Source organism: Paenibacillus sp. cl123, from assembly GCF_900101595.1.
Classification (GTDB): domain Bacteria; phylum Bacillota; class Bacilli; order Paenibacillales; family NBRC-103111; genus Paenibacillus_G.
Genome location: NZ_FMYY01000003.1, coordinates 57,672 through 115,342 on the forward strand (window position 1 = coordinate 57,672; position 57,671 = coordinate 115,342).

Genomic DNA, 57,671 nt, shown 5'->3' on the forward strand with positions numbered 1-57,671 from the left:
GAATACTTGCGCCCGGCGATTAACCAGGAGGTGACCGCCTCATCCATGCCGCCGAACAGCAGCAACCGGGTCAGCTTGACATCCGGATTTGCTCTGAACGTACCTTCCGCCACTCCTTGCCGGCGCACTTCCTCAATGAGCCGAATATAAGGCTTGACGACTTCGCCGATCGCTTTGCGCAGCTCCAGCGAGCTTTGCCGCAGCTCGATTTGCGTCACAGGCGCCAAGGCGACTTTACCCCCCAGCTCGGAGTAATGCAGCGCGCATATACGCCGGATGGCCTCATCCGCCGATTCCGTTTCCCGGACGCCGGCATGAAAGCGGGCGATCAGATCGCCCAGACTTGTTCTTGAAATTTGAACACTCCCCCACTTAGCCAAGTTTGAAGTGGCGGATTCTTGGGTACCTGCTTCCAACGAAGCAGAGTGATCAGGTACTTCCTTCGGAGATACCTCTACCAAGCGATCCCTGCGGTTTCCGCAGTTCGAAGAGAGGTGCTGGATCGCAACTCTCTTTATATTGTTTGCGGCGTTTACGTCACGGTCATGAATCGTATAGCACGACGGACACTCCCATTGGCGCACAGTTAGGTTCTTGACTTCTTTGCACACAAATCCGCATACATGACACCTTTGGCTCGTTGGCTCGAACGTATCCGCAAACTTTACTGTGCGTCCGTACCACGCTGCTTTATACGTCAACTGCCGTCTGAATTCGCTCCAGGATGCGTCTGCAATCGATTTTGCCAGTTCAAATTCGTGAATGAATACTCATTCATTTTCATAAGCTTAGGAAAAACCGGGGCTTATTGTCAGCGTATTTCGATCGGCTTCATTTTATGAGTGTTTGTTGCAACCGCTCTCAGGCGAGCGTGGCTGAAAGTACGCGTTTCTGACGATCGGACGGAGGGGATGGATGACGGGGATGATCTGGCAATTCGTGAATGCGGTTTTGTTCGTGGCCATTACCGGATATGGAGTCTTTCTGTTCGGGAAAGCTGTATATCATCGCTACTTGTATATGAAGCTGGGCCAGCCGGTTGATCTCGGGAATCGGCTTCGGGAGAGGCTGCGGCCGTTTTTGGCCGAGGTGGTCGGCCAGACGAGGCTGCTGAAGGATAAGCGCAGCGGGATCATGCATATCGTGATTTTTTACGGGTTCATCGTACTGCAGCTGGGTGCGCTGGATCTGATTGTCAAGGGCTTGACGGGAGGCCATCCGCTGCCGCTTCCCGCTTATGAGGCGTTCGGACTGCTTCAGGAGCTGACCGTGATGCTGGTGCTGGCGGCGATGGCGTATGCGGCTTTCCGGCGTTATGGAGAGAAGCTGGCGCGCTTGAAAAGAGGCTGGAAGCCAAGCATCGTCGTTTTCTTTATTTTCGGGCTGCTGCTGTCCGTGCTGCTGTCGCTCGGCTTCGAGCGGTTATGGCTCGGAATTCCCGGAAGCGGTTACGCTCCGGTCTCCTCTTGGCTGGCGGATGGTTTCGGAAGCTTTATGTCCGGCGCTGCGGCCGGGGCCGCCTTTTACGCTGCCTGGTGGGCGCATCTGCTCATTTTGCTGGCGTTTCTCGTGTATGTGCCGCAGTCGAAGCATTTCCATATCATCACAGCGCCGGTCAACTTGTGGCTGCGTCGCAAGGAGCCGGCGGGACGGCTGCGAAAGCTCGATCTGGAGGATGAAACGGCCGAGTCGTTTGGCGTCGGCCGGATCGAGGAGTTTACGCAGAAGCAGATGCTCGACTTTTACGCCTGCGTGGAATGCGGACGATGCACGAACGTCTGCCCCGCTTCGGGTACAGGCAAAACGCTGTCTCCGATGCATCTGATCTCCAAACTCCGCGACCATCTGGTGGAAAAGGGTGCGGCGGTGACGTCCAAATCGCCGTGGATGCCGGCCTTTGTATTTCCGGCAGCTTCCTCGGCGCATCGGATGAATGCGCAGGCGGCTGCAGAGGGCGTGCGATGGCCGGCGGCCGGGGCCGCTGATCCTTCATCCGCTGATCCAGCCTCCGCAGCAGCTTCCTCCGCAGCCTCATTGCAGGCACTGTCTGCTTCCGCCCCGTCAGCCCTCGCGGTGTCGTCTGCTTCCGCTGCACCGTCTGCTCCGCCGTCAGCCTTCGCGGTGCCTGCTGCGGCCTCGACCGACATCCGCCCTACGCTGACTTGGCAGCAGGCCGCTTGGGGGACGGACCCGTCAGGCGCTGCGGCCGAGTCCGTCGAATTGATCGGCGGCGTGATGACCGAGGAGGAGATTTGGTCCTGCACGACATGCCGCAGCTGTGAGGAGCAATGTCCGGTCGGCAACGAGCATGTCGACAAAATCATCGACCTGCGCCGTCATCTGGTGCTGATGCAGGGCAGCATGCCGCAGGAAGCGCAGCGGGCGCTTCAGAACATCGAACGGCAGGGCAACCCGTGGGGAATCAGCCGCAGCGAGCGCAGCCGCTGGACGACAGAGATGGACGGCATTCCGGTGCCGACGGTGCAGGAGAACCCGGACTTCGACTATTTGTTTTTCGTCGGCTCGATGGGCTCTTACGACCTGCGCAGCCGCAAGGTGTCCCGGGCTTTCGTCCGGCTGCTGCACGAAGCGGGCGTCAGCTTCGCCATCCTCGGCAACGAGGAGAAGGGCTCCGGCGATACGCCTCGCCGGCTTGGCAACGAGCTGCTGTTCCAGCAGCTGTGCGCCGAAAATATCGCGGCCTTCGAGCGTTACGGCGTCAAGCGGATTGTGACCGCCTGTCCGCATACCTTTAATACGCTGAGGCATGAATATCCCGACTTTGGCCTGGAGGGGGTGGAGGTGCTGCATCACAGCGAACTGCTGGAGCAGTTGGTCAGGAGCGGGCGCTTGAAGCCCCGGTACCGATTGAATGAACGAATCGCCTATCACGATTCCTGTTATTTGGGACGGTACAACGGCATTTATGAGCAGCCGCGCGATGTACTGAGGGCCATTCCGGGAGTAGAGCTGGCCGAGCTGGAGCGGAGCCGGGAAAATGCCATGTGCTGCGGGGCGGGAGGAGGAATGATGTGGATGGAGGAAACGAGCGGCAAGCGCATTAACGTCGCCCGCACCGAGCAGGCGCTCGCCATCAGCCCGACCGTCATCAGCAGCGCCTGCCCGTACTGCCTGACGATGCTGGAGGACGGGACCAAGCAGAAGGAGCTGGAGGCGGTAGTCCAGACGAAGGACATCGCCGAGCTGCTGGAACAGTCTGTATTCGGAATGGAGAGGAAAGGATGATGAAGGAAATGCAGACGCCAATCCGCAAGGCAGCCGTCATCGGCGCCGGTGTGATGGGCTCCGCTATTGCGGCCCATCTTGCCAACGCCGGAATTCCCTCCCTGTTGCTGGACCTCGTTCCAAGCGGGCTGACCGCTGCGGAAGCGGCCCGGGGACTGACCCTGCAGCACCCTGCCGTCCGCAGCAGGCTGGCTGCCGAGGCCATCGAGAGACTAAAGAAGACAAAGCCTGCGCCGTTATACGACAATACCTTCGCCGAACGGATCACGCCGGGCAATCTGGAGGACCACCTGTCCCTGATCGCTGAGGCGGATTGGGTGATCGAGGTGATCGTCGAGAAGCTGGAGGCCAAGAAACAGCTGTTCGCCCGGCTGGAAGCCTATTTGAGACCGGGTACCGTGGTCAGCTCCAATACGTCGGGCATCTCGATCGACGCGATGTCGGCGGATTGCAGCGAGGCGTTCAAGCGCCATTTTCTCGGTACTCACTTCTTCAACCCGCCCCGGTATATGAAGCTGCTCGAGCTGATTCCCGGCAAGGAAACCGATCCCGAAATCATCGCGGGAATGAAGCGGTTCTGCGAACGGCGGCTCGGCAAGGGCGTCGTGCTGGCGAAGGATACGCCGAACTTCATCGCCAACCGGATTGGCACGTACGGGCTGCTCGTCACACTCCGGGAGATGAGCGAGCAAGGCTTCACAGTGGAGGAGGTCGATGCGGTTACCGGCCCGGCGATGGGGCGGCCGAAGAGCGCCACGTTCCGCACGCTCGATCTGGTCGGATTGGATACGTTTGTTCATGTGGCGAACAATGTGGCTGAGCAAGCGGCGGATCGGAAGGAGAGCGGGCGATTTGCCGTACCCGAGGTGCTGGAGCGGATGGTGCAAAGCGGGTGGCTGGGCGAGAAGTCGGGCCAAGGCTTTTATTTGAAAAAAAAGGGGCCGGGCGGCAGCGAGATTTTATCGCTGAATCTGGATTCCATGCAATACGGAGCGGCAAGCAAGCCGGCCGGGGCAGCGCTGGAGGCGGCAAAGCTGGCCAAGGGAGCCGCCCGGAAAACGAAAGCGCTGCTCGCCGGCGGGGACCGGTACTCCAAGTTCGCCTGGAGCGTGCTGAAGCCGATGCTGGTGTATGCCGCCGAGAAGCTCGGCGAGATCGCAGATACGATCCGCGAGATAGACGATGCGATGAAGTGGGGCTTTAACTGGGAGTTCGGTCCGTTTGAGCTGTGGGATGCGATCGGACTCGCAAAGTCTGTGCAGCGGATGGAAGCGGAAGGGACGGAGGTCCCCGTCTGGGTCAAGGAGTGGATCGCCGCCGGGCATACCTCCTTTTACCGCGAGGAGGAGGGCCATACGTTCTATGTCAGCAGCGGAGCTTATGCCAAGCTGGAGGAGATGCCTGAGCATATCTCGCTGGCTGCGCTGAGAAAGCGCAATCGGGTCGTCCTGTCCAATCCGGGGGCAAGCTTGCTCGACCTCGGCGACGGCGTGGCCTGCCTGGAATTTCATTCGCCGAACAATGCCATCGGCGCGGATATTTTGACGATGATCCAGCGGAGTCAAGAGGAGGTGCGCCGTAATTATGAGGGGCTTGTCATCGCCAATCAGGGGCGCAATTTCTGCGTCGGCGCGAATCTCATGATTCTGTTAATGGAGGCGCAGGACGAAGAGTGGGAAGAGATCGACAGCATCATCCGGCTGTTTCAGAATACGATGCTGCAGCTGAAGCGCTTCGAAAAGCCGGTCGTTGCCGCTCCGCACCGGATGACGCTGGGCGGCGGCGTCGAGGCCTGCATGCCGGCCGATCGCATCGTCGCGTCGGCTGAGACCTATTATGGCCTCGTCGAGGCGGGCGTCGGGCTGATCCCGGCCGGAGGCGGCTGCAAGGAGCTGGCGCTGCGCAGCAGCCGCAGCGCTGCACATGCCGATGCGGATGTGCAGCCTTCCCTTAACCGGGCGTTCGAGACGGTGGGGATGGCCAAAGTATCGTCAAGCGCTTACGATGCGTTTTCCCTCGGACTTTTCGGGCCGGGAGACCGGGTGGTGGTGAATCCGGAGCATCTGATCGGCGAAGCGAAGAAGGCAGTGCTTGGTCTTGTGCAGGGCGGCTATGAACCGGTCCGCGAGGAGCGCATCCGCGTCGCCGGGGCGGAAGGCAAGGCGGTGCTGCAGCTCGGAGCCTACGGGCTGAGACGGGGCGGATACATCAGCGAGCATGACCTGAAAATTGCCGCCAAGCTCGCGCATGTGCTGGCCGGTGGAGATCTGCCGGCAGGCTCGCTGGTGACGGAGCAGTATATGCTGGATCTGGAGCGGGAGGCGTTTCTCAGCTTGTGCGGCGAGCCGAAGACGCAAGCCCGGATGCAACACATGCTGTCCAAGGGCAAGGCGCTGCGCAACTAGGCTGGAAGGGAAAGCCGGGAGCCTGGAACCGGAAGCTGCGGGGGCTGGAGAACCCGGGGCAAGACACAGGCCGGAGCACCAGGATAGTCAGATAAACACCTGGGAGAACCCGGCATACTGGACATCTGGAGAGCCGGAAGCAGCCGGGTCCGGGTCGTGCCCGGCGCCCGGCGCTCATAAATGAACTGAAAGCGAGGTGGACTTCTATGCCAGAAGCGGTCATCGTATCGATCGTCCGCACCCCTGTCGGCAAGGCGAAAAAAGGCGGCTTCGCTCAGACGCGGGCTGAAGACCTAGGTAAAGCGGTGCTGGAGGCCGTCATGGAACGGGCGCCGGGCCTCGGCAAGGAAGAGGTCGAGGACATCCTGATCGGCTGCGCGATGCCCGAGGGCGAGCAGGGCTTGAACTTTGCCCGCATCATGTCGCTGTACGCCGGATTCCCTGTGACGGTGCCGGCGCTCACAGTCAACCGGTTCTGCGCGTCCGGTCTGCAGTCGGTGGCGTTCGCCGCCGAGCGCATACGGGCGGGATCGGCGGATGTGCTGATCGCGGGCGGGGTGGAGAGCATGAGCCATGTGCCGATGACAGGCTTCAAGATATCGCCGCATCCGAAAATCGTGGAGCAGATGCCGGAAGTCTATATCGGCATGGGCCATACGGCCGAGGAGGTGGCCGCCCGTTTCGGCGTCAGCCGGGAGGAGCAGGACAGTTTCGCCCTCCGCTCGCATCAGAAAGCGGCGGCTGCGCTCCGCGAGGGAAAGTTCCAGGGCGAGATCGTGCCGGTGCGAACGTCATGGAAGCAAGCGGGCGAGGACGGGACGGTGGTGCAAACCCGGACGGCGGTCATCGAGCAGGATGAGGGCGTACGCGCGGACACAACGCTTGAGGCGCTTGGCAGCCTGCGTCCGGCGTTTAAGCTGGGCGGCACGGTGACGGCGGGCAATTCGTCGCAGATGAGCGACGGTGCGGCGGCGGCTCTGCTGATGAGCCGGGAGAGGGCCGAGGTGCTTGGCCTGAAGCCGCTGGCGACGTTCCGGTCGTTTGCGCTGGCCGGCGTCGAGCCGGAGATTATGGGCGTCGGCCCGGTGAAGGCGATTCCCCGAGCGCTGAAGCAAGCGGGGCTGACGCTCGCCGACGTCGATCTGTTCGAGATTAACGAAGCGTTCGCCTCGCAATGTCTGCATATCATTCGTGAGCTCGGAATAGACGAAGACAAGGTCAATGTAAACGGCGGCGCGATCGCGCTCGGCCATCCGCTTGGCTGCACGGGGACGAAGCTCGCAGCGACGCTTATTCATGAGCTGCGCCGCCGGGGCGGCGGAATCGGGGTCGTGTCGATGTGCATCGGCGGGGGGATGGGCGCGGCCGGTGTGTTCGAGGTGTACGGCGACGCTTAGGCTGCGGCTTACAGGCAAGTGAAAGGAGAAGATAGAGATGGGCAAAACGATCGGCGGAAGCTTTATTCTGGAAAATATCGACTTTCACTCCATCGTCACGCCGGAGGATTGCAGCGAGGAGCACCGGATGATTGCGCGAACGACGGAGGAGTTTATCGAAGGCGAGGTCGCTCCGTATGACGAGGAGATCGAAGCCTTGAACTACGAGCTGTCCGTGAAGCTGCTGCGCAAAGCAGGCGAGCTGGGGCTGCTGGGCGCGGATGTGCCGGAGGCGTACGGGGGGCTCGGACTCGATAAGCTCGGGTCCACGCTTATTAACGAGAAGCTGTCCAAGGCGTCTTCGTTTGCCTTGACGGTCGGGGCGCATGTCGGCATCGGCACGCTGCCGATCGTTTATTTCGGCAGCGATGAGCAGAAGCGCAAGTATTTGCCCGCATTGGCCAGCGGCGAGCTGATCGCCGCCTACTGCCTGACGGAGCCTTCCTCCGGCTCCGACGCGCTGGGCGCAAAGACGACGGCGCAGCTGTCGGAGGACGGCTCGTATTACACGCTGAATGGCACAAAGCAATTTATTACGAACGCCGGGTTTGCGGATATTTTCATCGTATACGCCAAGGTAAACGGCACGGATTTCAGCACCTTTATCGTTGAGCGGACGATGGAAGGCGTCAGCATAGGACCGGAGGAGAAAAAAATGGGCATCAAGGGCTCCTCCACATGTCCCCTTATATTGGAGGATGTGCAGGTGCCTGCCGGCAATCTGCTCTGGGAAGCGGGCAAGGGCCACTTGATCGCGTTCAATATCTTGAATATCGGCCGCTTCAAGCTGGCGGCAGGCTGTGTCGGAGGGTGCAAGGATGCCATCGGCCTGGCGGCTCGTTATGCCAATGAACGCAAGCAGTTTGGCCGGCGGATTTCCTCCTTTCCCTTGATCGCCGCCAAGCTCGCCGATATGAACACCCGCGCTTATGTGCTCGAAAGCATGGTTTACCGCACGGCCGGCCTGTTTGACGAGGGGCTAGCCGAGGTCGATCCGGGCAGCGGCAGCAGCGGATACGCCTCGGCCAAGGCGATCGCCGAATACGCGCTGGAATGCTCCGTCAACAAGGTGTTCGGCTCGGAGGCGCTCGATTTTGTCGCCGATGAAGGCGTGCAGATTCATGGCGGGTATGGATTTATCCGCGAATACCCGATCGAGCGCATGTACCGGGATTCCAGAATCAACCGGATCTTCGAGGGGACCAATGAAATCAACCGGCTGCTGATCCCGGGCACGCTGATCAAGCGGGCGATGAAGGGCGAGCTGCCGCTGATGCAGAAGGCGATGGCGCTGCAGGCGGAGCTGCTGTCCCTCGTCCCGGCCCAGTCGTTCGACGGGACCCTGGAGCAGGAGACGCATCTGGTGGCGATGGCCAAAAACATATTTCTGATGACGGGCGCGCAGGCCGTTCAGAAATACCAGCTGCAGCTCGAGCAGGAGCAGGAGATTTTGAGCCGGCTGGCGGATATGCTGATCTCGGTGTATGCGATGGAGAGCGCGCTGCTGCGGGCGAAGAAGCTGGCAGCGGCAGCCGGCGATGAAAAGGCCGCCAACGCGATCGAGATGACGACGGTGTTTGTACACGATACATTCGGACAGATCGAGCGCTGGGCCAAGGAATCGCTGGCTGCGATGGAGTCGGGCGACATGCTGCGCACCCAGCTGTCGGTGCTGAAGAAGCTGGTCCGCAGGCAGGAAGTGAACGGGATCGCGTTAAGACGCGGCATCGCGGGCCGGGTGATTGCAGCGGAAGGTTATGTCGTCTAAGGCCGGGATTTCCGCTGCGGCCAAACTTCTCGGGCGGGCGAGTGCGGGCGCTGCTGCACCCGCGCTCGCATCCGCCTGAGCTTGCAAGGAAAGACGCGTCGTTCGGACTTGGGAAGGCATCAACGGATTCAAGACATCAGGCAAGGGGTGGTCGACATGTCAAGCAAGCCTTGGTTAAGACATTATCCCGCTGAAGTGCCAAAGACCTACGACTATCCGAAGCATAATGTAGCGGAATTTCTCGTGCAGGCCGCAGCGCTGTACCCGGAGCGTATTGCGCTGCATTTCCTGGGACGCAAGGTGCCGTACCGCGAACTGCTGGAGAGCGCTTACCGGTTCGCGAACGGGTTGAAGCGTCTGGGCGTACGGCACGGCGAACGGGTGGCGGTCATGCTGCCCAACTGTCCGCAGGCGGTCATCGCTTATTATGGAACCTTGCTCGCGGGAGGCATCGTGGTGATGACCAACCCTCTCTACATGCCCAGAGAGCTGGAGCATCAGCTGCAGGATTCCGGCTCCCGGACGCTTGTTACGCTGGATTTGCTGTTTGAGCGCGTGATGAAGGTTGTCCCGCTGACCGACGTCCGGCATGTAGTGGTCACGTCCATAAAAGATTATTTGCCCTTTCCGAAAAATTGGCTGTATCCGCTCAAGGCGAAGAAAGACGGCTTGAAACGGGATGTCGTCTACAGCGATAGCGTGCTGTCCTTCCTGAAGATGCTTCGTGAATCGCCGCCAAACCCGTGCAGCATGCCCGTCGACGCCGAACGCGACCTGGCGCTGATCCAATATACCGGAGGGACGACCGGCACAGCCAAGGGCGTGATGCTGACGCATTACAACTTGACGGCAAATGCCATCCAGAGCAGACTATGGGCCTACCGGTCCGCTCCTGCGCGGGAGAAATATTTGGCAGCGCTGCCATTCTTCCACGTATTCGGCATGACCGTGCTCATGAACCAGTCCATGTATCTCGGCGGTACGCTGATTTTGCTGCCGCGCTTCGAGATCAATCAGGCGCTGGAGACGATCCATCGGCACAGGCCGACTATTTTTCCCGGGGCGCCGACGATGTACATCTCTTTGATCCATCATCCTGATGTTAAGCGCTATGACTTGTCGTCCATAGCATTTTGCATTAGCGGAGCGGCCTCGCTGCCTTATGAGGTCCAGACCGAATTCGAGCGGATGACGGGCGGCAAGCTGATCGAAGGCTACGGTTTGACGGAGGCGTCGCCGGTTACGCATGCCAACAACATTTGGGAGAAACGCAAGCTTGGCTCCATCGGCATTCCGTTCCCGGATACGGAGAGCAAGGTTGTTCATCCGGACACCGGGGAGGAGCTCCCGGCCGGGGAGATCGGCGAGCTGATCGTTCGGGGGCCGCAGGTGATGAAGGGCTACTGGAATAATCCGGCGGAGACTGCAGCTGTCTTGAAGAATGGATGGTTATATACCGGAGATTTGGCGAGAATGGATGAAGACGGCTACTTCTATATCCTGGACCGGCGCAAGGATCTGATTATCGCGGGCGGCTACAACATTTACCCTCGCGAGGTGGAGGAGGTGCTGTTCGAGCACCCGGATATTGCGGAGGCTGTCGTAGCGGGAGCTGTCGATCCGTATCGCGGGGAAACGGTTAAGGCCTACATCGTATTGCGTCCCGGAGCGGATGTCGACGCCGATGAGCTGAAGAGCTGGTGCAAGGAGCGGCTGGCAGCTTACAAGGTGCCGCGCATCTATGAATTCCGCGATAGCTTGCCCAAGACGATCGTCGGCAAGGTGCTTCGCCGCAAGCTGGCCGAGGAGGAGTCGGAGCGGCTGAAGGAGGAGAGCTGACCGGCAGTGCGGCATGCTAACAGCCGGACAGACCGGAAGACGACAGGCAGAAGGCTTGGAAGAAGCTCGAGAACCAGGCCGAACGAACCTGAATTGTGGCTGCTGGAAGCGGGTGTCATAGCCTAGCGGGAGGCGAACGGCCTGCAGGCAGCCGGCGGATCGAGGCGTCATAAGCACGGGAGGACCATCTATGGATAAGGAAATATCGGAATTTCTGGAACGGATCAGGGAGACGGCCTCAGGCACGTTCTGGGACTATGTCGGAGCGGAGCTGCGGACGCTTGCCCCGGAGCGGGTCGAGGTCACGCTGCATGTTCAGGCGCATCATCTGAATACGTTCGGCATCCTGCACGGCGGGGTCAGCGCGACGCTGCTCGATTCGGCGATGGGCCTTGTGGCGATGGCCGCCAGACCGCGGGATACCGTCGTAACGACGAATCTGCATCTGCATTATGTCGCGCCCGTGAAGCAGGGCCGGCTTAACGTAACGGCCGAGATCGTGCATAGCTCGCGCAAGCTGATTACGACGCAGGGGCATGTATACGACGAGAGCGGAGCTTTATGCACGTTCGGCACAGGCACGTTCCGGGTGCTGGAGAAGAAAACTCCGTAAGTAAGCTTGTGGCCTTTGCCTGGATGCCTCAACAACCTGATCGCTGTAGGTCAGGTTGTTTGGGCTGGCAGAAATGGCGGGGCAAGCTGACATCGGTTCCATTTGACAGCTAGGGGTGTGAGCCAAGCGATTGACGAGGCATCGCACGCGCCAGATTAAACGGCAAACTCAATCCACAACGACTGCCCATCCGCAAGCAGCGCGGTTTCTGCCAAATGAATCGCACCGTCCTGGATGCGGAAGCTCAGCTCGCGGCCGGCTGTGCGGACGCTGTTTATTTTGCCGAGCAGATCCTGAGGGAGCGACAGCTTGCTGAGCTGCAGACTGCCCCCTAACAGCTGCAGGCGGGCTCCCGTTTGCGTAACTTCGAACGTTCCCCAGCCGCTGCCGAGCGACCAGAAGGTACGGAAGCGGCCATGCTCGTACCGGGCGGGCCGGAAGCCGATGACGTTTTCCACGAGATCGAACTGGAAGCCGCTGAAAGCGTTCAGCAGCGAATAGCTGGCCATCGAGCGGGCGTAGTTGCTGCCGCATTCGATTTCGTTCCACGGGTTGCGTTTCTCGCCGTCGTACCGGTCGCGGATCGCCTGCACGATCTCTATCCCTTCGTCGATCATGCCTTCCTGGATCATATGGGAGGCGACCTGATATTCCATGCCGGTCATCATCTCGGTCGCGTACGGCACGGGGAGAAACGGCTTCTCGCGACCGCCCGGCCAGGAGCAGATGACAAGTCCGGCTTCGTCGTTCAAGGCGAACAGCCGCCAAGTATTGGGCTCGTCCCTGAGCGATTTCTTGAAGTTATAGCGGTACAGCGAGCGCAGCGCGCTTGCCGTCTGGGCCGGGTCGAAAATTTCGCCCAAGCCGCACAGGTTGGCATGCCATTGGGCGAGAACCTGGTCGATCGCGCAGCCTTGGCCAAGCTGGTATTTGATCTCGTTTTTCTCCTCGTTCCAATAGCGCTCAACCGCCTCGTCCCCGAAGGCGTCCAGAATGGATTTATCGCCGAGGTCGATCTGCTGCCCGTAATATTCGCCGTTGAACAGCTGCTCGTCCGTCCACTGCTTGCCCGACTGGAATATTTTATCGTACAAATCCGCCGTTTCCGCTTCGCCCAAATGCCTGGCCATCTCGGCTCCGGCTTTGAGCGCGGCCAAATAAAATCCGTTCAGCCAGGAGCTCGGCCCAAACAGCTCCATGTCCAGCGTATGATGCAGTCTGCCGGTCAGATTGCCGGTCTGCTTCGGGTCCCATCTGTCCTCGTTCGATTCGGCCCAGGCGAACTCGATGGATTTCTTGATTGCTCCCCAGCTGCGGCGCAGCCATTCGGTATCGCCGGATATTTTCCAGTCCCGGTAAGCTTTGATCACGCCGCCGAACTGGCCGTCCACGCAAGCGCGGAACGTTGAGGCTTCCCTGCCCAGTGGCAGCATAAGGCGGAAAGACATCTTCCCGTCCTCCCGCTGGTTGTAGCGGAAGTCCAGGTCGCGCATGCTGCGCTCCAGCTTGGGGAACAGGAACGGCAGCGCATAGGCGTAATTCCACACATGCGTGCAGGAGCCCTCGCAGCTTCCTTCATCCTCGATGCAGCCCTCGAAGCCATAGAAGGAGCCGTCGGTCAGTCTCAGCGTGGTAGCCGATTTCAGCACCGACAGGTTAGCGGATACGGCTTCTTTGACCACTTCCGGCACCGTTGAGCCAAATAGGGCATGTGTAAACGTTAACGTATCGTCCAGCAAACGGCCCCAATGCTGAAGAGCATAGGCTGCGCTGGCCAAAGAGTCTTTGAACAGCGTTGCATAATAATTTTTCCAGATGGTCGTGCCGCCCGGCTCCTTGTTCCAGAAATTATGCACATTGGGGAAATTCCAGCTGATGACGAAGCGGACTTTTTCCTTTTGGCCCGGTTGAACGGTGAAATGTGCGGCCAGGGAAGCCATATCCGACCGGCTTGCGTCTGCAGGCGGGTCTTCGGTATAGCAGCGGTTGGCGAGCCGGCCGGGCGAAGTGAAGTCGCGCCAGAACATCTCCAGATCGTCGAGCCATAGCCCTCGGTACCAGTACTGCTGGCAGCTTGTATCGGCGGCGTCCGTTGCGATGGAGATGTCGCCATAGCCGTCCTCGTCCTCTCCGCGACGGCGGGAGGAGAGCTTTATCACCTTCAGGGGATGTTCATCCTCAAGCGATGTTTCCTCGTATGCGTTGACCGTCTGGCCGACAGCCTGCGGATTGCTGGAGCTCAGGCACACCGTGTAGGTGATGGCCTGCCCGGTCGTATTCTCCACCTCCACCTCAAAGAAAGCCGCAGGCAAGCTGGAATCGCGGTCGTTCAGCGGGATGAGCGGGTTATAGGCGAGCAGCTCGACAGCTCCGGGAAACGCCGGCTCGCGGAAGCTCATCGTGGCGACCGGGAATTGTCCGGTGAATGTGGTATGGCGAAAATGCGGCAGCCCAGCCATCGTATACGTGTCCGGCCCGAAGCCGTAGCCGCTGTGCAGGCCCGCGCCTCGGCGGGGCTGGCCCATGTAGGGCGGCTGCAGATCGCCGTTCAGCACCCGGGCGTCCAGCACCCGGCCGTTCTGTTCGGCCTTGATGGAGAAATGGCTGAAGCTGTTGACGCTTCTCTTATTTGGACGGTTGAATATTTCCCAGTCGATCAGCCTTCCGTTGCCCGCCAAGCCGATCGAGCCCGTGCCGATGCCGCCCAGCGGAAAGGAAATTTCGCGGGTATTCTGGTCTTTGTACAGTTGGCTCATTGCAGATAATTCCCTTCATCAAGATTAGACTTGCCGAGCAGCGCTGCTAGCCTTAATAATAAAAGATATATCCGCCGGGATCATTGCAGATTGAATCTGAATTTGGTGTAAAAAACAACTGAATTTATCGGAGGTACCCCGTTGAAGCTTGATGATTATGATGTTGTGCCGTATATTCGCAACGCGGATTATGCGATACGCCCGCCGTTTTTTCTCGGGGAACGCAGTCTGCTCGATTATTTGATTTTTTATGTGCAGGAGGGCACCTTCGAGATCCGGCTGGCCGGCCGCACCCATATTCTGAAGCAAGGCGATCTGTGCCTGCTGCAGCCGGGCGATCAGCATACGATACGCGGGCTTGACGATACGATCAATCCGTACGTGCATCTTGATTTCTTCTACCAGCCTGCGCGCGGGCAGAGCTTCATTACGCTTCCCGGGCAGGTGGATATGGAGCCATATGCTCATCTGATGCAGCCGAGGCTGAACGATTTTGCCGAGTTCGAGCTTCCGCTTAAATTGAACGTGAGTCAGCCGCAGCGCATGCGCGACCTGCTGATGAAGATGATCGAGGCATGGCGGCTGCAAACCTATATCGGCAAGATGAGCGCCCAAAAGCTTGCGCATGAGTGGTTTTTGGCCATGGCGTCCGATTTTATGAAGTCGCCCCAGCAGCCGCCCACCCATGCCAAGCCGCTGCTGAATTGGATCACATCCTACTTCGCTTTCCATATCTCGGAACCGATCAAGGTGGAGGACATGGCCAAACGAGCGGGATTGTCGCCGTCACGTTTTAACGTTGTGTTCAAGGAGGCGTTCGGAGTGACGCCTTATCAATATTTGCTCAGCCTGAGAGTCGAGCACGCCAAGGAGCTGCTGGGCAACGGTTATCCGATCAAGGTTGCCAGCGAATATTGCGGCTTCACGAGCGTTCATTATTTCTCAAAGGCGTTTAAAGGCGCTGTCGGCCTCACACCGGGACAATACAAGGCGGCAAGGCAGCACGGCGGCGAGCGCTAAGCGATAATGCGAACGACCCGCGACTGGACAGAGCGTCAGGTTCTTTCGATCTGACTTTAATAAAATAAATTGGATTTTATTTACTTTATGGAGCGCAGTTCTTGGATTATGTCATCATTAGGTTTATAATGGTACAGGCTGAATTTCAAGAAATATCCCATAGAGAAGCAAGGAGTTATGACAGATGCGATTATTTGACCGGAAGTTAGAAAAATATGCGGAGCTGGTAGTGCGTATCGGCGTAAATATTCAACCGGGACAGGTGCTGTTCGTCGAATCCCCGCTGGAGGCGGCGGAATTCACCCGGAAGGTCGTCAAGAAAGCTTATGAGGCCGGAGCCAAATATGTACAGGTACAGTGGGACGACGAAGAGGTGACGAAGGCGAGGTTCCATTACGCCCCGGATGAATCGTTCAACTATTATCCGGCTTGGACGGCTTCCATGATGGAACAGCTGGCTGAGGGCGGAGGAGCGCTGCTCAATATCAAGGTGCCGGACCCGGAGCTGTACCAGGGGATTGATCCGCAGAAGGTGACGAGGGCGACGAAAGCCGCGGCGCTGGCCCGCAAGAAATTCCAGGGCTATGTGCGAAACAAAAAGTTCAGCTGGTGTCTGGTCAAAGCGCCTACCCGCGCCTGGGCCGGCAAAGTGTTCGCCGATCTGCCGGAGAGCGAACGCGTGAACGCCATGTGGGAGACGATTTTCAAGATGACGCGAGCCGACCAGGCAGACCCTGTCGCCGCCTGGCGGGAGCATATCGCAACCTTGACCCGGGTGAAGGGCGTGTTGAACGAGAAAAAATTCCGCCGCTTCCACTACCGGGCGCCGGGGACCGATCTGCTCGTGGAGCTGCCGGAAGGCCATGTCTGGCATGGCGGAGGCACAACCGACGACCGGGGCGTTTACTTCGTAGCCAATATGCCCACGGAGGAAGTCTATTCGATGCCGAAACGGACAGGCGTAAACGGTACGGTAACGAGCACGAAGCCGCTTAACCTGAACGGAAGGCTGGTCGATGGTTTTGCTTTGACCTTCAAGGACGGGAAAGTCGTCGATTTTACCGCCGACGCCGGCTATGAGTATCTCCGCGATCTGCTGGATACGGATGAAGGCGCTCGCTACCTGGGCGAGATCGCGCTCGTGCCCCATGATTCCCCGATCTCGAATCTGAACCGGGTATTCTACAACACGGGCATCGACGAGAACGCCTCCTGCCACTTCGCCTTGGGCAGCGCCTATCCGTTTACGATCGAGAACGGCACGACTATGAGCCAGGAGGAGCTGCTGGAGCGCGGCGCCAACGTCAGCCTGACCCATGTCGACTTCATGGTCGGCTCGGCTGAGCTCGACATCGACGGCGAGCGGCCGGACGGCACGTGGGAGCCGGTGTTCCGGCAAGGCAATTGGGCGTTGGGAGTGAAGTAACGGTTGATTTAGGGGCTGTCCTGCAAGACAGCCCAAGGAGCAACGGAAAACCGCACAAAAGGTTCCCACCCCATGGTCAGAGCAGGGATATGTGCGGAAAACCGCACAAAAGGTTCCCGCCCCATGGTCAGAGCAGGGGATATGTGCGGAAAACCGCACAAAAGTGTCCCGCTCCGTGGTCAGAGTGGGGGATATGTGCGGAAAACCGCACAAACACTCGTGCCTCCTAGTCGGAATAGAGGATTGACGTGGAAGTTCCGTTACGACTTAGGCCGGCCGACAGGGGCCAGTGCGCGGTGTTGATCCATCGGCTTCTGAAGTGGTTACATTTTATTAATTCATAAAGGAAAGCAAACAACCGCTGCGCCAGTTTCCTCGGGTACAGCGGTTGTGCTTATTTGCGGCTGGATTCGATAAGCCAAGCCAGCTCCCTACATAGACGCGACGTTCACCGAGCGCCGCTGAATATAAGACAGCCTGCCGTACAAGCCTGCCGCTCCAAATGCGAGTCCTGTGATCAGTCCGATCCAGAAGCCGAATGGACCAAGGTCTGTATACCGGGCCAGCGCCCAGCCGAGCGGCAGGCCGACAACCCAATAGGACACCAGCGCGATGAAGAAGGTGATATTCACATCCTTGTAGCCGCGGAGCACGCCCTGGATCGGAGCGGCGATCGCATCGGCCAGCTGGAAGAAGATGGCGTAAGCGAGAAATTGCCGGGTCAGTTCGAGCACCGCCGTCTCGCGAGTATACAAGCCGGCAATCTGCTGGTCGAACAGCAGCAAGGCTACCGTACACAGCGCCGCCATGGCGATGGCCAGGCCAATGCCGAGAAGGCCGTACACCCGTGCATCCTTGAAGCGCCCGGCTCCCACCTCGTACCCGACCAGAATAGTCAGCCCCATCGAGATGCTGAGCGGGACCATGTAGAGAAACGAGGCGAAGTTGATGGCAGCCTGGTGCGCGGCAATCGTCATGGTGTTGAACTGGCTCATCAGCATGGTGACGGCGGCGAAGATGCTCGTCTCGAAGAAGATCGCCAGCCCGATCGGAATGCCGATGCCGAGCAATTCCTTCCAAGCCGGGAGCGATACCGGGTACACCCGGCTGAAGATGCCGAAGCCGGAGAACGGCTTGCTGGCCCACGCGAAAGAGGCGGCTATCGCCAGCATCAGCCAGTAAGTCGTCGCGGTGGCTACCGCCGTGCCGACGCCTCCGAGCTCGGGAGCGCCTATTTTGCCGTAGATAAACACATAGTTCAGCACCGCGTTCACGGGAAGAGAGAGCAGGGAGATCAGCATGCTGATCCGCGTCTGTCCCAGGCCGTCGAAGAAACAGCGCAGTACGGTGTACAGAAAGTAGGCGGGGACCCCGAAGCCCATCACGACAAGATACCGCTGGGCGATCGAGCGAACCTCGGCCTCCAGATTCATCAGATTCAAAATGGGCTCCAATGCCCATACGCCTGCGGCTATCACAAGCACTGAAAGAAGCGCGGCCAGTAAAAATCCTTGCATGACTTTAAAGGCAACCCGGTCCTCGCCCTTGGCGCCGATCAGCTGTGCGACAATCGGGGTGACGGCGAATAAAATGCCGCCCAGTCCGGTCTGAACAGGTATCCAGATGCTTGTTCCGATGGCGACCCCTGCCAGGTCGATCGAGCTGTAATGACCCGACATGAAAATATCGAAGAAGCTCATAGCGAACGTGGTGAGCTGAGTGACCAGCACAGGCAATAAGATGGCAAGCAGCTGCCTGATTTTCTGCGAATAAGTAAAAGTCTGTTTCATGATGCAATCCTTCCCGGTTCGTGAATAAAGCAAGCAAACTCTGAACATTATAGCAGAAACTGGGCGGCTTCGTATAGGAAAAGGCAGGCAGAAAACGAGCGGGGATCGCCACGGAAAGAAGCCGCCGTACTCAGGTTGAATACGGCGGCTTCATGATGGATGCAGAATCAGGTCGTTTTCTTTGTTTTCCGCGGTTTTTTGGCCAGCGATACGGCCGCCAGATGCTTGTAGCTTCTAATCGTAGGCCCGCTGCAGAGCGGACAGGCGGGATACGGAGCCGGCGAAAATTCTTCACGGACCCATGCTTTGCATGAGGAGTCCTTGCATTTCCAGATCACGGTCGGTTTTAATTCCGCTTTGGGAGCTTCTTGCTTCTCCAGGTTCAATTCTCGCACCTCCCTTATGTAAGCTTCTCTATAGTAACCGAATCCTGCTTGCTTCATGCAGGTTCGGCTGCGGGTGTCCGAAGGGAAAGGACTGGGATTTACATGTCGCCGCGGGACCCGTCTCTCTCGCTTCTGACCGGCCGTGGAACAGGAAACGGCCGCCCGCACGTGCACAAGCCGCCACCTTTCCCGCGCTTGCAGAGCAAGCAGGCGAAAGGCCGCGGCAGTTTGGCGCTTATTTAGGAAGAAGGCCGGGCTCAGCGCACACGGCAATCCGGTTGCGTCCGGCTTTTTTGGCCTGGTACAAGGCTTTGTCGGCCTGCTCTAAAGCGGTTAGCTCGGCCATGTCGGGGGATGGCGTGAAGCTGTATACGCCGATGCTCACCGTGACGCAAGCTGCGGCCGTAGAACTGGCATGCGGAATCGCCAGCGCCTCCACGGAGGCGCGGACAGCTTCGGCAACCGCAGCGGCTTCTTCTTTATCCATGCCGGACAGGATCAGCGCGAACTCTTCACCTCCGTACCGCGCGGCAAAATCATTGGGCCGCTGCAGCGCATGCTGAATCGTATGGGCTACCTCCTTGAGGCAGCGGTCGCCGCCTTGATGACCGTATGTATCGTTATAGCCTTTGAAGCAATCGATATCGCAGAGCATAATCGCGATCGGTGTCCGATTCAAACACGCTTTTTTCCACTCCCGATTGAACATCTCATCAAAATAGCGACGGTTGCTGATCCCGGTCAAGCCGTCGACCATCGATAGCTGAGTCAGCTTGCGATTGGCATCCAGCAGCCGCTGCTCAACCTCTTTATGCTGCGAAATATCCCGGATAATGCTGCTGAACGACTGCAGCCCCCCTGTGCTCCAACTGTTCAGCGACAGCTCGATCGGGAACTCGGCTCCGTTCTTGCGAAGGCCTTTCAATTCGATGGTAGAGGGGATTGGCTCCAGGCTGCCGGTCCGCGATAAGGCGGTAAATTCTTGGACTTGCCGCTCCCTGTACGACTCGGGAAAAATCATGTTCACAGGCCGGCCCAGCATTTCCTCGGAGCTGTACCCGAATATATAAGTCGCCCCCTGGTTCCAGGAGGTAATATTCAGCTGCTGATCGGTCAAAATAATCGCATCATGGGCCGACTGCGTTACGGAAGCGAACTTGCTCTCCGAATCCTTGAGCGCCATGGCAAAGCTGATCATGGGCGCTATCTGATGGATCATATTCAGGTGCTTCCGACGGAAAAACTTCGACTGGCTGGCCCCCAGATTGATGAGCGCAATCACCGAGCCGTTGTATAGAATAGGAACATGCAGGGAAGAACGGGTGCCGCTTTTGTACAGCTGGCGCTCGATAAGTCCCATCGGCCGCTCGCGTTTCCAGTTGGAATACAACAGGGATTGACCGCCTTTTGTTTTTTCGATCGCCTCGACGTCCTTATCCCCGACCAGAGTCATCGGACTCGTATAGGTCTTTAGCTTGTAGAGACAAACCAGACGGTACCGGTGACGGTCGATAGCCAGGATCGAGCCGGTCTCGGCGCCAATCATACGGATCAGAGCGAGCAGCGTAAGCTCGTAGATCCGCGTTATGGAAGAGTTCATGAATTGATGCGACAGATTCAACACCGTTCGCTGCAGCAAATATGCCGTCTTTAGAAGGTGAAATAATTGAATAAGGCCGCCTATCGTCGCCGATCCGAGAAGCAGGAACGCATGCATATAGGGCATCACGGCAAAAGCCTGTTCGCCGCCCAGCAGAGTGAGTAAAGTGAGACTTAATAAGAGCGAGCCTGCGGCTGCCATCAAGCACCACTTCAGCCAGTGACTCCGCAGCAGCATGCAAATAATCCCGGCTAACGCCCCGAGCACAAGCGCGCTGGCTGATGCCGCCAGAGCGGGAGAGGTGGTGCCGTAATACATGATACGGAAGGCCGCGATAAGCGACGCGGCAAGCAGCGAGGCCGGAAGCCCGCCGAAATAAGCGGCGCTCATGATAGCCAACTGCCGCAGATCCAAAATAATTTTGTCGTAATGAACGCTGCAGAGCATCAGAACGATGCCGAATCCGCCTTGCAGGAGACCGATCCCGAGCTTGGTTCCTATGGACCGGCTGAGCTTGCGGAGGTCGAGCAGGATGACGGAGAGCGAAACCAGGGTGAAGATCAGGATGAAGTTGATCATAAGATCATGTATGACACCATGCAGCAAAACAGTCTTCCTCCCCTAATTCTCCCTAAATTCCGCTAACATTCGACATTACTAAATCATACCGTGTTCATGCTCGTATGTACATAGAATTTCCATAACTGCCGCCGAATTGTTACATTTTTTTGAAATCTCAGTGCGTATAACCTCCGGTGATTGTTCGATTTCTCGGAGTACGCCTGACTTTTCAAGATGTCGTAAGGCATTTATCCTCGTCGGACAGCCTTCCTGGGAAGGGATGACTTTACGCCGCGCCGGGGCTCCTGCATACTGGATACAGGGATTAGCAAAAGCTGGAGGGAGGGGCGGTATGATCGGCGAAGGACATAAAGTAGCGTTAGTTACAGGCGCCTCCAGCGGCTTCGGCTTGCTGACTTCGGCAGCGTTGGCGCGCAAGGGATATATCGTGATCGCCACGATGAGAAATCCGGCTGCTTCGGGTGCTTTGCTCGAGCAGGCGGAGCGTGACGGAGTGCTGAACCGGATCGAGACGATGACGCTGGATGTGACGGATTTTTCTGCAATCGAAGCGGTGGTGAGGACCGTCCGCGAGCGGTACGGGCAGATCGACGTGCTCGTCAACAATGCCGGGTTTGCGGTAGGAGGCTTTATCGAGGATGTCCCCATGGAGGCGTTCCGCAGCCAACTGGAGACAAATTTGTTCGGCTTGATGGCCATTACCAAGGAGGTGCTGCCGATAATGCGGGAACGCCGAAGCGGTTATATCGTGAATATCGGCAGCATGAGCGGGAGATTCGCTTTCCCGGGCTACGGGGCTTATGCCGTCTCCAAGTTCGCCGTGGAAGGCTTCAGCGAATCGCTTCGTCTGGAATTGAAGCCGCTGGGCGTGCATGTCGTGCTGCTTGAGCCGGGGGCGTACCGGACTGCCATCTGGCAGAAGGGCTTTGCTTCCATTCATACGACCGAAGCATCCAGCTATCGCAGCCGGTTGGAGCGCATCCTGCGAATTACGAAGCGATCGGCGGAGGCTGCGCCGAATCCGCAGGAGGTGGCGGATACGATCGTAAGCATCGTCGAAAGTCCGAAGCCCCGTTTCCGTTATCCGCTGGGCAAAGGCTCCTCGTTGGCGCTGCTCGCCAAAGCTATCGTACCATGGGCTTGGTACGAGCGACTGGTGGAACGGCTTTTGAAGTGAGGCAGGCGCTCCTCGAGGCGCGGCTTTCGAAGGGAACAAGCAAGCTTGCGTTGCAGATTCTAACATAAATCGTCAAGATCGTCCGGCTCGGGCGGTCTTTTTTGCCTATTTTATTAAAATTCGGATATTTAATATGTACAAAAACTTAAATAGTATGTATTATATAATAATTATAACGTACTTTATAACAATTGGAGGGATGATCATGAGTTCTTATATCGGAAAAAGTATGGAGGATAACTTGACCGCTGGTTCGCATGAGGTTTCGGCATGGACCGGAGCGTCGGCAGGTCTGGACTTGGGTACGGTGCTTTGCAAGCATTGTGACAAAATGATCGATACGCTGGATTCCGATAAGTCGGCGGTTTATTACTCCGATTGCGGAGAGGCGGAATGTCTGGAAAGACGAGCGGAAAAAGCGGCAGGTGGACGATGAGGGGGGAGAGCGGTTTGATCGGACAGAAGTTTATATATGTTTTTGAAGAAGGCCGAGCGGACATGCGGGCTTTGCTGGGCGGCAAGGGCGCGAATCTGGCCGAAATGACACGCGTCGGCCTGCCTGTGCCTCCGGGCTTTACGATATCGACCGAGGCTTGCCGGGCATACTTCAGGCAATCGGATTCCTTTCTGGTCGAACTGCTGCCCGAGCTGGAGGATGCCGTCAGGAGGCTGGAGCTGGCCAAAGGGCAGCGGTTCGGCGATCCGCTGAACCCTTTGCTCGTATCGGTTCGCTCGGGCTCCGTAGCCTCGATGCCGGGGATGATGGATACGATCTTGAATCTCGGCCTTAATGACGAGACGGTGGAAGGGCTCGCCGCAGCAACCGGTGATCCGCGATTCGCCTATGACTGCTACCGCCGGCTGATGCAGATGTTCGGCCATGTCGTGCTCGGCATCGAGTCGCTGCGCTTCGAGCAGGCGCTGAACCGGATCAAGCGGGAGGCGGGCGTCCGGCATGATCATGAGCTCCCGGCGGCCGCGTTAATCCGATTGATTGAGGAATACCGGAGCTGCTATATGCGGCATGCGGGCCGCGAATTCCCGCAGGATGTGCAGGAGCAGCTGCGGCTGTCCGTAGAGGCGGTGTTCCGCTCCTGGAACAACCCGCGGGCCCAGTTTTATCGGAGACTGAACCGGATTCCCGACGATCAGGGGACGGCTGTGAACGTGCAGAGCATGGTGTTCGGCAACAAAGGGACGGATTGCGGCACCGGGGTGGTATTCACCCGCAACCCGTCGACCGGCGAGAAGGCGTTGTTCGGCGAATATTTATTGAACGCCCAGGGAGAAGATGTCGTGTCTGGCGTGCGGACCCCGCAGCCGGTTGCCGTACTGGAGCGGGAGCTGCCCGAGGTGTTTGCGCGGCTTGCCCAGATAGCCGCTGAGCTTGAGCGTCACTACCGGGATATGCAGGACATTGAATTCACCGTGGAGCATGGCGAGCTGTACGTGCTGCAGACCCGCAGCGGGAAGCGCAATGCGCAGGCCGCGTTGAAGGTCGCGGTAGATCTGGTCGGGGAAGGGCTGATTACGCGGGAGGAAGCGATCGGCCGCATCGAGATGGCGCATCTCGATCAGCTGCTGCACCGCGCGCTTGACGAGTCGGAGGCGACGGATGTGCTGGCAGCAGGGCTGCCGGCCTCTCCGGGCGCAGCCGTAGGACGACTCGTCTTCGAGGCGGAGACGGCGATCGAGTGGAGCCGCAGCGGCACGAAGGTTGTGCTGGCCAGACAGGAGACAACGCCCGAGGATATCGGAGGCATGTCGGCGGCGGAAGGCATCCTCACCAGCCGGGGAGGGATGACAAGCCATGCGGCGGTCGTCGCCCGGGGGATGGGCAAGCCGTGCGTATGCGGCTGCGAGGAGATCCGCGTCGATACGGAAGCGAGACAGCTGATCGCCGGTTCCCGTACGCTGGCGGAAGGCGACTGGGTGACGCTTGACGGGACCAGCGGCAAGGTAATGGCGGGCGTCGTCCCGCTGAAGGATGCGCAGATGTCGCCGGAGCTGGCGCAGATGCTTCGGTGGGCGGATGAGATCCGCACGCTGCAGGTGTATGCCAATGCCGATACCCCTCATGACGCCAAGGTAGCGCGGACATGGGGCGCCGAAGGCATCGGGCTGTGCCGGACGGAGCATATGTTTTTCGCATCGGACCGGCTTCCGGTTGTGCGCGAGATGATTTTGGCTGAGGATGACGCCGAGCGGGCGGTGGCGCTGGAGAAGCTGCTGCCGATGCAGCGGGAGGATTTTGCCGGGCTGTTCCGGGAGATGGATGGGCTTCCGGTCACGATCCGGCTGCTCGATCCGCCGCTCCATGAATTTTTGCCCCACGCGGCCGAGCTGCAGCAGCAGCTGGCGGAGCTTGCCGAGGGAGAGGAGCGTCAGCGCGTGAAGAGGCTGCTGCGCAAGGTGCAGGCGCTGCAGGAGGTCAATCCGATGCTGGGCCAGCGGGGCTGCCGATTAGGCATCGTATTTCCCGACATTTACAAGATGCAGATCGAGGCTATTTTCCAGGCGGTTTCTCTGGTCGCTGCCGATGGCGTGCAGGCTGTTCCCGATATCATGATCCCGCTGGTCGGGGATGCAAGCGAGCTGAGAGCATTGCGGGAGCTTGTCGATCAGGTAGCGGAGCAGACGCTGGAAGGCAAGCGGACGCAGCATCCTTATAAGGTGGGAACGATGATCGAGGTGCCCCGCGCGGCGCTGACGGCGGGCCGGATCGCCGCGCATGCGGACTTCTTCTCCTTCGGCACCAACGACCTGACGCAGATGACCTTCGGCTACAGTCGGGACGATGCGGAAGGAAAGTTTCTCTCCCATTATGTAGACCGGAAGCTGCTTCCGCATAATCCGTTTCAGGTGCTCGACGAGGAGGGAGTCGGGCAGCTGGTCGGGATGGCTGTAGCTGCCGGCAGGGCGGTCAAGCCCTTCCTGAAGAACGGCCTGTGCGGCGAGCATGGCGGTGACAAGGACTCGATCTTCTTCTGCCGGCGCATAGGGCTCGATTATGTGAGCTGCTCGCCATACCGCATTCCCGTAGCACGGATAGCCGCGGCCCAGGCGGAGCTGGCCTGGGGCGGTTCGGACGCTGGCCTGCCGTCAGCCGATGCCGTGTAGGCATCGTTGCCGCGTCTGTCAGTCAAGAAGCCTACGATCCACACGTAATGTGGGTCGTAGGCTTCTTGGTTTGTAACGCGTGTGCTCCTTCATTGCCCGGCAGCCTTGCCTCAACAGGACTTAAGACGGCTGCAGGCCGCTCGTTATTCACCGAACTGCTAGATCTCCGCCGATTCCCAGGAAGCCTGATCCCGCTCGCTGCCGGACAAAGACTCCAGCTCCGCCCCAGAAGGCTCGGTTTCGATGAAGTCCTCCCAATTCTGATCGGCCTTCATCTGATTGCATTCATTGCACGCGCACACGCAGTTCACGGGCGTCGTATGCCCGCCTTTGGCGCGCGGGACGATATGGTCGATCGTATCGCCGTATTCGCCGCAGAAATGACAGGTATACCGGTCCCGGGTCAAAATAAACAAGCGGAACATTTTATTCGTATAGATTCGTCTGACCGTATGCTTATTGACGACGATGGCGGCATGCTCGCGGACGAGGTTGACGGCCGTCTCCAGGTCGGTCTCCTGCTGCCAGCGCCGCCCTTTGTCCGTACGGCCGCGCATCCATAAAATGCCGTCGCGGTTGGGCCGCAGGACGGAGGCGTCAGGACCCTTGGGCCTGGGAGGAGGCAGTGGCAGCGGCCGCTTGATCCGGATTTTGGGCGGCGGCGGGACTTCCTCGTCCGGCTCCGCGGTGACCGGCCTGGCGGCGACTGCCGGCTTCTTCCGGCGTCTGCGTCTTCTGCGCTTCTTGCGGGCGGGCTCCGCGTCGCCCGGCGAAGGGGCTGTTTCTCCGGCGTCATCCGGCAAGCCGATCGCCGTCTCATCCGGCGATCGCTCCTCTCGTTCTGCCATCCGTTCATATGCCGGAAGATAGTTTTCATTTTCAGCCTCTCTCGTATCGGAGACCGGCGCTGCCGCGCTTACTGCGCCTGTGTCGCCATCCCCTTCAGCCAAGAGGCTGCCTTGTTCCTGCTTCCTCAGCTTCCGGCAGGCCCGGCAAGTTCCCCGGCGTGCAGACTTGCCTCCGCGTCTGCCGCTGCGGCGCAAAAAATCTGTCAGAGGCTTCTCCTCTTGGCAGTGAGCGCATTGCTTATGGGCTAGGGCAATCCCCTCGGTCGTATGTTCATTGATGTCGCTTTGCGGCTCCTGCTCCAAGTGATCCACCTCTTCATTTCCTCTTTATCCTAGGTATGCTCCTATTGTACAACAAAAATGCTTACATCCCAACTTCCGGCAGCATAATAGGCATAAACAGCAGCAAATTGCATAAGGATTGACAAATTGGCTGGGCTACTTTACCATAAATTTGCGCTTAGCTTCCGGCTTCGTCGGAAGGCTGGGGAACCGCTTTGGAGCTTATCCGCTCATAGCGACCCTGCACCTAATCGGAGGGAGACCTGAAGATGATCAAGGCGATTATTTTTGATTTTGACGGCACCATCATAGATACGGAGACGGCTTGGTATGAGGCGTTCCGCGAGGCGTACCGGCAGCATGATGTGGAGCTGACGCTGGAGCTTTATTCCGGCTGCATCGGCACGAGCCTACATACATTCAATCCTTACGAGTATTTGATAACGCACAGGAATCTGCCCATCGACCGGGAAGCGTTTCGAGAGGCGGTGCATGTTCAGCATGCGAAGCTGATGGAACGCGAAACTATGCGGCCCGGGGTGTTAAGCTATCTGGAGAAAGCCCATGAAGCCGGCTTGCGGATCGGACTGGCATCCAGCTCCAGCCTGAAGTGGGTGGAGAAGCATCTGAGACAGTTGGGCATCTATGAGTTTTTCGAAGTAATCCGGACGTCGGACCATGTGCAGCGCGTGAAGCCGGACCCCGAGCTATACCTGCAGGCGCTGGAGGGCCTGGGCGTCCAGGCTTCCGAGGCGATAGCGATCGAGGATTCTCCCAATGGAGCCAGGGCCGCTGAGGCTGCGGGCATCCGGTGCATCATCACGCCGAATACGATCACCAAGGCATTGGACTTCAGCTCCTGCGCTTATTGGCATAAGGCGGATTCCCTTCAGGATGTGGAGTTTGATCGATTGCTCGTAAGATCATAATCCGGATGGCGATTCGTATCGCTTGGTTCGCTATCCTATTATATAGAAGGAATAAGTAATCCAAGTTAAACGCTCTTCAGCCTGCCGTTCGGCGGGTCGAAGAGCGTTTGGCGTACAGCGGTTCCGTGCAGCGGGGAAGCGCATTCCGGGGCGGCATCTATCGGCGCAGATAGACGACCGGCTCCAAGCCTGAGGCGACTGGACCAAAGTCCAGCACGCAGTCTTTACCGGAGAAGGGGGACAGTGTCTCGGGCCCTGTGGTAAAGTGTAGAAGTAAATTCTGTACATAGGAGAGATCAGGTATGAATTTTCAAGCATTGGTCGGAGCCGCCTTGGTGCTGCTGGGCGCGAGCATGTTCCTGCTCCGGGGAGAGACGTTCGGCGTCGGCACCCTGTTCGAGTATTACTGGCCCAGCATGTTTTTGATTCCGCTCGGGCTTTTTTTCCACTGGATGTATTTCTCGATAACGCGGCGCAGGGGAGTAGGTCTGCTGGTGCCGGGAGGGATTCTGTTCACAGCGGGCATTGTGTGTCAGATCGCCACCTTGTTTGACGCGTGGGCGTATGTATGGCCCGGGTTCATCCTGGCGGTTGCGATCGGTTTGTTCGAGCTGTACTGGTTCGGCGGCCGTCACAGAGGGCTGCTCATCCCGATCAACATTCTCGGGGTGCTGTCGCTGATTTTCTTCGCCGTCTTTACGCTCGGGGCGATTCTGAACCGGCTGTCATCCGGCGGTCCGATCGTAGCGATCGTGCTGATCGCGGCTGGAGCATTCCTGATGATGGGCCGCAAACGGTCTCTGTAGTCCCCTGTTCAAGCTGAGCCTCCGGGCTCCCTAAGCTCCATTCGGAAGACGGGGAGCCTGGCGCGCGCCAGAGAACGCTTTATTTCGGCGAACGGCTGTGCTACCCTCAGAGATAGAACGGTTTGAGGAGTGGCGCAGAAAGTGAAAAGACTGCTGGTAACAGGCTATAAAGCGTCGGAGCTGGGGATCTTTTCCCTGCAGCATCCGGGTATCGATATGATCAAGAAAGCGATCAAGAAGAAGCTTATTCCCTTGATGGACGAAGGGCTTGAATGGGTTATTGTCAGCGGCCAATGGGGTGTGGAGCTGTGGGCGGCCGAAGCGGCGATCGAGCTGAGAGAGGCGCACGAAGGGCTGCAGCTTGCCGTCATCTGTCCGTTCCTCGGTCAGGAGGAGAACTGGAGCGACCCCAAGAAGGAAAAGTATGAAGCAGTGCTTCGCCAGGCGAATTATGTGAACAGCGTGACCAAAAGCAAGTATGAGGGACCGTGGCAATTCCGCGAGAAAAACAAGTTTCTGCTCCGCAACTCCGACGGGATGCTGCTCGTGTACGACGAGGACAAGGAAGGCTCGCCGAAATTTATGAAGGAACAGGCGGTTCGCCTGTCACAAGCGAGAGAGTACCGCATCCTGACCATTAACGAGCAGGATCTGCAGAGCATAGTAGAAGAAGAGCAAATGAACCAGTGGTAAGGGCGAACGCCCGCCGCCCTGTCTGCATACGATGTAGGACATCACATCGGCATGCGAGAGGGTGTTTAGAGTGGATATTTCAATAACTCCGCTTCACTGGGTTTACCTGGCATTTATCGTCTTCATACTGGCGCTTCTGATCAAGCGCCGCGATACGACGATGATCTGCGTAGTCGGCATCTTCGCGCTCGGATGGATGGCGACGGAGACATTGGCCGGATCGGTTTCGGGCATATTCAACAGCTTTATTTACGCGACCAAGGAGCTGATCGGGACAATTTTCATCATCTCGATCATTGTAGCGATGAGCCGGGTGCTGATCCAGACCGGGATCAATGAGGTCATGGTCGCTCCGCTGACCCGGTTTCTGCGTACGCCGGCGCTGGCGTTCTGGGGCATCGGCATCATCATGATGGTGACGTCCTTTTTCTTCTGGCCGTCTCCCGGCGTGGCGCTGATCGGCGCCGTACTGGTGCCGGTTGCGGCCAGGGTAGGGCTGCCTGCGCTTGGGGCCGCGGTGGCGATGAACTTGTTCGGTCACGGCATAGCTTTGTCCGGGGATTATATTATCCAGGGCGCGCCGAAGCTGACAGCGGACGCGGCCGGACTGCCGGTCGGCGACGTGATGCAGGCGAGCGTGCCGCTCGTCATCGTGATGGGCGTCGTGACGACGGTCGCCGCCTACTGGCTGATGCGCCGGGACATGGCCAAGGGCACGTGGCGGGACGGTCTGGTGGCGCAGGGCGCCGGAACATCGGCTGCCGGAGCAGCGGCGGGCGGCAGTCCGGGGGCGGCGCTGCCGCAGCGCACGAAGCGCGTGCTGGCCGTGCTGATCCCGCTGCTGTTCGCCGCGGATGTCGCCGCGATGTTTCTGCTTCGGCTGCAGGGGGGCGATGCGACGGCGCTCGTCGGAGGAACGGCTGTGCTTATTCTGGCTGTCGTCACGCTGCTTGCGCACCGGAATCAAGGACTGGAACAAATCACATCCTATTTGATCGACGGCTTTCAGTTCGGCTTCAAGGTGTTCGGCCCGGTTATTCCGATCGCCGCGTTTTTTTATCTGGGGGATGCGGCATTTACCGAGCTGTTCGGCCAAAAGCTGCCTGACGGATCGCATGGTATCGTCAACGATCTTGGCGTAGCGCTGGCGCATCTCGTGCCGCTCAATGAAGGCGTAGCCGCCGTCACGCTGACCGTAACAGGAGCGATAACGGGACTGGACGGCTCGGGCTTCTCGGGCATTTCCTTGGCGGGTTCGGTCGCCAAGCTGTTCGCAACCGCCATCGGCTCCGGCGCGGCGACGCTTACCGCGCTCGGTCAAGTCGCGGGCATATGGGTCGGAGGCGGCACGCTGATTCCGTGGGCTCTGATCCCGGCGGCGGCGATTTGCGGCGTCAGTCCGTTCGAGCTGGCCCGGCGCAATCTGAAGCCGGTTCTGCTCGGGCTGGCAGCGACTACGGTGGCGGCCATGTTCCTGATCTAGGAGAAGACGGAAGCGCTTTCGTGGCTCGGCATGTAACAGCAGAGCGAATACCTTGCCGCCATGGCAGGGTGTTCGCCGCTTGTCCGCCGCTTGCACGGCGTCCCGTGCGGACGGCTACATAATGTTTAAGGAAAGGTAAGCACAGCTTCAGAAAAAAGTAAGAAACTTGATAGAGAAGTACAGCCTGAAGTATGTTATACTAATGCAAGTGTTTACAACAAATTAATAATCAAATTGTGGGGAATAAATATGGGAGAATTGCAGCTTGCGTTGCGCACATATGGCCGGCGGACGGCCACTCGGCTGCCTTTGCTGCTTTGGGCTGTGTGGATTGTTGTTTTGGTAGAGGTGCTCAGCCGCGGCCAATGGGGAGAATCGCTGGGCTGGACCTTTACCGCGATTCCTGTCCTCGGGCTAAACGCGCTGGTCGTGCTGGGGCTGCTGCTGCTGCTGACAGCCATAACAGCCAGCGTACGCATCTCGTTTTGGCTGGTATCCAGCGTTTGTCTGGGCTTCGGTCTGGTCAGCGGGGTTAAGCTCAGCATTCTGGGCGTACCCTTTCTGCCGTGGGATTTGCTGCTAACGAGCGAGACGCAGGATATGACGCAGTATATTAGCGGCATTTTTAATTTTACGATCATATCCGGCTTTATCGCTTTTGTAGTCATCAGTATTGTGCTGCTTTACAAGCTCCCGCGCCTGGTTCTCCGTCTGGGCTGGAAGCACCGGATTACGATGGGGCTCGTATCCGCCTTGCTGCTCGTAGCAATTTACAACGATGGGGCCGTCAACTTGAAGCGGCTCGTGAACGTTCAGAATATCGCCTGGGATCAGACCGAGAATGTGAGAACAAACGGCTTTCTGCTGACAACGATGATGAATATCAAATATTTGTTCTTGAGCGAGCCCGGCGGGTATGACGAGAAGTCGATCCGTGCGCTGGCTTCCTCGGCTCCGCCGGCTGTCACCCAGGCTGCCGATGTCAAGCCGAATATTATCGTTGTGCTGAGCGAATCGTTCTGGGATCCGACCCAGATCAAGGGTCTGAGCTTCAGCCGCGACCCGATTCCGTTCTACCATGAGCTTGCCTCCAAATACTCGAGCGGCACGATGTTGTCCCCGCAGTATGGAGGCGGGACGGCCAATGTCGAGTTCGAGGTGCTGACCGGCAACTCGATGCGTTTCCTGCCGCAAGGCTCTACGCCGTACAATCAATATATCGATAAAGGCATCGACTCGCTGGCCAGTATTTTGGCCCGCCAAGGGTACACGTCAACGGCGATCAATCCGTTTCACAGCTGGTTTTACAACAGCAAGAGCGTCTATCAGAACTTCGGTTTTTCCAAATATATTTCTCAGGAATTTTTTGTTCCCGATTATGAAGGACCGTATTTGGCAGACCGCGGCGTAGCCAAGGAAATTATCCAGGCCAGCGAAGCGTCCTCGGGCACTGACTTTATTTTTGCCAATACGATGGAGAATCATTATCATTATTACCCGGGGAAGTTTAAGGAAAACACAATCGAGGTGACAGGGGTAACCGGAGAGGCGAAGGGGATGTTCGAGACGCTGGCCCAAGGGCTGACCGGCGCGGACAATATGCTCAAAAGCCTCGTGACGCACTACGAGCAAAGCAAGGAGCCTACGATCATCGTGTTTTTCGGCGATCATCTGCCGAGCCTTGGGGATGATTATCAGGCTTATAAGGATAGCGGGTACTTGCTCCCGGATGATCCGGACTTTCTGAATAAAATTCATCGCGTGCCCGTGCTCGTGTGGAACAACTATTTGCCGGAGCATCAGGATAAGCTGGACATGAGTCCGTCCTTCCTGGGGCCTTATGCGCTGAAGCTGGCTGGGCTTGAAGGATCTTATTATACGGATTATTTGAATCAGCTGGCACAGACGACCCCCGTTATTCCTCCGAAAAATATGTACGCACAGCTGGGAATTTCCGAGGAAAGCCTCAGCGGCTACGAAAAGCTGCAATACGATATTTTATTCGGCAAGCAGTATGCTTATAAAGATCGTCAGCTGGCAATCAAAGATCCGAATTACGTGATCGGACCCGGCCGGCTGGAAGTTGATCATGTCAAGCTGGCCGAAGTGGGGAGCGACCGTGTGATCACGGTGGAAGGCCGGAATCTGCCGGCACAAGGAATCGTTCAAATCAACGGCACGCCCGTCCAAACGGAGCGGAACGCTTATGGCCAGTTGACGGCGACGGTCAAGCAGGAGACGCTCGGCCAACTGCCCTGCAAGGTGGAGGTCATCGTCAAGGATTCCAAGGATAAGATCGTAGTCCGGTCCAATACGTACGCCTACGACCAGCCGGCGAGCATCGCTGCGGATGCTTCCGTGCAATAGCGCGGTGCATCCGCCAGGCGGCCTCTGCGGCGGAAATGCAAAAGAAGCCTCACCGGTTAACGGGAGGCTTCTTTTGTATGCTGCGCTGACTTTTGACTCTGGCTTGGCTTCCGTTTGCTGCCAAGAGGAGGGGAGCAGTTATGCCAGGAAGGCGATCTTTTGGGTATTATCCCTTTGGCTCAGGTCAAGGGACGGGCCGATGGGAAGTAGCGCTTTTGCTAAGCTGTGGGAAGCGAGAAGGCGCTGTGCGGGACTTTCACACCGCGCGCGCAACCCCTTCTTGCCTTGGGGCGACTCCCCCTTGCCTGTGCCAAACTTTCCTTCAGCTACAGCAGCTTGAAGCTGCCGACGACTTGCCGAAGCTCTTCCTTGTCGGCGGGCGGCAGGACGACGACCGTCAGCGATCCGCTTGGAATTTCGGTATGCCCGGCGTCCCGGATGGACAAGTAGCCTTCGCCGCTTAACCGGAGAAGGTCGGCTTCGGTGCCTTGCAGCACAATTTTCTTTTGCCCGGCGTTCAGCCAGGCTTGGAAGACGGCATGCGAGGATTTGTCGTTCAGCAGGCAGTGCAAGGTCATGGTTGTAGCTGCGTGAGCGACTTGAGCGGCGATTTTGCCGGGCGACATGCCCAGCTCGGTGTTGACGATGTAGTATTGAACGATATCCCGGGTTGGTGCGGTCATGCGTACAGCCTCCTTCCTTTGTTTCATTTATATGCAGGCCCTTCGGGAAAAAGTCGGCTTGTCCAATTGGATGTTATTCGCCTGGGCGTATTGTTAGCTCGTCGTCCAGGATGAAGCGGCTGGTGGTATAGTGCATACGCGAATCCCCCGTTCGGCATCGTCCGAACGGGGGATTCAGCGGATTAGGCATGATGCCGGTAGGCGGAATGCATCGTCGGCCCGACAAATTGATTGATCGGGAAGCCGTGCTGGATCGCCAGGGTAATAAAGGCTTTGGCTGTCCGTACAGCATCCGTGATCGCAGCGCCCTTGGCGAGCTCGGCAGCGATCGCAGCGGAGTAGGTGCAGCCCGCTCCATGCGTATAGCCGGTCTCAAGCTTGTCCGCCTCGAACAGCTCATAGCTGCTTCCATCGTACAGCAGGTCGACCGCCTTCGGATAATCGAGCTTACCACCTCCTTTGATCAGAACGTACCGGACGCCGGTCTGATGGATAAGCCGCGCCGCTTCCTTCATATCCTCCAGCGTTGCGATGGGCGCCCGGCCGGCCAGCTGGGCCGCCTCGAACAGGTTCGGCGTAACGATGTCGGTAACCGGCAGCAGCAGCTCGCGCATGGCGATGCCCGTCTCGGGATGAAGCGCTTCATCATTGCCTTTGCAGATCATCACGGGGTCTACGACGACGTTCGGCAGCTTGCGGCTGCGGATCGTATCCGCCACCAGCTCGATCAGTTCCACGGAGCCGAGCATGCCCGTTTTCAGAGCGTCAATGCCGATGCCGTCCAGCACGGTATGCAGCTGCTCCTGAACGGTTGCCAGAGAAATCGGATGGACTCCGTGCGACCAGGCATTGTCCGGGTCCATCGTCACGATCGTTGTCAGGACGGTCATGCCGTATACATCCCGCTCCTGGAAAGTTTTCAGGTCAGCCTGTATGCCTGCGCCTCCGCTTGTATCGGAGCCTGCAATGGTAAGTGCTTTGCGTATGCTCATTTTTCGTCCTCCAACTAAAAAGAATCAGTCACATTTCGGGCAGCTTTTCTCATTATAGCATACTCGGGCGGTTTCGGAATTAGTGAGGTTTCGTGGTACACTGGTTACAACACTATAGGTTAAGGAGCTTATGCCATGCTGTTTATCGATAACCGGAATATCCACGATCCGTCCTTGAATCTGGCCTTGGAGGAGTATGCGCTGCGTCAGCTGCCTGCCGAGCATGATTACCTGCTGTTCTATGTGAACGAGCCTTCGATCATCATTGGCAAAAATCAAAATACGGCCGAGGAAATCAATCGGGACTATGTCGAGCGTAACGGCATTCATGTGGTTCGCAGACTGTCCGGCGGCGGCGCTGTCTATCATGATCATGGCAATCTGAATTACAGCTTTATCACGAGAGATGACGGAGCATCGTTTCATAATTACCGCAAATTCACCGAGCCGGTCATTGCCGCGCTGCAGAAGCTTGGCGTCCAAGCGGAACTGACCGGACGCAACGATATTCAAGTCGGCGAACGAAAAATATCCGGCAACGCCCAATTCGCCACCCGCGGACGGATGTTCACCCACGGCACCTTGCTGTTCGACTCCCGCATGGAAAACGTGGCTGCGGCGCTGAATGTGAATCCTGAGAAAATGAAGTCAAAGGGCGTAAAATCGGTCCGCAGCCGGGTGGCCAATATCAAGGAATTTCTGGCAGAGCCGCTTACGATGGAGCAGTTCAAGGCGCATCTACTTGCCTCCCTCTTTTCAGGGGAAGCAGTCGACGAATATAAGCTGACGAGTGCGGACTGGGAAGCCGTACATAAGCTGGCCGATACGAGATACCGCACCTGGGAGTGGAATTACGGCAGCTCTCCCGCATTTAACGTCCGGCATACGAAACGGCTGCCGGCCGGTACATTCGATATTCGTCTGCAGGTTGAGGGCGGCATTATCCGGGAGGCAGCGGTATACGGAGACTTTTTCGGGCAGCGGGATGCCTCCGAATTTGTGGACAAGCTGATCGGTCTCCGCTTCGAAACCTCGGCAGTTAGAGAAGTTCTTCGCCAGTCGGAGCTTCAGGCTTATTTCGGGCCGGTGACGGAGGAGGAGTTGCTGGAGCTGTTGCTAGGCTAATAGAGCAGCAGCTTCGTGACGATGTATCGGAAGCCTCTGCAGCGACGTGTCAGCGAGCGCGATGAAACCAGTCAACCCAGCCTTGCAGGGACAAGAACCTGAAGAAGGAGCGGAACCTGAGGCTCCTTCATGCAGCAAAAGCAAAAGCAAAAGCTGGAGTGGCAGCAGCTTGCGGTACGTATGAAACAGCATGCGCCGCTGAAGCGTACCAATGCCATTTCCAGTGGCGCTTAAGCTGTACATCCCTATGCCTATGCCCGCTGGACGGGAAGGGGGCCACCGGGCGGAAGATGGCCCTTCCTCTTTGTTCACTATGCCGAGTTATATAAAATCATTGACAACGGTTTCAATCAATGAGAAAATGAACGCGCGTACATAATGGCGAAAATGCTTCATACGACAGCAAACTCAGCTTAAATTCCGGGAGGTATGGCTTCATGAATGAAAAGCGTGTTTCGATCGGTATGGTCGGCTACAAATTTATGGGGAAGGCGCATAGCCATGCGTATCGTGACCTGCCGATGTTTTTTCCGGGGGCGCCCGCACCGGTTATGACAGCGATCTGCGGACGCAGCGTGCAGGGAGTCGCCAGGGCAGCCAAGCAGTACGGATGGGATGGCTATGTGACGGACTGGAGGGAACTGCTGGAGCGGGACGACATCGATCTGATCGATATCAATGCGCCCAGCGACGCTCATAAGGAGATCGCGCTGGCGGCCGCCAAGGCGGGCAAGCATCTGTTCTGCGAAAAGCCCTTGGCACTGACGCTTGCCGACAGCCGCGAGATGCTGAAGGCGGCCGAAGCGGCGGGTGTCAAGCATATGATCGGCTTCAACTACCGGTTCGCCCCGGCGGTGCAGCTCGCCAAGAAGCTGGTGACGGAAGGGCGGCTTGGCCGTATTTATCATTTCCGCGCCTGGTTCCTTCAGGACTGGATCGTGGACCCGGAATTCCCGCTCGTCTGGCGTTTGCAGAAAGAGGTGGCAGGCTCAGGCTCTCATGGAGATTTGGGCGCGCATCTGATCGACCTGGCTCATTTTCTGGTCGGGGAGCTGTCCGAGGTGATCGGCATGAGCGAAACCTTTGTGAAAGAGCGTCCGCTGCCGGAAAGCATGGAGGGGCTGAGCGCCAAAGGAAGCAAGGATGCTCCGCGCGGCCAGGTCACCGTGGACGATGCCACGCTTTTTCTGGCGAGATTTGCCTCGGGCGCGCTGGGCAGCTTCGAAGCGACCCGGTTCGCGCCAGGCCACCGCTGCACGAATTCATTTGAGATTAACGGCAGCAAGGGCAGTGTGAAGTTTGACTTTGAACGGATGAACGAGCTTCAGGTGTATTTCACGGAGGATGGAGAGGATGTGCAGGGCTTCCGCCGTGTATTGGCGACCGATCCGGCCCATGCGTACAGCGATGCCTGGTGGCCTCCCGGCCATACGATCGGCTATGAGCATACGTTTATCCATGAGGTGCTGGAGCTGATGCAGGCGTTCGAGGAAAATCGTCAGCCGGTGCCGAACTTTACGGACGGGGTCAAATGTCAGCAGGTGCTGGAGGCGGTCGAGCTGTCCGTTCGGGAGCGCCGCTGGGTGCGGGTCGACGAGCTATAGCTTGGCGGATGGGGGCAGCGGAGCAGTAGAAAAGGCAGCGCAGCAAGCAGGGGGAAGTAGCAGGGGGAAAAGCAAGGCGATCCGGGAAATTTCCGGAGCTCGCGGCTGGATACGGTAAACTGGAGCGGAGGGATTCGGGATGAAAAAAGCGTTGATCGTATGGGGAGGCTGGAGCGGGCATGAGCCGGAGCTCGTGGCCGGGCTGCTGAGCGGCTTGCTGCAGGAGTCGGGTTTTGAGATTGAAATTTCGCCTACACTGGAAGCGTTTGCTGACAAGGAGAAACTGCTGGCACTCGATCTGATCGTACCGATCTGGACGATGGGGGACATACGAGGAGAGCTGGTCCGCAATGTGTCCGAGGCTGTTCAAGCCGGGGTTGGCCTGGCGGGCTGCCATGGGGGGATGTGCGATGCCTTCCGCTCGAACGTGGACTGGCAGTTTATGACGGGAGGCAACTGGGTGGCTCATCCCGGCAACGACGGAGTCGAGTATGTCGTGCAGGTTCCGGACGAGGAAAATTCCATCCTTCGGGGGATCGGGGATTTCCGCGTGCGCACCGAGCAGTATTATTTGCATGTCGATCCGGCGGTTGAGGTGCTGGCAACCACACGCTTTCCCTTGGCGCCCGGTCCTCACAGCCTGAACAAGCCGGTCGATATGCCCGTCGCTTGGACGAAGCGCTGGGGAGTGGGCCGCGTCTACTATTGCTCGCTGGGCCATCATGCCGATGTGCTGGAAATTCCTCAAGCCAAGGAAATGATGCGCCGGGGCTTGCTATGGGCGGCGGAGGGCAAGAAGCTCGCGCAGGAGCAGCAAGAGTCTGCAGGGACGGGAGATTATACGGGAATGGGCGACAGTATCGTGTAGGCCTTGCCATAGTTGAGGAGGAGCAGTAGAATATGAGCAACCGAAAGATGAAAGCCGGGATTATCGGCTGCGGCAATATTAGCGGAATCTACTTGAAGAACGGCAGCCAATTCGGCAGCTATGAGATTGCAGCATGCGCGGATATCGATCTGCTGCGGGCTCAGGCCAAGGCGCAGGAGTACGGCATTCGCGCTCTGACTGTGGAGGAGCTGCTGGCCGATCAGGAGATCGAGATCGTCATCAATCTGACAATCCCTGCGGTGCATGCCAAGGTGTGCCTTCAAGCGCTGGAAGCAGGCAAGCATGTGTATGTGGAGAAGCCGCTTGCCGTTACACGGGAAGACGGGCGCCGCATTTTGGAGCTTGCGGACAGCCGGGGGCTGCGGGTGGGCTGCGCTCCGGATACGTTCCTCGGCGGGGGCATTCAGACCTGCCGCCGGCTCATGGATGAAGGAGCCATCGGCGTGCCGGTTGCGGCTTCGGGCTTCATGATGTCTCGCGGCCATGAGCATTGGCATCCGGACCCGCAGTTCTATTATGAGCCGGGCGGAGGTCCTATGTTCGATATGGGGCCGTATTACTTGACGGCGCTCGTCGCGCTGCTCGGCCCGATCCGCCGGGTTACCGGCGCGGCGCGCGTGTCCTTCGCGCAGCGAACCGTCAGCAGCAAGCCGAAGGCCGGAACGGTTATTGAAGTGAAAACGCCGACTCATGTCGCGGGGGTGCTGGACTTTGCGGGTGGGGCGATCGGAACGCTTATCACCAGCTTTGATATTATGGGAGGCACGGATCTGCCGCATATTGAGATTTACGGGAGCGCAGGCTCCCTGCGCGTGCCGGATCCCAACAGGTTCGGAGGTCCGGTCTATCTTCGTAAGCTAGGAGCCGGCGAATGGACCGAGGTTCCGCTTACCCACGGGTATGCCGACAACAACCGGGGCGTCGGCGTGGCCGACATGGCCGCTGCCATACGGGAGGGCAGGCCGCATAGAGCGAGCGGCGCGCTTGCTTATCACGTGCTGGATACTATGCACGGCTTCCATGAGGCGTCGGCCGAAGGCAGGCATGTAGAGCTGCAAAGCGCATGCACGACGCCGGAGCCTCTGGCAGCCGATGCGAGGCTGTAGGTTTGCCGGGCAACGGCTGCGTCATTGAGAAGACAGGCGGCAGGATGACTGACATCCTATGCCGCCTGTCTTTGTTGTACGGAATTGTAAGGCCGCAGGGCAGGAAGGGCGATCCCGCCCGATCCCGCAACCCGCTCGATGCAGGCTTCGGAAAGATAGCTCTTATTCCCAAGTCGCTTTCATCGAAGAGAAGAAGCGCTGTATGGCCAGGGAAGCGGCTCCGAGAGCGCCGGAGGTATGGCCAAGCTGCGAGTAAGCCACCGAAGTTCGGCTGCGATGGTAAGCAAGGCTTCGCTTGTCCAGCGACTCGTGAACTGCTTCCTTGATCCAGGCCGAAGCCAGGGACAGCGGTCCTCCGATCACGATAAGCTCCGGGTTAAAGACGTTTACAAGATTAGCGATGCCGGTGCCAAGCCAGCGGCCAGTCTCGGCAAATACTTGCTGAGCCTGGGAGTCCTCTTGGCGGGCCAGACGGATGAGCATGTCCAGGCCGACTGACACTTCGGCATCGCCGGAACCATCGTCTGGCTCAGCGGCGGGCCTGATTGCTGCAACCGCCGTCTGGGCATGGAGCAGCAGCGCTTTCTCCGAGGCGAACGTTTCCCAGCAGCCGCGGTTGCCGCAGCCGCAGAGCGGTCCATCCTGGGCCAGCGCCATATGGCCAACCTCTCCCGAGAATCCGGATACGCCTCGATACAGCGCATCATGCAAAATAATCCCCGCGCCTATCCCCATTCCTACGCTGATATACAGCAGATTGGACACATGCTGGCCGGCCCCGAACTCCTTCTCGCCGAGCGCGCCTGCATTCGCTTCGTTGTCGATAACGACCTCCAGGCCAAATTCATCGGCCAGTACAGTCTGCAGCGGCACATCCGCCCAGCCAAGATTCGGAGCGGACAACACGCTGCCCTGATCGTCAACCAATCCGGGAACGCCGACGCCGATACCGATGATGCCGTAAGGCGAAGGAGGGACATCGGCGATAAGCGCGCGTATCGTTTTCTTCAGCTTGCTCGTCACAGCGCCAGCCTCGAGCTCGGCAAGCTCGATTTTTTTCTGCTTCACGACGCGGCCGCTCAGATCCGTAAGCACGGCCAGCATATAATTGACGCCAAGATCAACGCCTATGGCAAATCCGGCACGCTCGTTGAACAGCAGCATCATCGGCTTGCGGCCTCCGCTTGATTCGCCAAGTCCCGTCTCGGAGGCGAAGCCGCTTTCGATCAACTCGTTGACCAGAGCCGACACGGTAGCCTTGTTTAGCCCGGTCCGGGCCGAAATATCTGCTCGGGAGATAGGGAAATGCTTCCTGATCATATCCAGTACAAGGTATTTGTTAATCTTCTTCATAAGCCGATAATCGCCGGTGATTTTCATGCGTGCTCCTTGTTATGCGTTGTTCAGATGTATTCATCATAACATGTTTAATGGAACAGGACATATTCACTTGCTTTGTAGTTGAACAAAATCAAGGACCATCATATGGCGCGCAGCGAAGCGGAATGTTAATTTGACATCCTCCCGCGTCTATAGTGTGTCATTGGACATCTGAACCAAACATAACCATCTATGAGGCGATACTATGGGAGGGATGTCAATGGACGCATTTGTTGCGCGTTCGCTCGATGAAATTCGATTCTGGTCAAGAATTATGAAAGAACATTCTTTTTTTCTAAGGCTTGGATTTCGCTGCGAAGACAAACAGCTAATACAGGAAGCAAATGAATTTTATTCCGTTTTTGAGCACATTGAAGCGAAGGCGCATGCTTTTTCTGCTTCCACGAATCCTCAAGAAATCCGCGCATTTAACCTGGAAGTGTATAATGCAGCCTCTCACATATGGGTATTTAAACGTAAAGTCCTAGGCTTAATTTTAACTTGCCAGCTTCCGGGAGCTAATAATTTCCCGCTTTTGGTGGATCACATCAGCAGGGAAGCCAATTACTTTAGAAACCGTCTTTCAGAACTTAATAATGGCCAATTAGAACCGTTGGCGGATGCCATTATCGATGAAAATGTTTTCTTTCTCAAAATTATGGCCGACCATGCCAAATTCATAGGTCATTTACTTGATCCTTCCGAGCGTAAATTAGTCGACCAGGCAAAGGAGTTTAGCCATGATTTTGATCAGTTGCTTTGGCAAGCCCAAGATTTGAGCTCCATGCGTCCACAGTCGCAAACCCAGCCTTTATTGAGTCAATTTCTAGATCAAAATCGGGTTTCGGTAGCAAGTCTTCGTGACTTCAAGAAAACAGCACGCGATCTTATAGAAGCTTGTCGGATTAAAAGCATCATACATCCTTTGCTGGCGGATCATGTTTATCGGGAAGCAGAACGTTTTTTAGCTATTATCGATATGTTCGAAAGCCATCTGGACGGAAAACGTTCCGCGGATTTAGAGCTTAGCGCTTGGCATTGACAGATCCGGAGGGGGCAGCTTGTTGCCCCCATTTTGCTGCAACTGGCGACTTTCAATGCCGAGATTTCTTTTCAAAGCCTCCCGCCCTCTGTTATCTCCTTGGAGAGAAGGGGCTTTTTAGCTCCCATGCCCACAGCTTGTCCACAAAAACCAGTGCTGCAACCCCATGTTTTAGCGTGTAGAACCGAACCAAACCCGTATTCCTACTCACCTTAAGGTTCTGAAAGTTTGTTTACTAGACAAACTAAGTTACCCGTGGTACGATAGCTGCAAGCGGTAACAGAACTTGTTGCGATACCATAATAATCAGCCATTTGAGGAGGCATTCACAATGACTTATTTCCCATCCGTTCCAACCATTGCTTACGAAGGAAGAGAGTCAACCAATCCGTTCGCCTTCAAGCATTACAACAAGTCCGAGATCATTCTCGGCAAAACACAGGAGGAGCATCTGCGCTTCGCCGTTGCGTATTGGCATACGCTGACAGCCGGAGGAAGCGATCCGTTCGGGGACGATACGGCGATCCGTCCATGGCATACATACAGCGGACTCGATCTGGCCAAGGTGCGCGTTGAAGCGGCATTCGAGTTTCTGGAGAAGCTGGGCGCGCCTTACTTCTGCTTCCATGACCGGGATATTGCCCCCGAGGGCGAGACATTGAAGGAGACAAATGAGAATCTTGATGTCATCGTCGAGCTGATCGGCGACCGTATGAAATCGAGCGGCGTGAAGCTGCTCTGGAATACGGCAAATATGTTCTCCAACCCGCGTTTTGTGCATGGCGCCGCCACAACTTCCAACGCCGAGGTGTACGCTTATGCCGCCGCTCAAGTTAAAAAAGGGCTGGAGACGGCTGTGCGGCTGGGGGCGGAGAACTATGTGTTCTGGGGCGGCCGCGAAGGCTACGAATCGCTGCTGAACACGAATCTGGAGCTGGAGCTCGACAACCTGGCCCGCTTCTACCACATGGCGCTGGCTTATGCCCAGGAGATCGGCTTCACCGGCCAGTTCCTGATCGAGCCGAAGCCGAAGGAGCCGTCCAAGCACCAATATGATTTCGACGCGGCCACGACGATCGCTTTTTTGCAGAAGTTCGGTCTGGATAAACAGTTCAAGCTGAATCTCGAAGCGAATCATGCGACGCTGGCCGGCCATACGTTCGAGCATGAGCTGCGGGTGGCCCGGATCAACGGGATGCTGGGCTCGATCGACGCCAACCAGGGCGATCTGCTGCTGGGTTGGGATACGGATGAATTCCCGACAGATCTGTATGCGGTGACGCTGGCTATGTACGAGATTTTGCAAAATGGCGGGCTCGGCTCCGGCGGCGTCAACTTCGATGCGAAAGTAAGACGCTCTTCCTTCGAGCCGGAGGATTTGTTCCACGCGCATATCGCGGGGATCGATACATTTGCCAGAGGGCTGAAAGCAGCGGCCAAGCTGGTGGAGGACGGCTTCTTCGAACAGCTGGTTAAAGAGCGTTACAGCTCCTTCGACAGCGGAATCGGGCTCGAGATCGTATCGGGGCAGACCGATTTCCGCAAGCTGGAGCAGTATGCGCTGGCTCACGACCGAGCGATCCGCAATAAATCCGGTCAACTGGAGCGCATCAAAGCCCAACTGAACGAATATATCTTCTCGGTCTGAACCGAGCCGGAAGAGGAGAGCATCCGTTATGAGTTATGTGATCGGCATTGATTTGGGGACTGGCTCGGTGAAGGCGCTGCTAGTCAATAAGCAGGGGGAGCTGCGCGGGGAGGCTTCACGCTCTTATCCCCTGATGCAGCCGCAGGCCGGCTACAGCGAGCAGGACCCGGAGGAGTGGGTGGAACAGACGGCCCTTGCGGTGAGCGCGCTGCTGCGGGAATCCGGCGTGGATGCGCGTGAGGTGGAAGCGCTCAGCTTCTCCGGTCAAATGCACGGCCTCGTGCTGCTGGACGCCGAAGGACAAGTGCTGAGACCCGCGATTTTGTGGAACGATACGCGCACGACACCGCAATGCCGCAGGATCGAGTCGGCTCTCGGCCCGCGCCTGCTGGACATCACCAAAAATGCGGCCCTCGAAGGCTTCACGCTCCCCAAGCTGCTGTGGGTGCAGGAGCATGAGCCGGAGCTGCTCGCCCGAGCGGCGGCTTTCCTGCTGCCGAAAGATTATGTTCGCTACCGGATCACCGGACAGCTGCAGATGGAGCTGAGCGACGCAGCGGGCACGCTGCTGCTGGATGTGACCGGCGCGAGGTGGAGCGACGAGGTTTGCGATGCTTTGGGCCTCGACCGGAAGCTGTGTCCGCCGCTTGTCGGCTCGCTGGAGCAGACGGGCACGGTGCAGCCCGAGTTCGGCAGCCGGGCGGGATTGGACTCTGCGACGCGCGTATTTGCCGGAGGGGCGGACAATGCCTGCGGCGCAGTGGGAGCGGGGATCGTCGAGCCGGGGGCCGCGCTTTGCAGCATCGGTACATCGGGCGTGCTGCTCTCCTACGAGGAGCAGGAGCGGGATTTTGGCGGCAAGCTGCATTTCTTCAACCATGCCCAGCCCAGCAGCTACTACGCTATGGGCGTCACGCTGGCTGCCGGGTACAGTTTGGACTGGCTGAAGAAAACGGTCGCGCCGCAGCATAGCTTCGACTCCTTCGTGTCGGCTGCCGCTCAGGTTCCGATCGGCGCCGGGGGTCTGCTGTTCACGCCTTACCTGGTCGGCGAACGTACGCCGCATGCGGACTCCGCAATCCGGGGGAGCTTTATCGGGCTGGACGGTTCGCATGGCCGCGAGCATTTGACCCGGGCGGTGCTGGAAGGGATCACCTTCTCTCTGAACGAGTCGGTGGAGCGTCTGCGGGACGCGGGCGTGTCGGTCGACACCATCGTTTCTATCGGCGGCGGAGCGAAAAGCGGGCTGTGGCTGCAAATGCAGGCTGATATTTTCGGCGCGGCGGTCGTCAGCCTGGAGAATGAGCAGGGGCCCGCACTGGGAGCGGCTATGCTGGCAGCGGTTGGCTCCGGCTGGTTCGGCAGTCTGCGGGAATGCGCAGCTGTTTTTGTCCGCCGCGGGCGCGTGTACCGGCCTGATGAGCAGCGTGCTGCCGTTTACCGGGAGCTGTTTCAGCTTTACCGGGATGTTTACGCAAGCACAAGGGAGCTGAATCATCGGCTGCACGCGTTTAGATAGCGCGATTAATCTCAGGCTTCATTTAAAGGCTTCGTACCTGCAGAGGTGCGAGGTCTTTTTGCCGTCCTGTTATTCGGGTTAAAGGCGGACAGAACTGTTCATGAGCAAAAGGCCCCGTGCAAAAAAAAGCAGCTGGCCGCGTGGTTTCCGTAGCCGATTATTCGCGGCGGCTCGCTTGCTGGGATACAATAGGACTGTACGATGAGCATGTGACCGACACATTTTGAAACCGAGAGGGGATTGACAAGTTATGACGGCAACCGTAGCATTCGTGTTTGCTCATCCGGATGATGAGACTTATTTGGCCTCTGCATTGATCCGCAGATTGGCGGATGAAGGCAGCCCGCCCGTGCTGCTGCTGGCTACCCGCGGAGACGCCGGGCAGAAAAATGGCGCCTATGCCCATGAATCGCCGCAGCAGCTCGGAGTCCGCCGCGAGCGGGAGATGCAGCGGGCCGCTGAGCTTCTGGGGCTGTCTGTGGTCGAGTATCTCGGATATCCCGACGGCAAGCTGAATCAGATGGAAGAAGAGGAATTCGTCGCGCGGATAGCGGAGTTCCTGAACCGGCATCAGGCCCAGGCGGTCGTGACCTTCCCCGAGGACGGAGGGAACGGTCATCCGGATCATGTGACGATCTCAAAACGGACCGCCCAAGCCGTATGCTCGGGTCGCACTCCTGCTGTTCGCAAGCTGTATTACGTCCAGTCTGCGGCATTGACGGAGCAGGGGCGTGAACCGGCCTTGCAGCTCGATACGGAGTCCTACTGGCCCGTGAAAGCCGCCGCGCTGGCCGCGCATGAGTCCCAGCGGCTGGCCGTCGAGCGGTTTTTCGGCGAGCTGGGAAACGTGCTGCCGGAAGCGCGGCGCTATGAGTCATTTGCGCTTGCGTGGGAGAACGGGGGCGGATGGCCGAAGAAACGCGAGGACTGGATCTTGGACGGCTTAAGCGATGAGTAAATCTTCTGCTCATCGCTCGTCCAGCGCCAAAAGAGTTTCGAGGCATGGAGGCCGCTTGTCCTTCAAGCGTCAAGGCGCGGTCGTGCTCGTGGTCGTGGATAAAGCATAAGATACCGAAACCTGCACAAGCGGTTGGGGATAGCGGGAAATAATCAGTAAATACGCCCGGCAAAAGCTGACTTACAAATATATCCATTGACAGAAGGAGGCCCTATATGATAATTATTATACATGAAAGTTTACGAACTTTTAGTAAGTTAATACTAAATCATGAGAGTGGTCCTTAAAGGTCACCAGAGGAGAAGAGAACCTATTATGTCAACCGTACTGTTTGTCAAAGCCAACAACCGTCCTTCCGAGCAGGCTGTCACCGTCAAGCTGCACGAAGCTTTTCTGGAAAGCTACAAAGCTTCGCATCCTGAAGACACAGTCATTGAGCTGGACTTGTTTGCGGAGCAGCTTCCGTATCTGGATTCCACGATGATTACGGGATTGTTCAAGTCTGCGAGAGGCTTCGAGCTTACAGCCGAGGAGCAAGAGGCGGCGGCCGTTGCCAACCGGTACCTCGAGCAATTTCTGGCGGCCGATAAAGTCGTGTTCAGCTTCCCGCTCTGGAACTTCACTCTTCCGGCTGTCCTTCATACGTATATCGACTACTTGTCGCAAGCCGGAAAGACGTTCAAATATACGGCGGAAGGTCCGGTCGGACTTCTGGGCGACAAGAAGGTAGCACTGCTGAATGCGAGAGGCGGCGTATACTCCGAAGGTCCGGCTGCCGCAGCCGAAATGTCGGTTAATCTGCTGACCAATGTCCTCAGTTTCTGGGGAGTTAAAAATGTGACCAAGGTTATTGTCGAGGGGCATAACCAATTCCCGGACCGCTCCCAGGAAATTGTGGCCAGCGGTGTGGAACAAGCAGTAGCGGCCGCTCGCACGTTCTAATTTTAGATAAAGAAAGCATTCCCCCAGCCTTAAAGCCTGCGCAGATTTGGCATATAGCTTCGTGATGCTGCAAGGGAGAGGCGAACAGGGAAGTGTGGCGAACCTGGCGCTATCTCCAGAAAACGAGGCAGCCTTGCGGATCTCCCTCTGCTGCATGCTCAAAAGATCGAGTCAGGGCTTAAAGCTGCCTTGAGCTCGATCTTTTTTGATAAATGTCCCGGATACAGAACAGAGGAGTGTATGAATACGAATCTCGGACGGAAGATCGAAGACAAGGCAGGAAGTAATGAAGTAGGGATAAGCGCGAAGTAGATGAAAGAGGGAATGGGTATGGAGCGAAAAGCTTACGGACCGTCTTTGAAGTCGTGTCCTCACCACTAAATCCATTCAAATTGGACACAACTTCAAGAGCGGCTGGAGCCCACACCCATCCCTCCCTGCGCACAAAAATGTGAAGCTGCACGCCAAGATCTTCAAGAGCCGGGCCGTGCTACAGGCAAGGAGACTTCTTTAAAGCCCCCCAAAAGCCTCAAATGCAAAAAAGCCTCCATGACCATTGGAGGCTTTTTACGCATGAAATTTGAAAGCAGCCGCGTTCAAGGATATGGGCGACTGATCAGCGCCAACTGCTGGCCGCCGAAGCTACTTGCGCACAAAAACGCGCTCAATCGCATGATCCGGTCCCTTGCGGAGAATCAGCTTGGCTCGGCCTTTGGTCGGACGAATGTTGTCGATCAGATTAACCTCGTTGATTTCCTTCCAGATGCTTGTGGCCGTCTTGACGGCTTCCTCCTCGCTAAGCGCCGCATACCGGTGGAAGTAAGACTCGGGATTGCGGAACGCCGTATCGCGGAGCATCAGGAAGCGTTCGACATACCAGCGTTCGATATCGCGCTCATCCGCATCCACATAGATCGAGAAGTCGAAGAAATCGCTGACGAATACTTTCGCATCCTTCGTGACCTGGAGGACATTGATGCCTTCCACAATCAAAATATCGGGGCTTTGTACGAGCTGAGCTTCGCCTTCGACGATATCATAGGAAAGATGAGAGTAGATCGGAACGACGATATCCGGCTTGCCGGCCTTAATGTCGCGGATGCTTTTCAGCAGCTTTTTTGTATCGTAGCTTTCCGGAAAGCCCTTGCGCTTCATCAATCCGCGTTCTTCAAGCACCCGGTTCGGGTACAGGAATCCATCGGTCGTAATCAAGTCCACCTGGGGACGCCACGGCTCGCGGGAGAGCAGCGCCTGCAGCAGACGGGCGGTCGTGCTCTTGCCGACCGCTACGCTGCCGGCGATGCCGATCACGAACGGAACCTTCGAACGGCGATGCTGAAGGAAAGCAGCCGATGCCTCATGCAGCTGCCGGGCCGCGGCCGCCTGCAAATGGATAAACCGGGAGAGCGGCAGATAGATATCTTCCACTTCCTGGAACGAAATCCGGTCGTGAAATCCTCTGCGGCGGTCGAATTCTTCCCGGCTGATGGGCGGCGTCTGGCTGTATCTCAGCTCCGACCATTCCGCGCGGTTCATTTCAAAGTAAAGTGAGTAGGGATTCATAAGTGCCTAGTACCTCGCGCCTCAATGTCGTATTTTCAAATATTAGCACAACTTTCGCAAAAAACAAGACATGGCAAGCGCTTTCTCCTGCAATAAGGATGCTTTTTCTGCAGGCGTAGGCTAAGATGTATAGAAGAAGAGAGCATGATGGAGTCCTCCATACCATCCAAGGCTAAGTAGCAAGAGGTGAAGGGCGTTTGAATGACCGGCCGCAGGAATTGTTGACCAAGCATGAACAAATTATGCGATATATTGAAAAGCTCAGCATCGGAACCCGCATCTCCGTACGGAAAATCGCGCAGGTGATGGATGTCAGCGAAGGCACGGCTTACCGGGCGATCAAGGAGGCGGAGGCCGAGGGGCTTGTCAGCACCAAGGAGCGAACCGGGACCGTCCGGGTGGATGCGCGGGAGAAGCATCAATTCGACCGGCTTGTCTTCGACGAGGTCGTTCATATCGTGGACGGGGTTACCTTGGGAGGCTCGGCGGGCTTGCATAAGACGCTTAACAAATTCGTCATCGGAGCGATGCAGCTCGAAGCGATGATGCGCTATGTGGAGCCGGGCAATCTGCTCATCGTAGGCAATCGCAGTCAGGCGCATCTGTATGCGCTGGAGCAGGGGGCGGGCGTGCTGATCACGGGCGGCTTTCAGGCGTCTGCGGAAGCCAGGGAGCTGGCGGACAAGCTGGAGCTGCCGATTATCAGCAGCAGCTATGACACGTTCACGGTCGCCACGCTGATTAATCGTGCGATTCATGATCGGCTGATCAAGAAGAAAATCATTCTCGTGCAGGACATTATCCGGACGGATACGCCCGTGTATTATTTGAAAGGAACCGATACGGTCCAGGAGATGCAGGCGATGATCGCAGCCACCGGCCATACGCGATATCCCGTTGTGGACGATCACCATCGGCCGATCGGCATCCTGACGACGAAGGATGTGCTTAACGCTCTGCCCGGCGATCCCGTGGAGCAATATATGAAGCGCAATCCGCTTACTGTGCATGTGCAGACTTCTGTCGCCTCCGCCAGCCATACGATGGTATGGGAAGGCATTCAGATGCTGCCCGTCGTGAGCGATCACAAGAAGATGCTTGGCGTCATCAGCCGCAGCGACGTGCTGAAGGCGATGCAGTTCGTCCAAACGCAGCCGCAATACGGCGAATCGTTCGAGGATTTGATCTGGACGGGCTTTGAGAAGATTCGCGACAAGGAGAACGGGCTGTTTTTCCGGGGCGTGATTACGGCCCAGATGACCAATCATATCGGGATGGCGTCGGAGAGCGTGATGACGGCCTTGATGAACCAAGCCGCGCTGCGGATCGTGAAGGAGCACCGGAGAGGCGATCTGATTTTGGACAGCTCGTCCAATTATTTTCTGATGCCGATTCCGCTGGACAGCACCGTTGAAGTGAAGCCGACGATTATTGAGCTGAGCCGCCGCTTCTGCAAGATCGAGGTGGAGATTGTGCAGAACGGCGTTCGCATGGCCAAGTCCATGTTTACCGCGAGATTATTGGATTGATTGAATATGTCGTATTTTTATATAGACGATGTCGCTAAATTACACTAAAATTATTAAAAAAACTGTGATAAATTAAACCCATGATGTCTCGAATTTATAGCTTGGGAAGAGAGGGTTGTCATGAGTTTGCGTATCGGCAAAATCAGTTATTGGCATGTCCATGCCTGGGACTATACGAAACAGGCCCAGGAGCACCCGGATGCAGAGATCGCCGGCGTATGGGATGAGGACCCGAAGAGGGGGAAGGAAGCGGCCGAGAAGCAGGGCGTTGCCTTTTATGAGTCGCTGGACGAGCTGCTGGCGTCGGACATCGAAGGAGTTATCGTCGATGCCCCGACCCGGATGCATCGCGACGTGATGGTTGCCGCAGCGAAAGCAGGCAAGCATATCTTCACGGAGAAGGTCCTTGCTCCAACCATGGCGGAAGCCCGGGAGATTATGGCTGCCGTGGAGGCGAACGGCGTCAAGCTGACCGTATCGCTGCCCCGCCTGAACGAAGGCTACACGTTGTTGATTCGCGAGCTGCTGGAGCGGGAAGCGCTCGGTCGCGTGACGCTTGTGCGCGCCAGATTATCTCATAACGGCGCGATCGCCGGATGGCTGCCGGAGCATTTCTACAGCCTGGAGGATTGTCTGGGCGGCGCCTTGATCGATCTGGGCTGCCATCCGATGTATCTGACGCGCCTGCTGCTTGGCGAGGAACCGGTGGAAGTAACCTCCCACTTCGGCTATATCACGGGCAAAGAAGTTGAGGACAATGCCGTCTCCGTGCTGTCGACCAAGTCGGGAGCGATCGGAATCGTCGAAGCGGGCTTCGTGAACAGCTTCTCTCCGTTCACCCTGGAGGTGCACGGCACGGAAGGCACACTGCTCTACGGAACTCCCGACGGGAAGCTGCTGCTCCGCACCAAGGCTGAGGACGGCTCCAAGGCGGATGCATGGCATGAGCTGCCTTTACCGGATCGCAGAGAGAGCGCTTTCGAGCAGTGGATCGGCCATATTAGACAGGACACGATCGCCGAGGAAAATATCCGCCTTGCGCTGGAGCTGACGGCGCTGATGGAGGCCTCGAACCGCTCGGTGCGGGAACGCCGCGCAGTCCGGCTGTCGGAGCTGAGCTAGAAAGCGGGAGCGCCGCGCAAACCTGCTGCCGGAACTGGGCCAGCGGGCCATGCGCGACGCAGTCCGGCTGTCGGAGTCTAAGCTGGCAGGCCCGAGCGCGACGCAATCAGGCTAACCGTGACCGGCTTACAGCCTTGCCTTATTCGTCCATTAGGACCGGCGGCAACGGGGCTGGAGCCTGGCTGTTCGTTCTGCGAGCCGCGGAGTTCGCCGGCATTCATAAGATTGGCGGCCGCCGCATAAAGTTTGGCCTGGGGAGGGATAGGATGAGCGCGTTTCCGTATGAGGCGATGTGGGAGCGGCAGGATGCTCTGGAGCGGCTCGATCTGCGCATTCGATGGGGACAATATGAGATCCGTGTGCTGCGGTTTCATCTGACTTCCTTTCCTCCAGGGAAAGTTCTAAATTTCCATAAACATGCGGAGTTTGAATTTCATTTTATTCCCAGCGGAGCCGGCAAAGTTATCCTGGTGGACCATCCATTCGAGCTTAGCGAAGGCATGCTGTACGTGACGGGACCTGGAGTGATGCACTATCAGGAAGCGCATACGGCTGCGTCTATGGAGGAGCTTTGCCTGCATATCGATATTGTGGACCGCGGCGCAGGGAGCGGTGCCGTTGACAGGTGGGAGATCGCGGAAGCCGAGGATTGCGTCAAGAAGCTGCAAACGCTTCCTCCTAAGCCGGTCATGGATATTTATCATGCGATGCCCTGCTTCCTGGAGGCCTATCGTGCTTGCTGTGACAATTATTCGGGCTCCTATACGACGATCAAGCAATGTGTCGTCCAGATTTTGCTGCGGACCGCGCGCGCTTATGATGACGGGACGCCTCGTCCGGAGCTGCCGGGGCGCGACGTGGGCGCAAGCCGGTACCGGTTCGCGATGCAGTACATCCGCTCCAACTATGCCTCGCCGCTGACGCTGGAGGATGTGGCGGAGAAGCTGAATATCAGCTCGCGCCAGCTGCAGCGTATCCTGAGGGCTTATCATCAGGAAGGATCATTCCGGGGGATCGTCGAGGATATCCGGCTCGAGGCGGTATGCCGCCGACTGGATGAATCCGATCTGCCCGTTGAGAAGATCGCGACGCTGGAAGGCTTCGCCAACGGCAATTATTTACACGCGGTATTCCGCAAACGGTTCGGCATGACGCCGTCCCAATACAGGGGCCGCTTATCTAAACCAAATCCATCTCTACCATTATGAGGAGGCTGTCCGAATGTCCCGTATTTATCGTATTGCCATCATCGGCTGCGGCGGTATCGCCAATGGCAAGCACATGCCGAGCTTGAGCAAGCTGTCCAACATTGAAATGGTTGCTTTCTGCGACATTATCGAGGAGCGCGCGCAGCAAGCGGCCGAGAAGTACGGAGCCGAAGGCTCGTCCGTCTACACCGATTACCGCGAGGTGCTCAGCGACAGCTCGATCGATATCGTGCATGTGTGTACGCCAAATGATTCGCATGCCGAGATTGCGATCGCGGCGCTGGAAGCCGGCAAGCATGTGATGTGCGAGAAGCCGATGGCCAAGACGGCGGCAGACGCCAAGCGGATGGTCGAGGCGGCGGAACGCACGGGCAAAAAGCTGACGATCGGCTACAACAACCGTTTCCGTCCGGACAGCCAGCATCTGAAGAAGCTGTGCGACGAAGGCGAGCTGGGCGAGATCTATTATGCGAAGGCTCACGCGATCCGCAGACGGGCTGTGCCGACATGGGGTGTGTTCCTGGATGAAGAGAAGCAGGGCGGCGGACCGCTTATCGATATCGGTACCCATGCTCTCGACTTGACGCTGTGGATGATGAACAATTACAAGCCGAAGGTTGTACTCGGCACCTCGTACCACAAGCTCAGCCAGAAGGAAAATGCGGCGAACGCATGGGGCCCTTGGGACCCTGCCAAGTTTACGGTGGAGGACTCCGCTTTCGGCATGATCGTGATGGAGGATGGAGCAAGCATTGTGCTGGAGTCGAGCTGGGCGCTGAATACGCTGGAAGTCGATGAGGCCAAGTGTACGCTGTGCGGAACCGAAGGGGGCGCCGACATGAAGGGCGGCCTGCGGATCAACGGCGAGAAGCACAGCCGGTTGTTTACAAGCGAAGTGGAGCTGAAAGCCGGGGGCGTCGCTTTCTACGACGGCAAAGCCGAGAAGGACGCCGACCTGGAGATGAGACGCTGGATCGAAGCGATCGATCAAGACAAGGAGCCGGTCGTTACGCCTCAACAGGCTTATGTGGTCTCGCTCATTTTGGAAGCTGTTTATGAATCTTCGCGTACAGGGAAGGCTGTCTATCTGGACGTGTAGCATCAAACAAGCAAGCTGTGAGCTGCTTCCCTTGGCGGGAGGCGGCTTTTTTTAGTGTAAGGTCCGGTGATCGTTCCAGAAAGTTTCGGCCGGCTCGGAAGAGGCGCTCGCCGCCTTCGAGCAGGTTTCCGGCAGCGGCAATAGGGCCCGGCGACCGGCACAGACTCACAGACACTGCAGGCGAAGGCAGGCAAGTTCACGCTTGACTGCTACGAGTCACAGGCATATTCAGCCAATCTTCAGCTTATGTTAACCTGACGCTCAGCGGGCTTTCATTTGGGCTTCAGGTTGCGCCTCTAAGATAGGTATTGCAGCAAACAATTCCAATTCCCATCGCAGAGGAGAATGACTATGAACCCATTTATGAAAAAGCTCACGGCAGGTACATTGGCAGTCGGAGTGTTGGCTTCAGGAGCAGGAGTTTACTATACGCAAGCCTTCGCGGCGGCTTCGGACACTTCTGCCAATACGGATAGCGGCAGCGGAGCCGTGAAAGCGCCCGGCGAGCGCGGCGCAGGACTAGGCAGCCGCGGACCGCGCGGCGGCGGCTTCGGACATGGCGGCGGCAGTCTTGTGGAGCAAACGGCGACCTTGCTGGGCGTCGAATCTTCAGTCATCCTCGAGGAGCTGAAGCAGCAAAAAACGCTGGCGCAAATTGCCCTAGAGAAAGCGGGACTGGGCGAAGCCGCTTATGTGCAGAAGCTGGTCGATGCGGAGACGGCCAAGCTGACGGAATCGGTTACGGCCGGCAAGCTCACGCAGGCCCAAGCCGATGAGAAGCTTGCGGCGTTGACAGAGCGCATTCAGAAGGAAGTTACCGCAACCGGCGGCAAAGCGTTCAAACCCGCCGGCCCGGAAGGTACGGCTGACGAACGCCCCGGCAAGGACGGCTTCCCTGGCGGAGGCAAAGGGCACGGAGGACTCGGGCATTTCGGCAATACGGAGACCCTTGCAGGGTTGCTCGGCTTGACGAAGGACGAATTGTCGGCGGCGCTCAAGGAAGGCCGGACGCTGGCTGAGATCGCAGCGGACAAAGGAATCGATAAGGATACGCTTGTCGGCAAAATCAAGGATTCGCTGGACACTTCCATCCGCGAGTTCGTCGACCGGAAGCAAACGGGGAGGGAGCGTTCGGCTCCTGCCGCCGCTCCAGGCACGGCTGCTGAAGGGGCGGCCGAAACAGGCGCTTAAAGAAGGATGGACAGATAGTGATCACCAAACAGAGCCCTTCGTGAATAGCGATGGGCTCTGTTTGCTGCGTCTCGTCACCAATCCGGGCATCCGCCCATATGCTGTAGGGAGAATGGATGGGAGGGTGGAACATGGCCTACGATGAAAGTTTGCTGCTCCGGCTGGTGCAGGAGCATATCCCGCCCGGCGCAGCCGTTCAGATGCATGAAGAGAGTGGACGGCCGATCCTTATAGCGGCGGATCTGGACGGAGACGGCGTACCAGAGGTGGCTGCCGCTTACAGGCTTGGTTCCGATACGTATGTCATCGTGCTTCGTTATGACGGCCGGGATTGGAAGCCTGCGGCATCCTGGAAGGGCAAGGGCTATGAAGTCAGTACGATGCAGGCGGCTCCGGTGCTTCATAAGGGTCGAATGACCCTGATTGTCGGCTGGCAGGTAGGAGCGATCTGGTCGGAGCTGGCTTTGTATGATTGGACAGGGGCCGGGTGGAAGGACATGGCGCCGCCCGGCATAACGTTCAGCTATATGGAAGCCGAAGACATGCCGGGAGCCGCAGGAAGGGACGGCTTGGCCGAGCTGGCGCTTTGGTCTCATGATACCGGGCAGGCCTACAGGGTAGAAGTGTACCGGGAGAACGAAGGGAAGCTGGTTCCCGCTTATGATGTTTACCCCTATTACTTCCGCCGGGTGATCCGTTATTATGAGAGGCTGGTCCGGCAGTATCCGAGTGCAGATTTTTACAAGAATTACTTGCATGATGCGATCGGGAAGGCCGGATGGAATTCCGGCGAAGGAGCGGAAACGGAGCTGGATGCCCGAGGGGTTGACTTGTTCCCGGCAACCGTGAAGCTGATCGGCGGAAGCCGGACCGGGTATGTGGATGCGTCCGGCCGGATGGCGATTCCTCCGCAGTTCGAGTATGCTCAGCCGTTCCAACCGAACGGGCTCGCTGTAGCGGGAAGCGATAATCGGGTCGGAGCTATAGATGCGCAGGGCCACTACCGGATCAAGCCGATATTCGAGACGATCGGGGATTTTGCGGAAGGCCGGGCTGCCGCTATCGACAAGGAGGGCTTTAAGGTTATTGACGAATCCGGCCGGGTGCTGACTCCGAAGGCTTACAGCTATATCGGCGCCTTCCGCAGCGGAAGAGCACTGGCTTCGGATTCGGGCTCCGGCCACTACGGTTATCTGGACACCGAGGGCAACGTAGCTATTCCGCTCCGCTATTTGGAAGCTGGGGATTTCACGGCCGGTGGCAAGGCGGTCGTCAAGCTGGGAGAAGGGCAATACGCCCTGATCGATACGAACGGCAGGACGCTGCATACTTACCATTATGCTTCCGTAGGCGGGCTGGGGGAAGGACTGCTAGTCTTTCAGCAGGAGCCGGGCGGGCGTTACGGGTATATCGACGAGAAGGGGAATGTCGTCATCAAGCCTCAATTCGGCATGGCGCTGCCCTTCTCCGGGGGAAGAGCCATCGTGAATACGGCGGCCGACTATACGAACAAATACGGGCTGATCGACCGCAGCGGACGGTTCGTGATCAAGCCGGCGTATAATGACTTGCTGGCGCTGGGCGAGCGCCGTTATGCGCTGGGGACAGCAATCGATCCGAATCGTCCTTACTTGGGATCGACTTATGCGATAGCCGATGAGCAGGGCAGGCTGCTGACGGCAGGGGGGCTGCAGCAAGTAGGCGAATACCGGAAGGGCTTATTGTCGGTCAGCGACGGAAGCCAGACTTATTTCCTGGACCGTTACGGCAAGCGGGAAGCGCGTATGCCTGCCGTGAAGGGGGTAGGCACATTGGAAGTCATGGGCCCGCTCATTCAGGCAAACGTCGATCAACGCATCTTCTACTTGAGCCCGTCCGGAGAGGCGGTGTGGAAGCCGGACACGGTTATCGCCCTTAAGCCTCCGTTTGAGGTGAGGGAGCTGAAATATAAGCCGAATAAAGATTATCTCGTCTATTATCCGCAGATCGAAGGCATGCCCAATCCCGCCGTTCAGCGGCAAACGAACGACAAGCTGAAGGCTTTGTCTCAGGTGAAGCCTATAGAAAGCGGGCAGCTCGACTACAGCTATACGGGCGACTTCGAGGTAAGCTTCTTCCGGGATTCGCTGCTGGTGCTCGAGCTCACAGGCTATCACTTCCCGTTCGGGGCCGCTCACGGCATGCCGACCCGCATCTACCCGCATGTGGACCTGTCCTCCGGACAATTTTATACGCTTAGCGACTTGTTCAAGCCAGGCAGCGATTATGTAAAGGTGCTGAGCGGCATCATCGGCCGGCAGATCAAGGAAGATCCGCAGTATAGCTATGTGTTCCCGGACAGCTACAAAGGAATAGCGCCGGATCAGCCGTTCTATGTAACGGAGGACGCGCTGCACATCTACTTCAATCCTTATGACATCGCCCCTTACGCGGCCGGCTTCCCGACATTCCGCATCCCGTACAGCGAGCTGATGAGCATCATAGCGGTCGATGGAGCGTTCTGGAGATCCTTTCATCGGTAGTGAAATATGAGCCCAGCAGATTCATTGGCCCTTCGCCCAGCCGGAGGGCTATTCGCCATGCTCCACCCTCCCGTTCGTCTGATAAAACATGCAGGTGTCTTCCACGACAAGGCTCCGATCCGTAGTTTTGCTTATTGTAAAAAACCGCCGCTGCCGATTTTTGAGGATAAGCTCGTCATTCGTCATAAATTGTTCCAAGTCCGTAAATAGTAGGTACATAAACCGCTGAAAGCTATGCTGACTTGGGGAGATCTGACTATGACCAACAATAGAGCCGAACAGCCCGTCCTTAGCCTGTCTGCCGAGCTTCAGCAAAATCTCGCGAATATCAAGCAGCTGCTGCAGGAGCCCCGGGACCTGATCGTCCGGGAATTCCGGCTTGGCCGAAGCGGAGTGCCCTGCGGTATCATTTGTTTCGAGGGACTGGTTGATGCCAATATGGTGAACCGGCAAATATTGGCGCCGCTGCTTGCCTACCAGGAGAACGGCGATGGGAATTTAGGGGAGTTTTCTCCGGAGTTGTCGTCCTTTATTGAGAATGAGGTGCTTTCATCCTTCAGCGTATCCCGTACCGCGGCGCCCGAGAAAGCATTGAGACAGCTTCTGGCAGGCGATACGCTGCTATTGATGGACGGGAGCGCGGAAGTGATCGTGATCGCCAGCTGCGGGCGGGACGGACGGGCTATCGACGAGCCGCAGACGGAATCGATCATCCGGGGGCCGAGGGAAGGATTTACGGAAAATATCCGAACGAATACCGGCTTGATCCGCAGGCGGGTCAAGGATCCGAATCTCCGGATGAAGACGCGAATGCTCGGTGTACGCAGCCAAACAGAGGTGACCTTGCTGTATATCGAAGGCATCGCGCAAACCGATCTGATCCAGGAAGCCGAGCGCCGGCTGAACTCGATCGACGTGGATGAGATTAACAGCTCCGGCTTTATCGAGCAATGGATCAGCGACAGTTTCCTGACGCC

The 57,671-nt window shown here is 57.6% G+C and carries 42 protein-coding genes and 1 pseudogene (2 of these 43 cut by a window edge); 32 read left to right on the forward strand and 11 right to left on the reverse strand.

Annotated features, from left to right (window positions below; all coding sequences use genetic code 11):
* Positions 1-380, reverse strand: the 5' portion of a protein-coding gene (locus tag BLR08_RS06910) for a TetR/AcrR family transcriptional regulator C-terminal domain-containing protein (RefSeq protein ID WP_305367644.1). The gene continues 58 nt to the left of window position 1, outside the view; only the first 380 of its 438 coding nucleotides appear in the window; it begins with the start codon at positions 378-380; the stop codon falls past the left edge of the window.
* A 120-nt stretch (positions 381-500) separates the two neighbouring features.
* Positions 501-752, reverse strand: a pseudogene (locus BLR08_RS31030) (zinc ribbon domain-containing protein); the annotation flags it as partial.
* A gap of 172 nt (positions 753-924) precedes the next feature.
* On the opposite strand from BLR08_RS31030, the gene BLR08_RS31595 reads away from it, so the two are divergent.
* The 6 genes from BLR08_RS31595 (at position 925) to BLR08_RS06945 (ending at position 11,307) form a co-directional block, all read left to right on the forward strand.
* Positions 925-3,246: a heterodisulfide reductase-related iron-sulfur binding cluster gene (locus BLR08_RS31595; RefSeq protein WP_256257457.1), complete on the forward strand. Its 2,322-nt coding sequence runs from the start codon at positions 925-927 to the stop codon at positions 3,244-3,246.
* Between the two features lie 8 nt (positions 3,247-3,254).
* Entirely contained in the window at positions 3,255-5,651 is a 2,397-nt protein-coding gene (locus BLR08_RS06925) for a 3-hydroxyacyl-CoA dehydrogenase/enoyl-CoA hydratase family protein (RefSeq protein ID WP_072328860.1), read from the forward strand.
* Between the two features lie 206 nt (positions 5,652-5,857).
* Positions 5,858-7,048: an acetyl-CoA C-acyltransferase gene (locus BLR08_RS06930; protein ID WP_072328442.1), complete on the forward strand. Its 1,191-nt coding sequence runs from the start codon at positions 5,858-5,860 to the stop codon at positions 7,046-7,048.
* Between the two features lie 37 nt (positions 7,049-7,085).
* Positions 7,086-8,855: an acyl-CoA dehydrogenase family protein gene (locus tag BLR08_RS06935; protein ID WP_072328444.1), complete on the forward strand. Its 1,770-nt coding sequence runs from the start codon at positions 7,086-7,088 to the stop codon at positions 8,853-8,855.
* Between the two features lie 156 nt (positions 8,856-9,011).
* Positions 9,012-10,694 (forward strand): long-chain-fatty-acid--CoA ligase, encoded by a 1,683-nt coding sequence (locus BLR08_RS06940; protein ID WP_072328446.1) that lies wholly within the window; start codon positions 9,012-9,014, stop codon positions 10,692-10,694.
* 190 nt (positions 10,695-10,884) lie between these two features.
* A complete protein-coding gene (locus BLR08_RS06945) occupies positions 10,885-11,307 on the forward strand; it encodes a PaaI family thioesterase (RefSeq protein ID WP_072328448.1) in 423 nt (140 codons plus the stop codon).
* A gap of 155 nt (positions 11,308-11,462) precedes the next feature.
* On the opposite strand, the gene BLR08_RS06950 is transcribed toward BLR08_RS06945, so the two are convergent.
* On the reverse strand, positions 11,463-14,063 hold the full coding sequence (locus BLR08_RS06950; protein WP_072328450.1) for a GH116 family glycosyl-hydrolase: 2,601 nt from the start codon (positions 14,061-14,063) through the stop codon (positions 11,463-11,465).
* Positions 14,064-14,204: 141 nt separating this feature from the next.
* Here BLR08_RS06950 and BLR08_RS06955 point away from each other — a divergent pair, with 141 nt between their 5' ends.
* Together BLR08_RS06955 and BLR08_RS06960 are read left to right on the forward strand one after the other, a co-directional pair.
* Positions 14,205-15,083: an AraC family transcriptional regulator gene (locus BLR08_RS06955; RefSeq protein ID WP_072328452.1), complete on the forward strand. Its 879-nt coding sequence runs from the start codon at positions 14,205-14,207 to the stop codon at positions 15,081-15,083.
* A 184-nt stretch (positions 15,084-15,267) separates the two neighbouring features.
* On the forward strand, positions 15,268-16,509 hold the full coding sequence (locus BLR08_RS06960; RefSeq protein WP_072328454.1) for an aminopeptidase: 1,242 nt from the start codon (positions 15,268-15,270) through the stop codon (positions 16,507-16,509).
* A 431-nt stretch (positions 16,510-16,940) separates the two neighbouring features.
* Here BLR08_RS06960 and BLR08_RS06965 read toward each other — a convergent pair whose 3' ends face one another.
* From BLR08_RS06965 to BLR08_RS06975, 3 genes are all read right to left on the reverse strand, one after another.
* Complete coding sequence (locus BLR08_RS06965; RefSeq protein ID WP_072328456.1) at positions 16,941-18,299, reverse strand: MATE family efflux transporter; 1,359 nt, start codon at positions 18,297-18,299, stop codon at positions 16,941-16,943.
* A 167-nt stretch (positions 18,300-18,466) separates the two neighbouring features.
* Entirely contained in the window at positions 18,467-18,685 is a 219-nt protein-coding gene (locus BLR08_RS06970; protein ID WP_072328458.1) for a cold-inducible protein YdjO-related protein, read from the reverse strand.
* A gap of 235 nt (positions 18,686-18,920) precedes the next feature.
* Positions 18,921-20,891 carry a diguanylate cyclase gene (locus BLR08_RS06975; RefSeq protein ID WP_072328460.1) on the reverse strand — a complete coding sequence of 657 codons (1,971 nt, stop codon included), beginning with the start codon at positions 20,889-20,891 and terminating at the stop codon, positions 18,921-18,923.
* A gap of 307 nt (positions 20,892-21,198) precedes the next feature.
* Between BLR08_RS06975 and BLR08_RS06980 the strand changes: the two genes are divergently transcribed.
* The 3 genes from BLR08_RS06980 to ppdK all read left to right on the forward strand — a co-directional run bounded on the left by BLR08_RS06980 (position 21,199) and on the right by ppdK (position 25,164).
* Positions 21,199-22,044: an SDR family oxidoreductase gene (locus BLR08_RS06980; protein ID WP_072328462.1), complete on the forward strand. Its 846-nt coding sequence runs from the start codon at positions 21,199-21,201 to the stop codon at positions 22,042-22,044.
* 205 nt (positions 22,045-22,249) lie between these two features.
* Positions 22,250-22,480 carry a GapA-binding peptide SR1P gene (locus tag BLR08_RS06985; RefSeq protein ID WP_072328464.1) on the forward strand — a complete coding sequence of 77 codons (231 nt, stop codon included), beginning with the start codon at positions 22,250-22,252 and terminating at the stop codon, positions 22,478-22,480.
* A 17-nt stretch (positions 22,481-22,497) separates the two neighbouring features.
* The gene (gene ppdK / locus BLR08_RS06990; protein ID WP_072328861.1) at positions 22,498-25,164 is read left to right on the forward strand and encodes a pyruvate, phosphate dikinase; all 2,667 of its coding nucleotides are present in this window, start codon (positions 22,498-22,500) and stop codon (positions 25,162-25,164) included.
* A 158-nt stretch (positions 25,165-25,322) separates the two neighbouring features.
* On the opposite strand, the gene BLR08_RS06995 is transcribed toward ppdK, so the two are convergent.
* Positions 25,323-26,324, reverse strand: a complete 1,002-nt coding sequence (locus tag BLR08_RS06995; protein ID WP_256257424.1) for an HNH endonuclease — start codon at positions 26,322-26,324, stop codon at positions 25,323-25,325.
* Between the two features lie 239 nt (positions 26,325-26,563).
* Between BLR08_RS06995 and BLR08_RS07000 the strand changes: the two genes are divergently transcribed.
* From BLR08_RS07000 to BLR08_RS07020, 5 genes are all read left to right on the forward strand, one after another.
* Complete coding sequence (locus BLR08_RS07000) at positions 26,564-27,223, forward strand: HAD family hydrolase (protein ID WP_072328468.1); 660 nt, start codon at positions 26,564-26,566, stop codon at positions 27,221-27,223.
* A gap of 302 nt (positions 27,224-27,525) precedes the next feature.
* Positions 27,526-28,029, forward strand: coding sequence for a hypothetical protein (locus tag BLR08_RS07005; RefSeq protein WP_072328470.1), 504 nt, complete (start codon positions 27,526-27,528; stop codon positions 28,027-28,029).
* 141 nt (positions 28,030-28,170) lie between these two features.
* Positions 28,171-28,722, forward strand: coding sequence for an SLOG family protein (locus BLR08_RS07010; RefSeq protein ID WP_072328472.1), 552 nt, complete (start codon positions 28,171-28,173; stop codon positions 28,720-28,722).
* 70 nt (positions 28,723-28,792) lie between these two features.
* Positions 28,793-30,205: a hypothetical protein gene (locus BLR08_RS07015; RefSeq protein ID WP_072328474.1), complete on the forward strand. Its 1,413-nt coding sequence runs from the start codon at positions 28,793-28,795 to the stop codon at positions 30,203-30,205.
* 249 nt (positions 30,206-30,454) lie between these two features.
* Complete coding sequence (locus BLR08_RS07020; protein WP_083536739.1) at positions 30,455-32,572, forward strand: LTA synthase family protein; 2,118 nt, start codon at positions 30,455-30,457, stop codon at positions 32,570-32,572.
* A 326-nt stretch (positions 32,573-32,898) separates the two neighbouring features.
* On the opposite strand, the gene BLR08_RS07025 is transcribed toward BLR08_RS07020, so the two are convergent.
* Positions 32,899-33,255 (reverse strand): aminoacyl-tRNA hydrolase, encoded by a 357-nt coding sequence (locus BLR08_RS07025; RefSeq protein WP_072328476.1) that lies wholly within the window; start codon positions 33,253-33,255, stop codon positions 32,899-32,901.
* A gap of 182 nt (positions 33,256-33,437) precedes the next feature.
* Positions 33,438-34,247 carry a pyridoxine/pyridoxal/pyridoxamine kinase gene (gene pdxK / locus BLR08_RS07030; protein WP_072328479.1) on the reverse strand — a complete coding sequence of 270 codons (810 nt, stop codon included), beginning with the start codon at positions 34,245-34,247 and terminating at the stop codon, positions 33,438-33,440.
* Between the two features lie 135 nt (positions 34,248-34,382).
* Here pdxK and BLR08_RS07035 point away from each other — a divergent pair, with 135 nt between their 5' ends.
* The 4 genes from BLR08_RS07035 (at position 34,383) to BLR08_RS07050 (ending at position 38,971) form a co-directional block, all read left to right on the forward strand.
* Positions 34,383-35,372, forward strand: coding sequence for a lipoate--protein ligase (locus BLR08_RS07035; protein WP_072328480.1), 990 nt, complete (start codon positions 34,383-34,385; stop codon positions 35,370-35,372).
* Positions 35,373-35,809: 437 nt separating this feature from the next.
* Positions 35,810-36,976 carry a Gfo/Idh/MocA family protein gene (locus tag BLR08_RS07040; protein ID WP_072328482.1) on the forward strand — a complete coding sequence of 389 codons (1,167 nt, stop codon included), beginning with the start codon at positions 35,810-35,812 and terminating at the stop codon, positions 36,974-36,976.
* 139 nt (positions 36,977-37,115) lie between these two features.
* On the forward strand, positions 37,116-37,844 hold the full coding sequence (locus BLR08_RS07045; protein WP_072328483.1) for a ThuA domain-containing protein: 729 nt from the start codon (positions 37,116-37,118) through the stop codon (positions 37,842-37,844).
* 32 nt (positions 37,845-37,876) lie between these two features.
* Positions 37,877-38,971 carry a Gfo/Idh/MocA family protein gene (locus tag BLR08_RS07050; protein WP_072328485.1) on the forward strand — a complete coding sequence of 365 codons (1,095 nt, stop codon included), beginning with the start codon at positions 37,877-37,879 and terminating at the stop codon, positions 38,969-38,971.
* A gap of 162 nt (positions 38,972-39,133) precedes the next feature.
* On the opposite strand, the gene BLR08_RS07055 is transcribed toward BLR08_RS07050, so the two are convergent.
* Positions 39,134-40,351, reverse strand: a complete 1,218-nt coding sequence (locus BLR08_RS07055) for an ROK family transcriptional regulator (RefSeq protein WP_072328487.1) — start codon at positions 40,349-40,351, stop codon at positions 39,134-39,136.
* 220 nt (positions 40,352-40,571) lie between these two features.
* Between BLR08_RS07055 and BLR08_RS07060 the strand changes: the two genes are divergently transcribed.
* The 5 genes from BLR08_RS07060 to BLR08_RS07080 all read left to right on the forward strand — a co-directional run bounded on the left by BLR08_RS07060 (position 40,572) and on the right by BLR08_RS07080 (position 46,460).
* On the forward strand, positions 40,572-41,393 hold the full coding sequence (locus BLR08_RS07060) for a DUF2935 domain-containing protein (RefSeq protein WP_371117119.1): 822 nt from the start codon (positions 40,572-40,574) through the stop codon (positions 41,391-41,393).
* A gap of 331 nt (positions 41,394-41,724) precedes the next feature.
* Positions 41,725-43,041: a xylose isomerase gene (gene xylA, locus BLR08_RS07065; protein ID WP_072328489.1), complete on the forward strand. Its 1,317-nt coding sequence runs from the start codon at positions 41,725-41,727 to the stop codon at positions 43,039-43,041.
* 28 nt (positions 43,042-43,069) lie between these two features.
* Positions 43,070-44,560, forward strand: a complete 1,491-nt coding sequence (gene xylB / locus BLR08_RS07070; RefSeq protein ID WP_072328491.1) for a xylulokinase — start codon at positions 43,070-43,072, stop codon at positions 44,558-44,560.
* 250 nt (positions 44,561-44,810) lie between these two features.
* On the forward strand, positions 44,811-45,518 hold the full coding sequence (locus tag BLR08_RS07075; RefSeq protein WP_072328492.1) for a PIG-L deacetylase family protein: 708 nt from the start codon (positions 44,811-44,813) through the stop codon (positions 45,516-45,518).
* Positions 45,519-45,833: 315 nt separating this feature from the next.
* Positions 45,834-46,460, forward strand: a complete 627-nt coding sequence (locus BLR08_RS07080; protein ID WP_072328493.1) for an FMN-dependent NADH-azoreductase — start codon at positions 45,834-45,836, stop codon at positions 46,458-46,460.
* A gap of 642 nt (positions 46,461-47,102) precedes the next feature.
* Here the strand turns inward: BLR08_RS07080 and coaA are convergent.
* Complete coding sequence (gene coaA / locus BLR08_RS07085; protein WP_072328494.1) at positions 47,103-48,023, reverse strand: type I pantothenate kinase; 921 nt, start codon at positions 48,021-48,023, stop codon at positions 47,103-47,105.
* A gap of 242 nt (positions 48,024-48,265) precedes the next feature.
* Between coaA and BLR08_RS07090 the strand changes: the two genes are divergently transcribed.
* From BLR08_RS07090 to BLR08_RS07120, 7 genes are all read left to right on the forward strand, one after another.
* Positions 48,266-49,552 (forward strand): DRTGG domain-containing protein, encoded by a 1,287-nt coding sequence (locus tag BLR08_RS07090; protein WP_072328864.1) that lies wholly within the window; start codon positions 48,266-48,268, stop codon positions 49,550-49,552.
* Positions 49,553-49,672: 120 nt separating this feature from the next.
* On the forward strand, positions 49,673-50,674 hold the full coding sequence (locus BLR08_RS07095) for a Gfo/Idh/MocA family protein (RefSeq protein WP_072328495.1): 1,002 nt from the start codon (positions 49,673-49,675) through the stop codon (positions 50,672-50,674).
* 266 nt (positions 50,675-50,940) lie between these two features.
* On the forward strand, positions 50,941-51,882 hold the full coding sequence (locus BLR08_RS07100) for an AraC family transcriptional regulator (protein WP_072328496.1): 942 nt from the start codon (positions 50,941-50,943) through the stop codon (positions 51,880-51,882).
* A gap of 13 nt (positions 51,883-51,895) precedes the next feature.
* On the forward strand, positions 51,896-52,981 hold the full coding sequence (locus BLR08_RS07105) for a Gfo/Idh/MocA family protein (RefSeq protein WP_072328497.1): 1,086 nt from the start codon (positions 51,896-51,898) through the stop codon (positions 52,979-52,981).
* Positions 52,982-53,332: 351 nt separating this feature from the next.
* Complete coding sequence (locus BLR08_RS07110) at positions 53,333-54,172, forward strand: hypothetical protein (RefSeq protein WP_072328498.1); 840 nt, start codon at positions 53,333-53,335, stop codon at positions 54,170-54,172.
* Positions 54,173-54,303: 131 nt separating this feature from the next.
* Positions 54,304-56,694 carry a WG repeat-containing protein gene (locus tag BLR08_RS07115; protein WP_072328499.1) on the forward strand — a complete coding sequence of 797 codons (2,391 nt, stop codon included), beginning with the start codon at positions 54,304-54,306 and terminating at the stop codon, positions 56,692-56,694.
* A gap of 258 nt (positions 56,695-56,952) precedes the next feature.
* Positions 56,953-57,671 carry the start of a spore germination protein gene (locus BLR08_RS07120; protein WP_256257426.1) on the forward strand. The gene runs 814 nt beyond the window's last position, so the window shows 719 of its 1,533 coding nt (coding positions 1-719); it begins with the start codon at positions 56,953-56,955; its stop codon lies beyond the right edge, outside the window.

Excerpts from the sequence above, each read along its gene's own strand:
- BLR08_RS31595 (WP_256257457.1), top strand. The coding sequence starts at position 925 with ATGATCTGGCAATTCGTGAATGCGGTTTTGTTCGTGGCCATTACCGGA.
- BLR08_RS07080 (WP_072328493.1), top strand. The coding sequence starts at position 45,834 with ATGTCAACCGTACTGTTTGTCAAAGCCAACAACCGTCCTTCCGAGCAG.
- BLR08_RS06965 (WP_072328456.1), bottom strand. The coding sequence starts at position 18,299 with ATGAAACAGACTTTTACTTATTCGCAGAAAATCAGGCAGCTGCTTGCC.
- BLR08_RS06930 (WP_072328442.1), top strand. The coding sequence starts at position 5,858 with ATGCCAGAAGCGGTCATCGTATCGATCGTCCGCACCCCTGTCGGCAAG.
- xylA (WP_072328489.1), top strand. The coding sequence starts at position 41,725 with ATGACTTATTTCCCATCCGTTCCAACCATTGCTTACGAAGGAAGAGAG.
- BLR08_RS07095 (WP_072328495.1), top strand. The coding sequence starts at position 49,673 with ATGAGTTTGCGTATCGGCAAAATCAGTTATTGGCATGTCCATGCCTGG.
- BLR08_RS07050 (WP_072328485.1), top strand. The coding sequence starts at position 37,877 with ATGAGCAACCGAAAGATGAAAGCCGGGATTATCGGCTGCGGCAATATT.
- BLR08_RS06950 (WP_072328450.1), bottom strand. The coding sequence starts at position 14,063 with ATGAGCCAACTGTACAAAGACCAGAATACCCGCGAAATTTCCTTTCCG.
- BLR08_RS07105 (WP_072328497.1), top strand. The coding sequence starts at position 51,896 with ATGTCCCGTATTTATCGTATTGCCATCATCGGCTGCGGCGGTATCGCC.
- BLR08_RS07110 (WP_072328498.1), top strand. The coding sequence starts at position 53,333 with ATGAACCCATTTATGAAAAAGCTCACGGCAGGTACATTGGCAGTCGGA.
- BLR08_RS07005 (WP_072328470.1), top strand. The coding sequence starts at position 27,526 with ATGAATTTTCAAGCATTGGTCGGAGCCGCCTTGGTGCTGCTGGGCGCG.
- BLR08_RS07000 (WP_072328468.1), top strand. The coding sequence starts at position 26,564 with ATGATCAAGGCGATTATTTTTGATTTTGACGGCACCATCATAGATACG.
- BLR08_RS07060 (WP_371117119.1), top strand. The coding sequence starts at position 40,572 with ATGGACGCATTTGTTGCGCGTTCGCTCGATGAAATTCGATTCTGGTCA.
- BLR08_RS06935 (WP_072328444.1), top strand. The coding sequence starts at position 7,086 with ATGGGCAAAACGATCGGCGGAAGCTTTATTCTGGAAAATATCGACTTT.
- BLR08_RS06985 (WP_072328464.1), top strand. The coding sequence starts at position 22,250 with ATGAGTTCTTATATCGGAAAAAGTATGGAGGATAACTTGACCGCTGGT.
- BLR08_RS07020 (WP_083536739.1), top strand. The coding sequence starts at position 30,455 with ATGGGAGAATTGCAGCTTGCGTTGCGCACATATGGCCGGCGGACGGCC.
- BLR08_RS06925 (WP_072328860.1), top strand. The coding sequence starts at position 3,255 with ATGCAGACGCCAATCCGCAAGGCAGCCGTCATCGGCGCCGGTGTGATG.
- coaA (WP_072328494.1), bottom strand. The coding sequence starts at position 48,023 with ATGAATCCCTACTCACTTTACTTTGAAATGAACCGCGCGGAATGGTCG.
- BLR08_RS07040 (WP_072328482.1), top strand. The coding sequence starts at position 35,810 with ATGAATGAAAAGCGTGTTTCGATCGGTATGGTCGGCTACAAATTTATG.
- BLR08_RS07045 (WP_072328483.1), top strand. The coding sequence starts at position 37,116 with ATGAAAAAAGCGTTGATCGTATGGGGAGGCTGGAGCGGGCATGAGCCG.
- BLR08_RS06945 (WP_072328448.1), top strand. The coding sequence starts at position 10,885 with ATGGATAAGGAAATATCGGAATTTCTGGAACGGATCAGGGAGACGGCC.
- BLR08_RS06960 (WP_072328454.1), top strand. The coding sequence starts at position 15,268 with ATGCGATTATTTGACCGGAAGTTAGAAAAATATGCGGAGCTGGTAGTG.
- BLR08_RS07100 (WP_072328496.1), top strand. The coding sequence starts at position 50,941 with ATGAGCGCGTTTCCGTATGAGGCGATGTGGGAGCGGCAGGATGCTCTG.
- BLR08_RS07025 (WP_072328476.1), bottom strand. The coding sequence starts at position 33,255 with ATGACCGCACCAACCCGGGATATCGTTCAATACTACATCGTCAACACC.
- BLR08_RS07055 (WP_072328487.1), bottom strand. The coding sequence starts at position 40,351 with ATGAAAATCACCGGCGATTATCGGCTTATGAAGAAGATTAACAAATAC.
- BLR08_RS07075 (WP_072328492.1), top strand. The coding sequence starts at position 44,811 with ATGACGGCAACCGTAGCATTCGTGTTTGCTCATCCGGATGATGAGACT.
- xylB (WP_072328491.1), top strand. The coding sequence starts at position 43,070 with ATGAGTTATGTGATCGGCATTGATTTGGGGACTGGCTCGGTGAAGGCG.
- BLR08_RS06980 (WP_072328462.1), top strand. The coding sequence starts at position 21,199 with ATGATCGGCGAAGGACATAAAGTAGCGTTAGTTACAGGCGCCTCCAGC.
- BLR08_RS07090 (WP_072328864.1), top strand. The coding sequence starts at position 48,266 with ATGCGATATATTGAAAAGCTCAGCATCGGAACCCGCATCTCCGTACGG.
- BLR08_RS07035 (WP_072328480.1), top strand. The coding sequence starts at position 34,383 with ATGCTGTTTATCGATAACCGGAATATCCACGATCCGTCCTTGAATCTG.
- BLR08_RS07115 (WP_072328499.1), top strand. The coding sequence starts at position 54,304 with ATGGCCTACGATGAAAGTTTGCTGCTCCGGCTGGTGCAGGAGCATATC.
- BLR08_RS06940 (WP_072328446.1), top strand. The coding sequence starts at position 9,012 with ATGTCAAGCAAGCCTTGGTTAAGACATTATCCCGCTGAAGTGCCAAAG.
- pdxK (WP_072328479.1), bottom strand. The coding sequence starts at position 34,247 with ATGAGCATACGCAAAGCACTTACCATTGCAGGCTCCGATACAAGCGGA.